Origin of the sequence: Burkholderia sp. HAN2018 (genome assembly GCF_024704855.1) — a bacterium.
Lineage (GTDB): Bacteria > Pseudomonadota > Gammaproteobacteria > Burkholderiales > Burkholderiaceae > Burkholderia > Burkholderia cepacia.
The window spans coordinates 1-56,445 of sequence record NZ_QOBB01000008.1 but is presented as its reverse complement, the minus strand read 5'-3'; the positions used below and the strand labels follow the sequence as shown (position 1 = coordinate 56,445).

At 67.2% G+C, this 56,445-nt stretch carries 51 protein-coding genes (1 of these 51 only partly in view); 24 read left to right on the top strand and 27 right to left on the bottom strand.

Annotated elements, in window-relative coordinates; all coding sequences use genetic code 11:
* A protein-coding gene (locus DPV74_RS03410; RefSeq protein ID WP_119336505.1) for a bifunctional 3-(3-hydroxy-phenyl)propionate/3-hydroxycinnamic acid hydroxylase crosses the window boundary here: on the bottom strand, positions 1-1,691 show its 5' portion. It extends 157 nt beyond the left edge of the window; the window shows 1,691 of its 1,848 coding nt (coding positions 1-1,691); the start codon lies at positions 1,689-1,691; its stop codon lies beyond the left edge, outside the window.
* 163 nt (positions 1,692-1,854) lie between these two features.
* On the opposite strand from DPV74_RS03410, the gene DPV74_RS03405 reads away from it, so the two are divergent.
* The gene (locus tag DPV74_RS03405) at positions 1,855-2,667 is read left to right on the top strand and encodes a DNA-binding transcriptional regulator (protein WP_060173244.1); all 813 of its coding nucleotides are present in this window, start codon (positions 1,855-1,857) and stop codon (positions 2,665-2,667) included.
* Between the two features lie 234 nt (positions 2,668-2,901).
* Here DPV74_RS03405 and DPV74_RS03400 read toward each other — a convergent pair whose 3' ends face one another.
* Positions 2,902-3,282, bottom strand: coding sequence for a hypothetical protein (locus DPV74_RS03400; protein ID WP_162922931.1), 381 nt, complete (start codon positions 3,280-3,282; stop codon positions 2,902-2,904).
* A 237-nt stretch (positions 3,283-3,519) separates the two neighbouring features.
* Positions 3,520-4,944, bottom strand: a complete 1,425-nt coding sequence (locus DPV74_RS03395) for a PLP-dependent aminotransferase family protein (protein WP_027792441.1) — start codon at positions 4,942-4,944, stop codon at positions 3,520-3,522.
* Between the two features lie 553 nt (positions 4,945-5,497).
* On the opposite strand from DPV74_RS03395, the gene DPV74_RS03390 reads away from it, so the two are divergent.
* The gene (locus tag DPV74_RS03390; RefSeq protein ID WP_119336504.1) at positions 5,498-7,675 is read left to right on the top strand and encodes a DUF4132 domain-containing protein; all 2,178 of its coding nucleotides are present in this window, start codon (positions 5,498-5,500) and stop codon (positions 7,673-7,675) included.
* A 10-nt stretch (positions 7,676-7,685) separates the two neighbouring features.
* Here DPV74_RS03390 and DPV74_RS03385 read toward each other — a convergent pair whose 3' ends face one another.
* Positions 7,686-9,098, bottom strand: a complete 1,413-nt coding sequence (locus DPV74_RS03385; protein WP_021157899.1) for a PLP-dependent aminotransferase family protein — start codon at positions 9,096-9,098, stop codon at positions 7,686-7,688.
* Between the two features lie 231 nt (positions 9,099-9,329).
* Between DPV74_RS03385 and DPV74_RS03380 the strand changes: the two genes are divergently transcribed.
* Both DPV74_RS03380 and DPV74_RS03375 read left to right on the top strand, forming a co-directional pair.
* Positions 9,330-10,559 carry an FAD-binding oxidoreductase gene (locus tag DPV74_RS03380; protein ID WP_119336503.1) on the top strand — a complete coding sequence of 410 codons (1,230 nt, stop codon included), beginning with the start codon at positions 9,330-9,332 and terminating at the stop codon, positions 10,557-10,559.
* A gap of 40 nt (positions 10,560-10,599) precedes the next feature.
* Entirely contained in the window at positions 10,600-11,751 is a 1,152-nt protein-coding gene (locus tag DPV74_RS03375) for a branched-chain amino acid ABC transporter substrate-binding protein (protein ID WP_027792437.1), read from the top strand.
* Positions 11,752-11,781: 30 nt separating this feature from the next.
* On the opposite strand, the gene DPV74_RS03370 is transcribed toward DPV74_RS03375, so the two are convergent.
* The 3 genes from DPV74_RS03370 to DPV74_RS03360 all read right to left on the bottom strand — a co-directional run bounded on the left by DPV74_RS03370 (position 11,782) and on the right by DPV74_RS03360 (position 14,274).
* Complete coding sequence (locus DPV74_RS03370) at positions 11,782-12,690, bottom strand: hypothetical protein (protein ID WP_060174745.1); 909 nt, start codon at positions 12,688-12,690, stop codon at positions 11,782-11,784.
* A gap of 89 nt (positions 12,691-12,779) precedes the next feature.
* A complete protein-coding gene (locus tag DPV74_RS03365; protein ID WP_021157895.1) occupies positions 12,780-13,103 on the bottom strand; it encodes a TfoX/Sxy family protein in 324 nt (107 codons plus the stop codon).
* 238 nt (positions 13,104-13,341) lie between these two features.
* Positions 13,342-14,274: a GlxA family transcriptional regulator gene (locus DPV74_RS03360; RefSeq protein ID WP_060317388.1), complete on the bottom strand. Its 933-nt coding sequence runs from the start codon at positions 14,272-14,274 to the stop codon at positions 13,342-13,344.
* 83 nt (positions 14,275-14,357) lie between these two features.
* Between DPV74_RS03360 and DPV74_RS03355 the strand changes: the two genes are divergently transcribed.
* On the top strand, positions 14,358-15,074 hold the full coding sequence (locus tag DPV74_RS03355; RefSeq protein ID WP_119336502.1) for a DJ-1/PfpI family protein: 717 nt from the start codon (positions 14,358-14,360) through the stop codon (positions 15,072-15,074).
* A gap of 36 nt (positions 15,075-15,110) precedes the next feature.
* Here DPV74_RS03355 and DPV74_RS03350 read toward each other — a convergent pair whose 3' ends face one another.
* The 3 genes from DPV74_RS03350 to DPV74_RS03340 all read right to left on the bottom strand — a co-directional run bounded on the left by DPV74_RS03350 (position 15,111) and on the right by DPV74_RS03340 (position 17,918).
* Positions 15,111-16,847, bottom strand: coding sequence for a site-specific integrase (locus DPV74_RS03350; protein WP_060317385.1), 1,737 nt, complete (start codon positions 16,845-16,847; stop codon positions 15,111-15,113).
* A 390-nt stretch (positions 16,848-17,237) separates the two neighbouring features.
* Positions 17,238-17,429: a DUF2964 family protein gene (locus DPV74_RS03345; RefSeq protein WP_021157890.1), complete on the bottom strand. Its 192-nt coding sequence runs from the start codon at positions 17,427-17,429 to the stop codon at positions 17,238-17,240.
* 15 nt (positions 17,430-17,444) lie between these two features.
* Positions 17,445-17,918, bottom strand: coding sequence for a universal stress protein (locus DPV74_RS03340; RefSeq protein WP_027792431.1), 474 nt, complete (start codon positions 17,916-17,918; stop codon positions 17,445-17,447).
* 366 nt (positions 17,919-18,284) lie between these two features.
* Here DPV74_RS03340 and DPV74_RS03335 point away from each other — a divergent pair, with 366 nt between their 5' ends.
* On the top strand, positions 18,285-19,046 hold the full coding sequence (locus tag DPV74_RS03335; protein ID WP_119336501.1) for a 2-keto-4-pentenoate hydratase: 762 nt from the start codon (positions 18,285-18,287) through the stop codon (positions 19,044-19,046).
* Positions 19,047-19,082: 36 nt separating this feature from the next.
* Here the strand turns inward: DPV74_RS03335 and DPV74_RS03330 are convergent, their stop codons facing one another.
* On the bottom strand, positions 19,083-19,529 hold the full coding sequence (locus tag DPV74_RS03330) for a hypothetical protein (protein WP_175810317.1): 447 nt from the start codon (positions 19,527-19,529) through the stop codon (positions 19,083-19,085).
* Between the two features lie 89 nt (positions 19,530-19,618).
* On the opposite strand from DPV74_RS03330, the gene DPV74_RS03325 reads away from it, so the two are divergent.
* Complete coding sequence (locus DPV74_RS03325; protein ID WP_119336509.1) at positions 19,619-21,031, top strand: 3-deoxy-D-arabino-heptulosonate 7-phosphate synthase; 1,413 nt, start codon at positions 19,619-19,621, stop codon at positions 21,029-21,031.
* Between the two features lie 45 nt (positions 21,032-21,076).
* Here DPV74_RS03325 and DPV74_RS03320 read toward each other — a convergent pair whose 3' ends face one another.
* From DPV74_RS03320 to DPV74_RS03310, 3 genes are all read right to left on the bottom strand, one after another.
* Positions 21,077-22,129, bottom strand: coding sequence for an AraC family transcriptional regulator (locus DPV74_RS03320; protein WP_119336500.1), 1,053 nt, complete (start codon positions 22,127-22,129; stop codon positions 21,077-21,079).
* Between the two features lie 148 nt (positions 22,130-22,277).
* Positions 22,278-22,610, bottom strand: coding sequence for a hypothetical protein (locus tag DPV74_RS03315; RefSeq protein ID WP_034196211.1), 333 nt, complete (start codon positions 22,608-22,610; stop codon positions 22,278-22,280).
* A 32-nt stretch (positions 22,611-22,642) separates the two neighbouring features.
* Positions 22,643-24,160 (bottom strand): hypothetical protein, encoded by a 1,518-nt coding sequence (locus tag DPV74_RS03310; protein WP_119336499.1) that lies wholly within the window; start codon positions 24,158-24,160, stop codon positions 22,643-22,645.
* Between the two features lie 430 nt (positions 24,161-24,590).
* Here DPV74_RS03310 and DPV74_RS03305 point away from each other — a divergent pair, with 430 nt between their 5' ends.
* Complete coding sequence (locus tag DPV74_RS03305) at positions 24,591-26,771, top strand: hypothetical protein (RefSeq protein WP_119336498.1); 2,181 nt, start codon at positions 24,591-24,593, stop codon at positions 26,769-26,771.
* 43 nt (positions 26,772-26,814) lie between these two features.
* A complete protein-coding gene (locus DPV74_RS03300) occupies positions 26,815-27,504 on the top strand; it encodes a DUF3142 domain-containing protein (protein WP_119336497.1) in 690 nt (229 codons plus the stop codon).
* A 42-nt stretch (positions 27,505-27,546) separates the two neighbouring features.
* Here the strand turns inward: DPV74_RS03300 and DPV74_RS03295 are convergent, their stop codons facing one another.
* Together DPV74_RS03295 and DPV74_RS03290 are read right to left on the bottom strand one after the other, a co-directional pair.
* Positions 27,547-27,921 carry a gamma-glutamylcyclotransferase family protein gene (locus tag DPV74_RS03295; RefSeq protein WP_059697202.1) on the bottom strand — a complete coding sequence of 125 codons (375 nt, stop codon included), beginning with the start codon at positions 27,919-27,921 and terminating at the stop codon, positions 27,547-27,549.
* 56 nt (positions 27,922-27,977) lie between these two features.
* Positions 27,978-28,628 (bottom strand): LysE family translocator, encoded by a 651-nt coding sequence (locus DPV74_RS03290; protein WP_060350119.1) that lies wholly within the window; start codon positions 28,626-28,628, stop codon positions 27,978-27,980.
* Positions 28,629-28,793: 165 nt separating this feature from the next.
* On the opposite strand from DPV74_RS03290, the gene DPV74_RS03285 reads away from it, so the two are divergent.
* Complete coding sequence (locus tag DPV74_RS03285) at positions 28,794-29,714, top strand: LysR substrate-binding domain-containing protein (protein WP_060084124.1); 921 nt, start codon at positions 28,794-28,796, stop codon at positions 29,712-29,714.
* A 155-nt stretch (positions 29,715-29,869) separates the two neighbouring features.
* Here the strand turns inward: DPV74_RS03285 and DPV74_RS03280 are convergent, their stop codons facing one another.
* Positions 29,870-30,706 carry an alpha/beta fold hydrolase gene (locus DPV74_RS03280; RefSeq protein WP_021157880.1) on the bottom strand — a complete coding sequence of 279 codons (837 nt, stop codon included), beginning with the start codon at positions 30,704-30,706 and terminating at the stop codon, positions 29,870-29,872.
* Between the two features lie 457 nt (positions 30,707-31,163).
* Between DPV74_RS03280 and DPV74_RS03275 the strand changes: the two genes are divergently transcribed.
* Entirely contained in the window at positions 31,164-33,260 is a 2,097-nt protein-coding gene (locus tag DPV74_RS03275) for a helix-turn-helix domain-containing protein (RefSeq protein WP_134319762.1), read from the top strand.
* Positions 33,261-33,626: 366 nt separating this feature from the next.
* Complete coding sequence (locus DPV74_RS03270; protein WP_091921599.1) at positions 33,627-34,727, top strand: DUF6236 family protein; 1,101 nt, start codon at positions 33,627-33,629, stop codon at positions 34,725-34,727.
* A 152-nt stretch (positions 34,728-34,879) separates the two neighbouring features.
* Here the strand turns inward: DPV74_RS03270 and DPV74_RS03265 are convergent, their stop codons facing one another.
* Positions 34,880-35,710, bottom strand: a complete 831-nt coding sequence (locus DPV74_RS03265) for an oxidoreductase (protein ID WP_091921597.1) — start codon at positions 35,708-35,710, stop codon at positions 34,880-34,882.
* A gap of 94 nt (positions 35,711-35,804) precedes the next feature.
* Here DPV74_RS03265 and DPV74_RS03260 point away from each other — a divergent pair, with 94 nt between their 5' ends.
* On the top strand, positions 35,805-36,776 hold the full coding sequence (locus DPV74_RS03260; RefSeq protein ID WP_091921595.1) for an AraC family transcriptional regulator: 972 nt from the start codon (positions 35,805-35,807) through the stop codon (positions 36,774-36,776).
* A gap of 46 nt (positions 36,777-36,822) precedes the next feature.
* On the opposite strand, the gene DPV74_RS03255 is transcribed toward DPV74_RS03260, so the two are convergent.
* From DPV74_RS03255 to DPV74_RS03240, 4 genes are all read right to left on the bottom strand, one after another.
* A complete protein-coding gene (locus tag DPV74_RS03255) occupies positions 36,823-38,214 on the bottom strand; it encodes an MFS transporter (RefSeq protein WP_091921593.1) in 1,392 nt (463 codons plus the stop codon).
* Between the two features lie 36 nt (positions 38,215-38,250).
* Complete coding sequence (locus DPV74_RS03250) at positions 38,251-38,940, bottom strand: CoA pyrophosphatase (RefSeq protein WP_091921591.1); 690 nt, start codon at positions 38,938-38,940, stop codon at positions 38,251-38,253.
* Positions 38,941-39,221: 281 nt separating this feature from the next.
* Positions 39,222-40,427, bottom strand: coding sequence for an MFS transporter (locus DPV74_RS03245; RefSeq protein WP_091921589.1), 1,206 nt, complete (start codon positions 40,425-40,427; stop codon positions 39,222-39,224).
* Positions 40,424-40,789 (bottom strand): RidA family protein, encoded by a 366-nt coding sequence (locus DPV74_RS03240; RefSeq protein WP_027792402.1) that lies wholly within the window; start codon positions 40,787-40,789, stop codon positions 40,424-40,426. The genes DPV74_RS03245 and DPV74_RS03240 overlap by 4 nt, the downstream gene beginning before the upstream one ends.
* A 139-nt stretch (positions 40,790-40,928) precedes the next feature.
* Between DPV74_RS03240 and DPV74_RS03235 the strand changes: the two genes are divergently transcribed.
* The 6 genes from DPV74_RS03235 (at position 40,929) to DPV74_RS03210 (ending at position 47,369) form a co-directional block, all read left to right on the top strand.
* The gene (locus tag DPV74_RS03235) at positions 40,929-41,747 is read left to right on the top strand and encodes a TrmB family transcriptional regulator (RefSeq protein WP_027792401.1); all 819 of its coding nucleotides are present in this window, start codon (positions 40,929-40,931) and stop codon (positions 41,745-41,747) included.
* A gap of 94 nt (positions 41,748-41,841) precedes the next feature.
* On the top strand, positions 41,842-42,699 hold the full coding sequence (locus DPV74_RS03230; RefSeq protein WP_091921586.1) for a PhzF family phenazine biosynthesis protein: 858 nt from the start codon (positions 41,842-41,844) through the stop codon (positions 42,697-42,699).
* A gap of 253 nt (positions 42,700-42,952) precedes the next feature.
* Entirely contained in the window at positions 42,953-43,630 is a 678-nt protein-coding gene (locus DPV74_RS03225; protein WP_091921584.1) for a hypothetical protein, read from the top strand.
* A gap of 342 nt (positions 43,631-43,972) precedes the next feature.
* Complete coding sequence (gene rbsK / locus DPV74_RS03220) at positions 43,973-44,899, top strand: ribokinase (RefSeq protein WP_060350133.1); 927 nt, start codon at positions 43,973-43,975, stop codon at positions 44,897-44,899.
* A 41-nt stretch (positions 44,900-44,940) separates the two neighbouring features.
* Complete coding sequence (gene fucP / locus DPV74_RS03215; RefSeq protein WP_119336496.1) at positions 44,941-46,314, top strand: L-fucose:H+ symporter permease; 1,374 nt, start codon at positions 44,941-44,943, stop codon at positions 46,312-46,314.
* A gap of 2 nt (positions 46,315-46,316) precedes the next feature.
* Positions 46,317-47,369, top strand: a complete 1,053-nt coding sequence (locus DPV74_RS03210) for an aldose 1-epimerase family protein (protein ID WP_091921580.1) — start codon at positions 46,317-46,319, stop codon at positions 47,367-47,369.
* A gap of 34 nt (positions 47,370-47,403) precedes the next feature.
* Here the strand turns inward: DPV74_RS03210 and deoR are convergent, their stop codons facing one another.
* Positions 47,404-48,174 carry a DNA-binding transcriptional repressor DeoR gene (gene deoR / locus DPV74_RS03205; RefSeq protein WP_027792395.1) on the bottom strand — a complete coding sequence of 257 codons (771 nt, stop codon included), beginning with the start codon at positions 48,172-48,174 and terminating at the stop codon, positions 47,404-47,406.
* Between the two features lie 146 nt (positions 48,175-48,320).
* On the opposite strand from deoR, the gene deoC reads away from it, so the two are divergent.
* The 4 genes from deoC to DPV74_RS03185 all read left to right on the top strand — a co-directional run bounded on the left by deoC (position 48,321) and on the right by DPV74_RS03185 (position 52,595).
* Positions 48,321-49,001, top strand: coding sequence for a deoxyribose-phosphate aldolase (deoC, locus tag DPV74_RS03200; protein ID WP_091921578.1), 681 nt, complete (start codon positions 48,321-48,323; stop codon positions 48,999-49,001).
* 380 nt (positions 49,002-49,381) lie between these two features.
* Entirely contained in the window at positions 49,382-50,884 is a 1,503-nt protein-coding gene (locus tag DPV74_RS03195) for a catalase (RefSeq protein WP_174415782.1), read from the top strand.
* Positions 50,885-50,977: 93 nt separating this feature from the next.
* Positions 50,978-51,619: an ankyrin repeat domain-containing protein gene (locus tag DPV74_RS03190; protein ID WP_034196263.1), complete on the top strand. Its 642-nt coding sequence runs from the start codon at positions 50,978-50,980 to the stop codon at positions 51,617-51,619.
* A gap of 109 nt (positions 51,620-51,728) precedes the next feature.
* The gene (locus DPV74_RS03185) at positions 51,729-52,595 is read left to right on the top strand and encodes a DUF2071 domain-containing protein (protein ID WP_059555880.1); all 867 of its coding nucleotides are present in this window, start codon (positions 51,729-51,731) and stop codon (positions 52,593-52,595) included.
* An 8-nt stretch (positions 52,596-52,603) separates the two neighbouring features.
* Here DPV74_RS03185 and DPV74_RS03180 read toward each other — a convergent pair whose 3' ends face one another.
* The gene (locus DPV74_RS03180) at positions 52,604-53,551 is read right to left on the bottom strand and encodes an ATP-binding protein (RefSeq protein ID WP_177203643.1); all 948 of its coding nucleotides are present in this window, start codon (positions 53,549-53,551) and stop codon (positions 52,604-52,606) included.
* 26 nt (positions 53,552-53,577) lie between these two features.
* On the bottom strand, positions 53,578-54,486 hold the full coding sequence (locus DPV74_RS03175; RefSeq protein ID WP_027792389.1) for a DMT family transporter: 909 nt from the start codon (positions 54,484-54,486) through the stop codon (positions 53,578-53,580).
* A gap of 90 nt (positions 54,487-54,576) precedes the next feature.
* Here DPV74_RS03175 and DPV74_RS03170 point away from each other — a divergent pair, with 90 nt between their 5' ends.
* Complete coding sequence (locus DPV74_RS03170; protein WP_091921574.1) at positions 54,577-55,377, top strand: helix-turn-helix transcriptional regulator; 801 nt, start codon at positions 54,577-54,579, stop codon at positions 55,375-55,377.
* Between the two features lie 33 nt (positions 55,378-55,410).
* On the opposite strand, the gene DPV74_RS03165 is transcribed toward DPV74_RS03170, so the two are convergent.
* Together DPV74_RS03165 and DPV74_RS03160 are read right to left on the bottom strand one after the other, a co-directional pair.
* On the bottom strand, positions 55,411-55,896 hold the full coding sequence (locus tag DPV74_RS03165; protein WP_091921822.1) for a DUF1772 domain-containing protein: 486 nt from the start codon (positions 55,894-55,896) through the stop codon (positions 55,411-55,413).
* The coding region (locus tag DPV74_RS03160) for an NmrA family transcriptional regulator (protein WP_119336495.1) at positions 55,893-56,445 on the bottom strand (553 nt) is incomplete at its 5' end. The genes DPV74_RS03160 and DPV74_RS03165, both read right to left, overlap by 4 nt.

Here is a 56,445-nt window from a genome sequence, read left to right as displayed (position 1 = left end):
AGCACGACCGATTCGGGCATGCGCGCGAACCAGTCGCGCAAGCGCGAGTCGACATCGCCAAAGGCGATCACGTCGTCAGGCACGTCATCGTGGAAGGCGAGCTGCGGGTCGGGCTTCGCGATCACGAAGCACCCCCCAAGCGCGTTCCAGATACGGCGCGCCTCGGGCGTCAGGCCGAAAGTCGGGTCCGTGCCCCACCCCACGATCGCGAAACGGTTGCCGATCGCATCGTCGAGCCGGACGATGCTGCCATCCACCAGACGCACGCGTGGCTGGATGAACATGCGGCCCACAGGAGTGCCCGCCTGCGCATCGCGGCCGTGCACCATCCGCCCGATCAGCGATTCACGTTTCTCGCTCATCAAACCGACCAGCCTGCCGAACGCGCCGTGTCCGCGCTTCGCGATCGTGCGCGCGAGCAGCCCTTCGGACCGCGCACGTCGCGCCAGAAGCACGACGCCCTCTTCATAGCGCGGCATCGGCTTGAAGCGCATTTCGACGAAGTAACGCTTCAGGGAAGGCAGCATGTCGAAACAGCGCACGAACGCGTCGCGCACTTTCGATCCGAAGAAGCTCGTCGGCGCGAAGATATCGCCCGCGACTTCCGAGAGGTGGATCATCGAACGCGCGTGGGCGCGCCGCTCCATCGTGTAGGTATCGAGCAGCGCGTCGTGCGCCGTGCCTTTCACGACCATCGCGAGCTTCCAGCCGAGATTGCTCGCGTCGCGAATGCCGCTGTTGTAACCCTGCCCCTGCCACACCGGCATGATGTGCGCGGCGTCGCCCGCGAGCAGGATGCGTTTGACGCGGAACGTGCTCGCGAGCCGCGCGTTGTGCGTATAGACCCGTCGGCGAATGTAGTCGACCTTGTCAGGATCGTCGACAACCCCGCGCACCAACGCCGCCATGTTCTCCGGCTTCGACAGTTCCTCCTCCGTCTCGCCCGGCATCACCATGAACTCGAAGCGCCGGATGCCGTGCGGCAGCGCCGCCGAAACGTAGGGACGCCGCGCGTCGCAATGCAGATAGACATGCGGAGAGCCGATCGGGTCGTTGCGCACGTCGATCACGATCCATTGATTCGGCTTCGTGCGGCCTTCGAACGGCACGTCGAGCGCGCGGCGCACAAAGCTGTTGCCGCCGTCCGCGCCGACCATGTATGCGGCGCGAATCGTCGTCTTCGCACCGTTCGCGTCTGTCGCCTCCATGGTCACACCGCACTCGTCCTGCGCGAAGCTGTCGACGCTGTGGCCAAGCAGCGTCGATACATTCTCGAAACGCCCGAGCCCCCTGTACAGAATCTGATCGGCGAGCGGCTGGATGAATGCATTGCGGCGTGGCCAGCCGAACTCGTCGGTGCGCGGCTCGATCGACGCGAAGCACTTCCCTTTCAGCGTGAAGCGCATCCAGTGATTCGGTGTGGTATGCGGCAGCAGAGTGTCGACTAGACCGACCGACTGGAATACGCGCAGTGCTTCGTCGTCGAGGCCGATGGCGCGCGGATAGTCGATGATCTGCGCGAGCTTCTCGATCACGACGACGCGCACGCCCTGCAGGCCGAGAATGTTCGCGATCATCAGGCCGACCGGGCCCGCGCCGATGATGGCGACATCTGCGTCGATCGAACGATGTGTCGTTTCGTGAGGATGAGTGCGGCCGTTGCCGGCCGCCGGTTCAAAGGCGGGGCGCATGCGTGTCTCCTGACTGGGCTTGTCCGATGTGCTGAACCGACGAAGCGCCTGGCTCTCGATCGTTCAGCTTATGAACGCAGTTTATGGATGGCGGAAAACCCCCTCAACAAAATCTCCGGAATGTGCATAGAATGCACATGATTGATTTCAATGGAATTTTTCCGTGACAACCTATACGAACGTGCGCGGACTGGCGCGCGGCCTCCAGGTACTGCGGGCTCTGAATGCGATGGAAGACGGACGCGCAACGAGTCAGCAGATCGCCGATCTGACCGGCCTGCATCGCACGACGGTGCGCCGCCTGCTCGAAACGTTGATGGAGGAAGGGTTCGTACGCCGCAGCACATCGGACGACAGCTTCCGCCTGACGCTCGCCGTGCGTTCGTTGAGCGAGGGCTTCACCGATACCGAGCGTATCGCGACCGTTGCGCCGCCGATCATGGGCCAGCTCCTGCAGCGCGTTGCATGGCCATCCGATCTGACCACGCCCGATGGCGATGCGATGATCATCCGCGAGACGACGCATCGCTTCAGCCGGCTGTCGTTTCATCGCGCGATGGTCGGGCGGCGTTTGCCGATCTTGCTGACGGCTGCGGGCCGCGCCTATTTCGCGATGTGCCCCGACGAAGAGCGCGAGGACATTCTGGAACTGCTGCGCTCCGGCGCGGGCGGCGAAGAGCAACAGGCGTTCGCGAGAAACGACGCGCTCGTGCGCAAGCTGATCCGGCGTGTGCGAGAGGATGGTTTCGGCTCGAATCACGGCGACTGGACCGCGCAGGCGAAAATCGGTGCGGTGGCGGTCGCGATCAGCGCGGACGAACGCGTGATCGCCAGTCTCAATGTCGTCTTCCTGTCGCGCGCGGTCAGTCTCGAAGATGCCACTCGCCGCTATGTGCCCGAGCTGCAAAAAGCAGCACTGGATATTGCCGAAGCACTGAGGCAGGAACCAGCAACTCGTCCCCGTGCATCAACGTAGGCACCTGGACCGGCCGAATGTCGTGAAGCGGAGCCGAACGGTCACGCGGATGACTATGTGCCGACCGCGCCGGACGGCCGAGAATGGCTGAACTGAGTCGGACGATCTGACGCTGACTGACAGATCAGGTCTCGATTTACGCAAAGAGTTGCGGTTCGAACACAGCGTGTTCACCCGTCACGAGATTGGTCCGCCGTCGGTACGACAAGTTCGGCGCCAGGTTCGCCCACCTGATCATGCCCAACCGGCACTGCCCCGGGCACAACCTGGCGCCTCGGGGAAATCTTCGTGACGTTGCGCGGCGCCCCCTATTGGATGCGGCGCGCCGTCGACGAACACTGTGTCCTGCTTCGGAAGCGGTGTGACAAGGCCGCGGCCCAATGCTTCTTCGAGCGAGTGCTCCGCACCGGACAAGATCGTCACCGATCCGGAGCTTGCAAGAGTGAGCATGTTTTCGTCAGAACGGCTGCGCGCATGAACAGCCGTGCCGAGAACAGTCATCAGCCCAAGCGCGAACTCAAGCGACGCATGCGCAGCTTTCGACTGCCGGGGCGGACGCAGGTATTCCTGCCGTGCTTCGCTCCGATTCGCCAACACTTCGCGTTCAGTCGTCATTTGCTGCGGGCTTCACGCCACCGCAAGCAACTTCGCGACGCGATTCGAAACCCCGCGCCTTTTCACCGGAATTACCCCCAATCCGTGCGGCGACGCCTGCATGGCAGCGTCAACAGTGTGGCGTTGTCCTGCCAACGCCAACGTGGCAAAGCTCATCGCACTCCCCCCGCCAAACCAAAAACAAAGCCGGCCCCAAGCCGGCTTCGTCATGCCCCCTCGAGCAACAACACGCCCCCGTCATTTCATGCAAGCCGAGGCGAGCTTCCCCACCGCAATCACCGCCTGCTCGATCTCCGGCGACCACGGGCTGCTGTAGTTCAGCCGGATGAAGTTCCGGTAGTTGTCCGTGATCGAGAACATGTAGCCGGGCCCGATCGTGATGCCCTGCTCCAGCGCGAGCTGGTACAGTCGCATCGCGTCGACCTGCGCGGGCAACTCGACCCACAGCACGTAACCACCCGCCGGACTCGAGATGCGCGTGCCCTCCGGGAAAAACCGCGACACCATCGCCCGCATCAGGTTCGCCTGCTGCGCATACGCCTTGCGCAAGCGCCGCAGGTGATGCTCGTAACCGTCGCGTTCGAGAAACTCCGCGATCGCGAGCTGCGGCAACGACGGCGTCGCGAGCGTGTTCAGGAATTTCAGCTTCTCGACCTGATCGCGATAACGGCCCGGCAGCGCCCAGCCGATCCGGTACGCGGCCGTCAGGCTCTTCGAGAACGACGAGCAATGCAGCACGATCCCGTTGCGGTCATAGGACTTCAGCGAACTCGGATGCGCATCGCCGAAATACAGTTCGTTATACACACCGTTCTCGATCAGCGGCATTCCGGCCTTCGTCGCGAACTCGACCAGTTCGCGCTTGCGCTCGTCGGGCATCTGGAAGCCGAGCGGGTTCTGGAAGTTCGGCATCACCATGCACGCGGCGATCGGCTGCGACTTCGCGATCGCGGCCAGCGCCGCGATGTCGATCCCGTATTCCGGATGCGTGGCCACCTCGATCGCCTTCATCCCCATCCGCTCGATCGCGTGCAGCATCGCGTAGAACGTCGGTGACTCCACCGCGATCGTGTCGCCCGGCTTCGCCACCGCCTGCAGGCACAGGTTGATCGCCTCCGTCGCGCCCACCGTCACGATGATCTCGTTCGGGTCCACCGACATCCCGTTTTCCAGGTAGCGCCGTGCGATCTGACGGATCAGCCGCGGATGCCCGGGCGGCAATCCGTCCGTCACGCCCCACAACGACTTGTCGCGGCCGGCCGCGTACGCATAGCGGTTCAGCTTCTCGAACGGGAACAGGCTCGGGTCCGGGTACGGCGAGCCGAGCGGCACTGCGTCGTCGGTGCCGATCGAGCGCAGCGTCGACAACACGAGCCGGCTCACGTCGACCGACGACGAGATCGCGATCGGCTTCGACGGCCGCAGCTCGCGCACCGGCGCATGGCCGTCGTCGCGCCGCAGGTTCACGAAATAGCCGGACTGCGGGCGGCTTTCGAGCAGCCCGCGGCTTTCCAGCAGCAGATATGCGTGCAGCACGGTCGTGATGCTGATCCGGTGCTGCTGGCTCGCCTGCCGCACCGACGGAATCCGGTCGCCGTGCCGGTACACGCCCTGGCGGATCAGGCGCTCGATGTCGTCCGCGAGCTTTTCATAGAGTTTCATCGCGTGCCTCCCGCCGGCCTGCGCAGCCGCCCCGCCCCGCTGCGCGCATCCGATACGCACGTGTTCCGCCCGTCGACCGGGCCATCGTGGTTCCTGATCTTTCCCTCCGGTTTTGCCTTTTCCATCGCACTGGCTCGCTCTTGAAGATGCGCCAACAGGGTTCCGGTACGACTGGATCTGCGGCACTGTGCCCTTGATGATGGAATCTTAAGAGCAGAACAGTTGGCGACGAGTACACACATCGTCCACGCGAACAAGAGTACAGTTCGGCGCGAATCGCGCATCGCGGGAGAACTGTACGTCTTATGAAATGGCCGGGCCGCCGGAAGCGGCACACAGCGTGGCCGGATCGGCCCGGAACGCCCGCCGCACGGCCTTCCGCCCGACCGCATCAATTGGGGTGCAATACTGTGCGTCCGCTCGGTTTTCATTCCCGGAGTCAGACCATGCAGTACACGATCGAACAGGCATCCGACCTCGGCGGCGTGATCCGCACCGCCCGGAACGTACAGAATTGGCGCAGGAACGACGCGGCCGGCACCGAGGCCCGCGGATGACTGATCGCGCCCTCGTCGACCAGCTCGTCGCGCGGCTGACCAGCCGCACCGACCATCCGCACTTCACCGGCGCGCCGATCGACCTGTCGACGCTCGACGCGCACGCGCTCGGCGCGGTCTGGCCGGCCCTGCGCCGTGTCGAGTACGAGATCATGGTGCGCGACCAGGCATTCGAGGATCCGCGCGCCGATTTCGCGCGCTGGCTGCACCGGCAGATCGATGCGCTCGGACTCGTGCCGCTCGTCGACGCCGATGCCGCGCTCGAACTGTTTCGCGACATCCCGGCCGGCGGCTGGAAACGCGCACTGGAGGAATTGCCCTGCCTCGACACGCCGCCGTCGCCCGCGCTGCAGGCCGAACTCGCGCGCATCGCGGGCGAGCCGGAGGAAGGCGACGTGCGCACCGAGTCCAGCACGTATGGCGTGTATACGCTCGACCGGTTCGCCGGCCGCCGCGACTTCTCGGCGCGACGCGACGCGTATGCGCAGGCGCTGGCGGATTCGCCGTTTCGCGTGCGCGAACTCGACGTGCTGCCCGAACTCGGGCTGGCCGGGCTGCTCGCGCTGGCCGCGACGAACAACGGTTATTTCGCGCCGAGGCGGTTGTGGCTCGACTTGAGCGATCCGGCCGTCACGCTTGCGGAAGACGCCGCGTATGTCGCGTTCGCGCGCGATGCGCTGACGGAAGCCGCGCAACACGTGGCGGCGCTCCATGCGGGCGCCGTCCCGTACGAGGCCGATCGTGCATTCACGACCGACGACGCGCAGGTCGTCGCCCGCGCCGCCCGCGTGGCCGCCTATCGCGACGAAGCGTGGCTGCGCCCGCTGATCGGGCCGCTGCTGACCGGCGTGTGCGTCGCGCCGACGGCCGCGAAGACCGCGCCGTCCCAGTCGCTCGCGATCGCGCTCGGCCACGCGATCGAGACGATCCCAACCCCCGAAGGCGTGCACGCGCTGCGCGACGCACTCGCCACCGTGCGTCACGCCGGCGTGCAGAAGAAGCTGGCACGCAACCTGAAGCCGGCCGAGCGCGCGCTCGGCGAGCGGCCGCACACCGCGCTGCGCATGACGCTCGACGCAAAGCCCGACAAGAAACAGCTCGCGATGCTCGCGACCTGCATGGAAGCCGGCTTCTGGCAGTCGATGACGCTCGGCCACGCCGAATGGCGCGAGCGCCTCGTCGATGCGCCGGCCGGCGCCGCGTTCGCGGCACGCACGATCTGGCACGCGCGCGGCCGCGATGGGTCGACGCAGTCGTTCATGCCCGAGATCGCAAAGGGCAAGGTCGTGCTGCGCGACGCGGCCGGGCACGCGATCGACATCGCCGGCGACAGCGACATCCGGCTATGGCATCCGCTGCTGGCCGATGCGGACGAGCGGCTCGCGTGGCAACGCGCGATCGTCGGCCGCACGCTGCGGCAGCCGGTCAGGCAGGCCTTCCGCGAATACTACGTACCGGCCGACGGCGACGCGTCCGCGAGCGATTCCGCGATGTTCGAAGGCCACGTGCTGTCGAGCCGGCAGCTGGTCGGCGTCGCGCGTCGCGAAGGCTGGTCGATCCGCGCGTACGACGACGGGCTCGTCCGCGAATTCGGCGACGTGCGCGCGACCTTCTTCGTCGATGCGCGGCTCTATCCGGGCTCGGAAAGCCACGGCACGTCGCGCCGGCTGCACTTCGAACGCCGGCACGACCGGCACTGGATACCGCTGCCGATCGGCGAAATCGATCGTGTGGTGTTCTCGGAAGTGGCGCGCGCGGTCGATCTGCTCGTCAGCGTCGCCGCGTTCGCGCTCGACGACGACACAACACGCGCGGCGACGGCCGCGCTCACGGTCGATCCGGTGCGCCAACGCGAGCGCGAAGCACAACGCTGGCAGCGCCTGAACCGGTTGTCGGACGTGCCGCTGGGCACGATGGCGCGGCATCGCCGGCACGTGCTGTCGCTCGTGTTCGCCGGGCCGGTGGCGCAAGGGAAGATGACGATCGATGAACGGCATGTGCGCGTCGGCGCGTGGTCGGTGCATTGCGCGACCGGGCGTGTGATGCGCGACGGCGAACCCGTCGATGCCGCGATCGAGCCGCCGCCGTCGCCGCTGCGCGCGGTGCCGTGGCTGCCTTACGACGAAGCGCTGCTGCAGCGGATCGTCGACGTCGTCGCGGGGTTGCTCGATTGAGCGGCCGCCGTCAGATCGAACCGAACAGCGCGCGCGGCCGGTCCTTCAACGTGCCGGCGAGAATCCGCAGCCCGTTGACGAGTTCGTCGCGCGAGGCCGGGCACGCGAGGTTGATGCGCACGCCGTGCTCGATCTCCGCGCGATCGACCGCGAACGTCGACGACGGCATCACGATCACGCCGCGCGCCTTCGCGTTCGCGGCGAAGTCGTCGGCGCGCCACGGCGGCGGCAGGCGCAGCCACACGAACATGCACGCCGGGTCGGATTTCAGCTGCCCGGCCGGCAGCAGCTCCCGCGCCAGATCGACGCGCGCGCGGATCTCCGCGAGTTGCGCGCCCATGATCCGCTCGGCGGTGCCGTCCTCGATCCACACGGTCGCGATCAGCATCGACGTGGGGGCCGGCATCCATGCGGTCGTGCGCACCGCCTCCGCGCACAGTGCGACGCTGTCGCGCGGGCAGCTCAGGTAACCGAGGCGCAGCCCCGGCGCGAGGATCTTCGACGTCGCGCCGATATGAAACGTCAGCTCGGGGCACAGCCCCGCGATCGCCGGCAGCCGGTCGCGCACGAGCGGGCCGTACACGTCGTCCTCGATGATCGTCACGTGATGGCGGCGCGCGATGTCGACGAGCGCCATCCGGCGCGCGAGGCTCATCGTCGTGACGGTCGGGTTCTGCAGGTTCGGCACGACGAAGATCGCCTTGACCGGCATGCGCTGGCAGATCCGCTCGATCTCGTCGGGCAGCAGGCCGTCGTCGTCGGCGGGCGCGCTGACGATCTCGAACTGGAACACCGGCGCAAGCGCCTTGAGCCCGTAATACGTGAGGCGGTCGGCCACGATCACGCCGTCGGTGCCGATCAGGCTGTTCAGCACCGCGTACAGCCCGTGCTGCGCGCCGCTCGTGACGACCACCTGGTCGCGCGACGGCGCGAAGCCCGGCGCGGCGAGCCACTGCGCGCCGGCGGCGCGCGCCCAGTCGGGGCCCTGCGGCGGCTGGTATTCCTGGAGGGCGGCGAAACGCGGGTCGTTCGGCAGCGTGCCGAACGTCTGCGCGAGGCTCGCGAGAAACTCGCCGGTGGCCGGGCGGTTCACCGTCAGGTCGATCACGCCGTTGCCCGCCGCGAGCGACGCGCGGGCCGGCTCGATGCTCGGCATCGCACCGCCGGTGACGAGCGAGCCGCGCCGTTTGCTGCCGATCACGAGGCCGCGCAGCTGCAATTCCTTGTACGCCCGGGACACGGTCGATACGTTGATGCCGAGCTCGGTCGCGAGCTGGCGCTGCGGCGGCAGGCGGCTGCCCGGCGGATACATGCCGCTGCGGATTTCCTCCTCGATCGAGCTCGATACCTCGACGTAGGTCGGCCGCTTCGCCTGCGCCGGCGCGCCGCCGTCGCGCTCGCCGGAAAGTTTGTCTGATGCCATTTATCGCCCGTGACCACACAAAAAGCGTTTGTCTGCCATTTTGACCTGCCCAGCGATTGTATCCGACATCCCCTTCCAGTCAAACGTCAGTTGAAAAGTCTGTCGAATCAGTCAGCTGGAATCGGGTAAACGCTAGCGCCACACAATCTCATTTTGATTGCACACAAAAAATTACTGTGTGATTCTTGATCGCAACTTTGTGTGAATCATGTGGACCGGAGGGAACGCGTCATGGCGAATGTCGCCATCGTGGGTGCAGGCTTCATCGGGCTCGGCGCGGCGGCATGGCTGCAGCGCGACGGGCATCGCGTGACGCTGTTCGACCCGGCCGGCATCGGCCAGGGCGCGTCGTTCGGCAATGCCGCGACGTTCGCGCCGTACGGCTGCGTGCCGGTGAACGGCCCGTCGGTGTTCCGCGACATGCCGCACTTCCTGTTCGCCGCCGACAGCCCGCTGCGCATCCGCTGGCCGTACCTGCTGCACGGCGCGCCGTGGCTCGCGCGGTTCCTGCTCGCATCGACGCCCGCGCGCCACGCACGCAGCGCGACCGCGCTGGCCGCGCTGCTGTCGCGCGCCGCCGACGGTTATGCGCCGCTGCTTGCACCGTCGCGGCTCGCCGCGTTCGTGCGGCCGCGCGAATGCCTGTACCTGTATGCGCAGCAGGCGTCGTTCGACGCCGCGCAGCCGTCGCTCGCGCTGCGGCGCCGGCTCGGCGTGCCGTTCGAGACGCTCGACGCGAGCGCGATCCGCCGGCTCGAGCCCGCACTCGCGCCGATCTTCACGCGCGGCGTGCTGTTCGTCGGAAGCTGGCACTTCTCCGATCCATGCGGATTCCTCGGCGCCCTGTTCGCGCACCTCGCCACCGGCGGCGCCGCGCTCGAACGCACGCGCGTCGAACGGATCGAGCCCGCCGGCGACAGCGTGAACGTGCATGCGGGCGGCGCCGTGCGCACGTTCGATCACGTCGTCATTGCCGCCGGCGCCCGCTCGCGCGCACTCGCGGCCGCGTGCGGCGATACGGTGCCGCTCGATACCGAGCGCGGCTATCACGTGCAGTTCGGCGCGCACGAGCCGATCGTCTCGCGGCCGGTCGGCTGGGCCGAGCGCGGCTTCTACATGACGCCGCTCGACGAAGGGCTGCGCGCGGCCGGCACCGTCGAACTCGGCGGCTTCGACGCGCCGATGAATCCGTCGCTCGTCGCGCTGCTCACGCGTTCCGCGCGCGAAGCCGTGCCGTCGCTCGGCGCACCGACGCGCAGCTGGCTCGGCTTCCGGCCGACGCTGCCGGACGGCGTGCCCGTGATCGGCCGCGCGCGGCGCAGCGCGCGCGTGATCCATGCATTCGGCCATCAGCATCTCGGCGTGACGCTCGCCGGCATCACCGGGCAAATCGTCGCCGACCTCGTCGCCCAGCGCGCACCGCCGCTGGACCTCGCACCGTACCGGGCCGCGCGATTCTGACGCGCGCCGCGACTTTCACCACTGCAAGGAGGCATCCATCATGAATCGTCGTAACTGGCTGGCTTGGCTGGCCGTCTGCTCGATCGGCACGGTCGGCGCATCCGCGCAGGCCGCGGACCCGGAGACCGTCAAGATCGGCTTCGCCGGCCCGCTGACGGGGCCCGTCGCGCGCGTCGGCAAGGATCTGCAATACGGTGCGCAACTCGCGCTCGACGAAGAAAACGCGAAACATCCGACCGTGGGCGGCAAGCCCGTGCGCTTCGTGCTCGACGTGCAGGACGACCAGGCCGATCCGCGCATCGCGATCCAGGTCGCGCAGAAGCTCGTCGACGACGGCGTGGTCGGCGTGATCGGCCACTACAACTCGGGCTGCAGCATTCCCGCGTCGGCCGTCTACAAGCAGGCGAACGTCGCGATGATCACGCCCGGCTCGACCAATCCGCAGCTGACGATGCAAGGCTTCAAGAACGTGTTCCGCACGATGGGGCACGACGGCGTCGGCGGCGTGGTGGCCGGCCGTTTCGCGGTCGAGCAGCTGAAGGCGAAACGGATCGGCATCATCGACGATCGCACCGCGTTCGGCCAGGGTCTCGCCGACGCGTTCGAGAAGGGTGTGAAGGATGCGCACGGCAGCATCGTGTCGCGCGAATACACGAACGACAAGGCCGTCGATTTCCGCGCGATCCTGACGACGATGAAGAGCAACAACGTCGACCTGCTGTTCTTCGGCGGCCTCGACGAACAGGGCGCGATGCTCGTCAAGCAGATGCGCTCGCTCGGCATCCGCGCGCAGCTGTTCGGCGCCGGCGCATTGAAAAGCAATGCATTCCTGAAGATCGCCGGCACCTCGGGCGAAGGCACGCAGGATCTCGAACCGGGGCCGGCGCTCGACAAGCTGCCGTCCGCCGTCGCGTTCGCGCAGCGGTACAAGGCACGCTTCAACCAGGATGTCGAGCTCTATGCGCCGTTCTCGTACGACGCGGCGCTCGCGATGATCGCGGCGGTACGCAAGGCCGATTCGCTCGATCGCGGCAAGATCGTCGCGAGCCTGCCCGGCGTATCGGTCACCGGCGTGACCGGAAAGATCTCGTTCGACGAGCGCGGCGACCTGATCAAGCCGCCGTACACGCTGTTCCGCGTCGAACAGGGGCAGTGGCACAGCATCCGCACGGTCGGCGGCGCGTCGAACTGACGCGCGGCGGCGCGACCGGGAGCCACACCGTCATCGCGCCGCCTGCTGCCGCTGCACCTCCTGCGCTTTCATCTGCAGATACGCGCCGCGCTCGACCTCGTGCAGTTGCTGCGGATACTGCTCGGTCGCGTCGAACCAGCGCGCGAGGCGCTGGTCGAGCGGCTTGTCGAGCGTCGCGAGATACGCATCGATCGCGAGGTAGTAGCGCATCGTGTTGCGCTCCAGCAGCCCGCGCACGCCGCCGACGTACTGCGGCTGCGCGGCCGATCCGCCGACGTTCGTGAAGCCGACCTTGTCGCTGCCGACGGTCGCGAGGTAGGTCTTCATCGCCATGCGGCCGACCGTGCCGAAACCATACGAATACGTGAGATGCAGGAACGTGCGCGACGCGCCGACCGGCACGGCCTCCAGCGCGATCCGGTAATCCTTCGTGCCCATCGGGCCGCTGTCGGCGGTCAGGTCGACCTGGAAATAGTCGGGTGATGCGGCCGCCACGCGATAGCGGAACTGCACGCGATAGGTGTCGGACAGCTTCTGCTGGATCTTGCGGCCGAGGTTCACGTCGAGCACCGGGCCGTTGCCGCCGCCCGATGCATGACAGTATTTCGTGTTCAGGTGCAGGATCAGCACCGCGCACCAGTTCGCGGGGCCCTGCGCGGGATCGTCGAGCTGGCCGCTCACGACCGCGAACGGATAGTCGACCACCGCGTAGATGTCGCCCTTCAGCGACGACGACGCTTCCGTCGATTCGAGCACCAGCGGCCGGTGAAACGCGTTGTCCTTCAGTTGCGCGCCGAGGCTGCGGTAACGGTCGAGCAGCGCCGCCGCATCGTCCGCGCCGAACGACAGCGCGCTCCAGCCCGTACACAGGGCCGCGACGAGCGCGTACCAGGCGCGGCGGGCGAGCCACGTGCCGCGCGGATGTCCGGATGTCTTCATTCTTGTGCTCCCGCCTGGCGCGCGATGGTCGCGCGCATGTGTCACAGAATACGCCTGGCCGCAGCGCAACATTGCACGCGAAAAGGCCGCTATCGACGCCGCTTCACCGGCACCGGCAACTGCGCGGCGGTGATCCGGATCAGCGCCGACAGCCATTCGCGATCGTCCCAGCGCTCGCCCGAGATGACGAGGTGCGGCTTCGCGCCCGGGTACGGCGAACCTTCCTCGCACGTGCCGAGAAACGCACGGCCTTCGGGCGTCGGCTTGACGAACAGCCGATCGTCGCAGACGAGCGCCGCCATCTTGCCGTCGCAATAGATACCGTACTCGCCGAACATCTTGCGCGCCGATACCGTGCCGGCCGCCGCCATCTGTTCGACGATGAAATCGACTGTCCCCTGGCTCGATGCCATCCCTGCTCCTTGCAAAAGGTGTATGACCGCTGCGTGCGCCCGACCGTTCCGCCTGATCGGCGGATGCGCTGCGGTGCGTCATCCATTCGTCGGCGGAACGCGCATTCGGGTGCATTCAGGCACGTGCAGGCATTTCCGGCCCGCAACACGCTGCGTGCCGTGTCGTGACAGTCACATGACGGCGCGCGGCCGAGCGAGACGAGCGCGATCGACGACGTAACAATGCAACAACGCCCGCCTACGAACGCAGTGCCGACGGCGCGACGCCCAGCCAGCGATGAAAGCTGCGCCGCATGTTTTCGGTATCGCCGAAACCGCACTCGTTCGCCACGCGCTGCAGCGACGCGGCCCCGCTTTCAAGCGCCGCACGAGCGGCTTCCACGCGCAGTTTCTCGACGGCCTTGGCCGGCGTGAGGCCGGTTTCCGTCTGGAACGCCCGCGCGAACTGACGCGGGCTCATGCACGCCTGCTCGGCCAGGTCGCTCACGCGCAAGCGTGCGCCGAGATTGCGGCGAATGTGGTCGAGCAACGGCTTGAAGCGCCCTTGCGCGCTGTCGAGTTCGATCAGCGCCGAGAACTGCGACTGTCCGCCGGGGCGCCGGTAGTACACGACCAGACGTTTCGCGACGGCGCGCGCCAGCCGCTCGCCGCGATCCTCGCCGATCAACGCGAGCGTCAGGTCGATGCCGGCCGTGATGCCGGCGCTCGTCCAGAACGGCCCGTCGTTCACATAGATGCGGTCGAGCGCGAGCCGCACCTGCGGAAACGCCCGGGCAAACCGCTCGCCGCAGCCCCAGTGCGTGGTCGCCAGCCGGCCGTCCAGCACACCGGCGGCGGCCAGCAGCAGGCTGCCCGAACAGACACTCGCCACCCGGATGCCGCGCGCCGCGCAGCGCCGCACGAACGCGCACGTCGCTGCGTCCGCCATCGCGGCATCGACGCCGTCGCCGCCCGCGACCAGCAACGTATCGAGGTCCGCCGCATCCGGCAACGGCTCGGCGTGCCAGCTCACGCCCGACGAACTGCGCACCAGCCCCGGCTGCGCCGCGACGATGCGAACCGCGTAATACGGCGCGCGCGCGTAGTCGGCCATCTCGAACGCGGAAACGGGCCCGGCGGCATCCAGCACCTGGAAACCGGGATACACGAGCATGGCGACGCGATGGGTCATGGCAGAAAGTGCGGGAGAAATGACATTGCGGCGGACAGCGCGCGGCGCGATGCTACACGCCGCTCATACCTCGGGAGATCGTGATGGCCACCACGCCGTTCATCGTCGTATTCGCATTGTTCGATCATGTCACGCAGCTCGATTTCACCGGGCCGGACGAAGTGTTCTGGCGTCTGCCGGGCGCGCGGATCCGGCGAGCCTCGGTGCGCGGCGGATCGATTCGCGCGGACAGCGGCCTGACCGTTGCCGAGGTCGAGCGGCTCGCCGACATCGCGCACGCCGATCTCGTCTGCGTGCCGGGCGGGCTCGGCGTGATCGACGCGATCGCCGACGCTGCATTCGTCCGCGAGGTGCGCCGGCTCGCGCTCGGCGCCCGCTATGTTACCTCCGTGTGCAGCGGGTCGCTGGTGCTCGGCGCGGCCGGGTTGCTGCAAGGCCGGCGGGCCGCCTGCCACTGGGCGTGGCGCGACCTGCTGCCGCCGTTCGGCGCGATCGTCGACGAAGGCCGCGTGGTGCGCGACGGCCCGGTCGTCACGGGCGGCGGCGTCACCGCCGGCATCGACATGGCGCTCTCGGTGATGGCCGACCTGACCGGCCCGGCCTACGCGCAAGCGGTGCAGCTCGGCATCGAATATGCGCCCGAGCCGCCGTTCGACTGCGGACGTCCCGAGCAGGCCGCGCCAGACATTCTCGCGTCTGTGTCCGCGCTGTTCGAGCGCGTGCGGCCCGATCGTCATGCGGTCGTGGCACGTGCGGCGCAGCACCTTGCGCTGCCCGACGCGAGCCGACAACCGGCATGACGCGCGCACGGCCCGGGCCGGATCGACGCGACGCCGTTACTTGTCTGCCGCAAACGCGCTCGACATCTGCCGCGCCCGCTTCACGTCGTCGCCGTGCAGGTAGATCGACGTCGTCGAGATCGACGCATGCCGCAGGTTGTCGCGCACGGTCGTCAGCTCCGCGCCGCGCGCCAACGCATGCGTCGCATGCGTATGACGCATCCAGTGCGGGCTCGCCTGCCGCAGCTTCTGCGCGAGCGCGGGGTTGTCGGCCTCGACCTGATCGGCCGTCTGCGTGAAGAAACGCTGCATCACCTTCCACAGCCGCACGCTCGTGATCGCGGCCGCACCGTCTTCCGCGAGGCTCGCGATCAGCGGCGTATCGGGCCGCCAGCGCACCGGCGTGACCGGCAGCCGGCGTGCGACCAGGTACCGGTCGAGCGCCGTGCGCGCGAGCGGCGGCAGCGCGACGCGCGCGGCCTTGCCGCCCTTGCCGACCACCTTCAGCCAAGTGTCGCCGTGCGCATCCGTCTCGATGCCGCCGAGCGTCGCGCCGACCAGCTCGCTCGCGCGCAGCCCGGTCGCATAGCCGAAATCGAGAATGAAGCGCAGCCGTTGCGCGGCGGCCGGCGTCCAGCCCGACTGCGGCGCACCGGCCGCCGTGCCGGTGCGGAACTCGAGCCCGTCGGCGATCGTGCGCACGAGCAGCCATTCGCCTTCGGTGAACGCGTGCGACGTGTCGAGTGCGTTCGCGCCGCGCGTGTCGCGCACCTTGACGCCCGCGAACGGATTCGCCAGCAGGTAGCGCTGCTCGATCAGCCAGCGAAACAACGCACCGAGCACCGACAGCGTGTACGCCGCCGAACGCGCGGACAGCGCGCCCGAGAACGGCCGCCAGTCGGGCGCACCGCGCGGCCGCACGGGCCCGACCCAGCGTTCGTGCGGGCTCGGGCGCCGCACGAATGCGCGATACGCGACCGCGTCCTCGGTCGTCAGCGACGACAGCGCGCGGCCGCGCTCGACGATCGCCCACAGGATCAGCCGCTCCGCCTCCTTCCGGTACGCACGCCGCGTCGCGGCCGATTCGTGCAGCGACAGCCACGCGTGCACGGCCGCGTAATCGTTGTCCGCATCGAGCGTGCTGGTCGCACGCGGCGCGCGAAACGTGCCGGCCGAGCCGTCGACCTCGTGCGGCAGCTTCAACTGCTCCCACGGCACGATGCTGCCGCGCGGCGTCGCCGCGATCAGCGCGCGCGCCCGTTCGGTCAGGTCCGGATGCGCGGCGAAAAACGCCTCGATGTGCCGCGCACCGGCCACGCCGAGGCCCGCGATCGCACGCCACCACTGGCGCCGGCGCGGAATCCGCACCGTGAGATCGGCGAGCGTCGCGATCCCGTGCGCCCGCAGCGCGGCGACCGCACGCGCAGGCAGCCACAGGCCGACGTCGTCGCTGATCTGCGGGACCGGCGCGCGCGCATGACGCAGCAGTCCGATCGCTTCGGCGGCCGCCTTCGCCTCCCGAATACGCTCACCGTCGGGATGACCGAGCCGCTCCGCGAGATCGGGCCGGCCGACCTGCCGTGCGACGCGCACGAGGCGGCGGCGAATCCCGCCGATCACGCCGCGCGCCGAGCGCCCTTCGCCGAGACGATCGGGCAGGTAGCGTTCGACGGCCTGGCGCACGGTCATGCCCGCGTACCATGCGCGCAGCGCGGCCAGTTCGTCGGCGTCGGGATAGCCTGCGGGCGCAGGCGCGGAATCGGAGGAAGGCGGTGAGGCGAGGCGCGGTTTCATGGGCGCCAGTTTGACAGAAGCGCGCGCGGCCGGATACGTCGCGCGCGGCGTTCCGGGGGCGGCCGGCACCTCGGCCGGGCACTCCGGGAGCAGATCGCGGCCAAGATGATCGCGCTGGCGATTGCCGAGCGGAACGAAGGCCGCATCGACACCGCGCTCGACGCAGGCAATTTCTCGGGCGACCTGTTGAACGGCATCGGCTACGACCTCGTCAACGCCGGCCTGAAGATCGATCGTGCGATGGCGCTGATCGATGCGCGCCTCGCGCAGTCACCCGATGCCCCGTATGCGCTCGACAGCAAGGGCTGGGCGCTCCATCGCCTCGGTCGCGACGACGAAGCGCTGACGTGGTTCGACCGGTCGATTCAGGGAGCGACGCCGCGTAACGCGTCACTCCTCGCCTTTCGCGCCCGGATTGAGCATCACGACGAAACCGGCCACGCCGACGACCAGCGCGACCGCGCCGCCGCGCAGCGCCATCGCGTTGTCGAACAATAGCCCCGTCACGACGGCCATCATCCCCACGAGCGAGACGAACACGGCGATCGCCGCGACGACGATCCGGGATTGGCGGCGTATCATTGCGCCCCCTCCGGGTTACGCGGCCGCAGCCGCTACGTCGGCATCGTCGCCGCGAATCAGCAGCACCGGGCACTTCGAGCCGCGCACGAAGCGCTCGGCGACGCTGCCGAGCAGCACGCGCCGGATGCCGCGCCGCCCGTGCGTGCCGACCACCGCGAGATCGATCCCGCCTTCCTTCACGTAGCGCTGCAGGCGTTCCGAGATGTCCTCGCCGATGCTCTCCGTCTCGACGAGTTCGGCCTCGCCTTTCGCACCGGCGAGCGCGATGACCTGTTCGGCTTCGCGCAGTACCTTGCGCCCGTCGTCGCGCATTTCCTCGACGAGCGCGTGCGGATCGAAACGGCCCGCGTAAGTGAACAGCACCGACTTGTCGACCACATACACGGCACTGACTTGCGCGTCGCCTGCCAGCGCGACCTTTACGGCCTCGGCAAGCGCCAGTTTCGACGAAGCGCTGCCGTCGACGGCCACCATGATCTTCTTGTACATGCAAACCTCGCTGGGGTGAATTGCCGCGCGGCTGGGTGCGCGCGGCCCTGTCACCATCATCGGCGGACGGCGGGTTCGAATGTTGACGGCGATCAAGCGAGCGACCATGCCGGCTGCGACCGGCCGACGCAGGGCGCGGCACGCGCGCCGGAGCCCGCACCCTTGTGCATCCTCGCGTATGCGGCACGCGATACGCGTGCTTGTCGAACCCGCCGGCGCGCGACGGCATCCGCCGGGCCCGCGGCGGCCGCACGCCGCCCGTGCGCACCGGAATCGAGCGGTCACCATGCCGAAGGCGCTATCATCGGATGTGCGACTTTCGTCCGGCCCTTATTTGCCGGCCCACTTTCAACTCGCTCAACCGACATGACAACGACTACCGAACGCGTGGACGGCGCCGCCCAGCATCTCGTCGCCGCCCGCCATGCCGGCTCGCCCGGCCCGCTGCTGCCCGATGCACTGCGCCCCGACGACATCGACACCGCGCTCGCGATCCAGCAGCGCGTGGCCGACCTGCTCGGCGAATCCGTCGGCGGATGGAAATGCGCGCTGCCGCCGCCCGACCGCGTGATCCTCGCACCGATCTTCGCGTCGACGATCCGCGAGGCCGATGCGCCGTACCGCGTCGTCGGCGGCCCGATCGTGCGGATCGAACCCGAAATCGCGTTCGTGCTCGATCGCGACCTGCCCGCGCGCGAACAGCCGTACGACGAACAGGACGTGCGCCACGCGATCCGCGAGGTGCGCATCGTGCTCGAGGTGCTCGGCTGCCGCTATGCGGAGCCCGCGCGCGCGTCGAAGTTCGAGCTGCTGGCCGACGGGCAATTCAACCAGGGGCTGTGCGTCGGCCCGGTCGTGCCCGACGGGCTGAACGTGCCGCTCGAGACGCTGGCGCTGTCGTTCGAAGGCGCGCTGAACCGCACGATCGACGGCCGCCACCCGGACGGCGATCCGCTGAAGCCGCTGGTGTGGCTCGTCAACTTCCTCGCCTCGCGCGGCGACCCGGTGCGCGCCGGGCAGATCGTGACGACCGGATCGTACGCGGGCGCGATCGACGTGCCGCTCGGCGATGCGCTGACGGTTCGCTTCGGCGAGCTCGGCAGTTTGTCGGTGACGTTGACGGCCTGATGCACGCGTGCGCGCGGGCACGGCTGACCGGGCCTGTCACTGATCACTGATCGCTGGCCGCTGCGCGACGGCCGCGCGCGTTGCGCGGCCGGGTTCGCGGCAGGTGTCAGGCGCGCGGCTGCGCGCACTGTCGTGACGGCAACGTCGTCGCGGCCACGCCGGCAACGGCGCACGCGAGCCCGAGCCACGCCGATGCCAACCGAGATTCCCCGAGCAGCGCCATGCCGATGCCGATGCTGATCGGCACGCGTAGACAGGCCTGCGCCCCGTCGTGCCGACCGAACCGAGCGTCTGCACGAGCCGGAAGTAGATGATGAACGCGATCGCCGCCCGTGCCGGCAGCGAGCGCGACAACGGGTGAAGCGTCCACGGACGGTCGGCGGCGAGGCTGGCAGGCACCAGCACGATCGCCCCGACGATCAGCGAGCCGGCGGGCGACATCCCCTTGAACGACCGCCCGTAGCACGCTGCGCCCCCCTGCATCTTCCGTACGACGTGATAACGTTGCACATCCCCGCGCGCACCGCGCCCTACCCCTTGGCATGCGCACCGCTTTCACGCCGATATCGAACATGTCGCTGACACCGCTTCCCGCCCTGCTCGACGAAACCCTGCGCACCGTCGTGCGCCGCTACCGGCTGCCGCCGCTCGACAGCGCGTCGTCGCCGGCCGACGCCGCGAACCCGGCCGCCACGCTTGCGATCGTGATCGAGGAAGCGCGCAGGATGCGAAGCGACGGGCACACACCCGACGCGGCGCTGCGGCAGCGCTTCATCGACGCCCTCGCGCAGATGATCCGCGATGCGATGGATACGCATTCCGGCGATCCCGCGTTTCAGGCCGCGGTGCTGCGGCACGATGCGCCGAGCGTGCGCGAATACGCGTCGTTGTCGGCACACGCGGAGCAGGACCGTCGCGCGCTGCACTCGGCCGTCAACGCGATCGCGCACCCGGCCAAGCTCGAGCGCAGCGCCCGGCCGTGGCAACGCGACGGGCTCGCGCGGCTGCATACGGCCGCCACCGGCGCGTCGTGGGCCGATCTGCACGACACGCTGCGGCACCTGCTCGCACTGCCCGACATGAAGACCGACCCGGCCTTCGAACAGGACATCGTCAAGCTGAAAGACAGCCCCGCGCTCGAACGCCTGCTGCGCGTCGACGCCCTGGCATCGGACGAGCACGTGCGCCGCTACCGTGCGCTGTGGGTCCGCCAGGGTCCGCTCGAAGGCAGCTCGGTCGCCGTTGCACAGGGCGTCGCATCGCAGCAGCGCGGCGCAGCCGTCGAAGCGCTGGCCGCGCAGGCGCTCGACGCGCTGGCCCGCAGGCTCGACGCCGTCGATGCACGCCGCACGTACCGGGTGGTGACGTCGATGCGCGTGCCGTCGTCGATACCGGGCCGGCACGATCGCGCGAAAACCGAATGGGACGCGATCCTGCTCGAACGCCCTCGCGGCGACGACCCGGCGCCCGCGTGGAACGTGCGCTTCCTCGTCGAAGCGAAAGCGTCCGCGGATGCCGCGACGACCGATCTGCCGCGGCTGCTGCGCGGCCTGACCCTGCTCGCGCAGGCCGACCCGGACACGATCTATTCGTTCGAGACGCACCAGGGCACGGTGCGCGTGCACGGCGCGTCGCTGCGGGCGCTGACGACCGACGACGCCGCGCTGCAACGGGAAGTGCTCTATTGCTGCGATGCGTCCGCCGACGCGACGCCGCGCCTGCTGGGCGCCGCGAGCCGGATGCAGTTGCTGTCGGCGCAAGCCAGCCTCGAGTACGCGAGCGCACTCGCGCAACAGCCGCACACCGTTCCCGACGGCCTCGGCGTCGTCTGGCACGCGCTGCTGACGATGCCGCAATGGCATGCGGTGCTGCACCAGTACCCGTCGTTGCGGCAGGTGCGCGAGCTGATGGTGGCGATCGACGACTTGCGGGCCGCGATCGACGAGGTCGATGAAGGCGGTGCGGCCAGCAGCGTGTACGCGTGACGCACGAAACGAGCCGCCGCGCGGCGGCCGGAACGCGCGGCCCGCTCAGTTGGTGAGCACGCCGAACGGCAGCGTCCATCCCGCCAGCCGGCCGCCATCCCCCCATCGATCGCCGGCCGCATCGCACGGCAGCAGGATCGGCGCGGCCGCGCATTCGAGCGTTTCCTTCGGCGTATGGCCGAACTCCGCCTTGAACAGCCGGTGGAAATACTTCTCGTCGGGAAAACCGTGCGCCCACGCGATCTCCGCGATGCGCTGATGCCGGCGCTGCGGGTCGCCGAGCACGTGGTACGCGTGACGCAGCCGCCGCCGCGTGATCTGCCGCATCACGCCGCCGTCTTCCTTGAACAGCTGGTAGAGCCGCGCTCTCGACACGCCGATGTCGCGGCAGATCCGGTCGGGATCGAGGTCGGGCTCCAGCAGATGCACGTCGATGTAGCGGCGGACCCGCTCGGCCAGCGCCCCGTCGATCGGGCCGCGTGCGTCGTGCAGCGCCTGCGCGGTCGGGGCAACCGCCGCGGCGAGCAGCAGCAGCATCGACTGGACGATGCTCGGGATCTCGTGCGTGCGCAGATTCGGCAGATTGCGGAACAGCGACAGCATGTGGTCGCCGAGCAGCCGCCCGACGCCGCTCGTCAGCGTCTGGCCGTGCGCCTGCGCCGCATGGCTCGGCAGCAGGTATCTGGGCACGACCAGGCTGATCACGTCGCCGGCCTCGACCCTGCAGTCGTTGATCTGCGCGACGTCGTACACGAACACGTCGCCGGCGCCCTTGACCAGTTCGGGCCCGCCGGTGTGGCTGGCCATCCGGCCACCGAGCAGCAGCGTGAAGCGGATCGAATCCTGTCCGTCGAGGCGGATCCGCCGCGTGGTCCGATGAACCCGGTAGGCCGGCGCGCGCGATCGCCAGTGGCGGCCCGACAGGATCAGCGGGCCGAGTGCCGCACCGCTCGCTTCCGCGTCGAACACGCCGTGGCCGCCGTCGTCTTCCAGGCGGCAGTCGCACAGCATGTCCTTGACCCAGACGTGGAACCTGTCCCGCTCGGGGTAGTCGATGGTGCGAAACTTGAAAACGGGGACGAATGCCGCTTGATCCATGACAGTGTTTTTATCGAGCCGACACGAGAGGAGAGATCGGTTCGCAGATTATCGGACCCAATTGCGCCGGCGCAAGGCCGGCGCGGCACATCGTCCACCCAGGCGGTCGACGGGCGCCTCGCGACGGGCGCCGTCGTTGCCGCGGCCATCAGCGTTGCGGATGGCATTCCCAGTTGTTGTACGTCGGCCGATCGATCGGCGTGAGCCCCGGAATCATGAACACCGTACAGCCGAAACGCCGCCCCTTGCCGGTCGTCGCGTCGTAACTCACCTTCTGGCCGCCGAGCCCGTCCTTCTTCCCGTACTGCACGTTGGCGATCGTGATCTCGTCCGACGACGCGAGCCCGAGCGTCTTCGCGGTCGACGTCTGCACGTCGACCATGTTCATCTGCGTCGAACCGCACGCGGACAGCACGAGGCCGGCGGCCGCCGCGCCCAGCGCCGTCCGCAAGGTGACGGCGCATTGCAGGATCTGCTTCATGGTTTCTCCTTCGAATTCCCGGTGGGGCACGATTACGAGCCCGGCGTAAAAAAGCTGGACTGGATCTGGCTGCCGACGTTCGCGACGAACGATTGCCAGACGAGCGCCATCGCCCCCGCGGCATTGACGGCCAGCGCCGGCCATGACCCGTCCTGCGGATCCAGCGTCGACGTGCTCCACGCCCCGTTCCGATAGCCGGCCACGAGGAGGAGCGACGCGTTCGGTGTGCCCGTGTCCTGCCAGGCGACGGTCACGTTGCCGGCCGCGTCGATCACCAGCGGCGGGTACTGGAGCGCCGCCCCGTTCAGGTGTTCCGTCAGCCGCTGCAGCGCCCCCCAGTTTCCGCCGGCATCGGACACGCTCGCCTGCAGGACCGCGCCCCCTTCCGCCCACATCGCGGCGGCCACGCCGTTTTCGTTGACGGCGAGCATCGGCGTCGCGATGAAGCCCGTCGGCTCGACGATCGCCGGCGCCACCGGCTGCGAGGGCTGCCATCCGGTTCCGGCGACGTAGCGCTGCGACATCGTGGCGGTGTAGATCTTCCCGCCCGTCACGTCGAGTTGCCCCCAGAGCAGCGTGATGTTGCCCTTCGCGTCCATGCCGGCGACCGGCGAGATGATCGTCGTGAACAGGCTCGTATTCGATACGGCCTGGTTGACGTTGGTCCAGCCGTTGGTCGCGTCGTACGTGGCCGTCCACAGCGCCGACTTCGTATGGTTGGTCTGCCGCCACGCGAGCACCGCGCGGCCGGACGACAGGACCGACAGCATCGGCCTCACGTTGTCCGTATCGCCGGTCACCGCGCCCGGCCCGGTCTGCACCGGCATCTGGACCAGCGCCGTCGGCGACCACTGTCCGGCCTGCGTATAGCGCGTCCACGCGATGCGCGTGTCGAGCAGGCTGATCGACTGTGTCCATGTGACGAGCGCGTTGCCCTGGCTGTCCATGCCGGCCGAATAGGACGAACCGGCCATGTCCGGCGCCAGTGCGACCGGGGTGCCCCAACCGCCATTCGGGGTGTACGGGCGCGCCCACAGGGCGTACGTGTTGGGGCCCGGCGTCCACTCGGTCCAGAAGGCGACCGCCTGCCCGCTCGCGTTGCCGACCAGTTGCGGTTGCACCCCGGTCAGCGAATTCATCGCATGCGAACCGTCGCTCGTGTCGAGCCGCGTCGCGCTTCCCCAACCCGAGCCCGGCACATAGCGCGCGCCCCACATCTCGTTGCCGGTCGTGCCGGCCGTGCCGTTGGTCATCCAGGTGGCGAGCGCGTTGCCGCTCGCGTCGATGGTCACGCTCGGCTCGCCTTCCGGCCCCTTGCCGTCCACCGCGGCGGCCTTCGACCAGCCGGCCTGCGGCTGCGTGGTCCCGCCACCCGTCGGCCCGCCATTCGAGCCGCCGTTCGAACCGCCGCCGGGCGAGGTCGAACCGGAAGGTGAACCGGGATTGTTCGGCGACGACAACGATGCGCCGCCGTTCGTGGCAACGTCGTCACCGCCGCATGCGGACAGCGCGAGCGCGGCTGCCATGACCATCCATGCAATGGGTTTCATCGGAATCCTCTTTTTCTCTTTCCGGCGTACTCTCGTCTGCCGTTCGCCGACACGCTGCACCGCACCGATCGGCTTCTTGATAAGCAATGCTATTGAACAGGCACGAAAACCGGCGTCCGTTCGCCCCCGTCATGCTCGGCTCCGTCGTGCGGATCGATGCGAACACCGCCTTCGGCAGACCGCCCCCTTCGGGCAGCGAGGACGACGGCCGACGTCTATCGTCGAAGGTCCGTCGCTGCCGGCTGCATCTTAATTCAGGCGGTCCGGATTCAAGGTGGCGATGCGTCCACACTGAGTGGACTTCCATTTCGCGAGCCCGCCTGCGCGCGCTCGCGGCCGGGGCCGCGGGTGCGGTACGATACGCGCCGGGGCGAAACGCCTCACCTGAGAGACCCGGCCGCTGCGGCCCCACACCCGGCACAAGAAAAAAATGCCCAGAAACCCATTGCTGCACCGACACCTGTTCGCCGCGCTGGCGGCCGGCCTGTTCTGGATTCCGGCTGCCCATGCCAGCGGCGACGATGGCTGCTACGCGCCCACCACCCTCCGGCAGACCGCCTACTCGTGCGCCAACCTGCCGATGCTGAGCCCCGCGAACGACACGCGCATCAACGCGATGCTGATGATGGTCGACAGCGCCAAGGTCGCGCAGGCGTTTCCGGACCCGAAGACGATCCCCGCGAAAGACCGGATCAACCAGATCATCGTGCCGTTTCCGATGGACTTCTCCGGGTGGATCTACATCGGGCAGAAGGAGCCTGACACGACCGCCAAGGCCGACAACGCGGCGGATGGCGACGCGTCGTCGAACCGCTACGCCGACGGCGAAGGCAGCATCTGCCGCAGCATGAACTCGGGCGCCGACGCGTTCAACGACGCACTGGGCGATGCCGGCGGCCTCCCCGCCGACGAAGCCGCACGCCTGCGCGCGGCCCGTGCCGACATCGCGCAGAAGACCTGCGCCGCCGGCGCCGCGAGCGCCGCGTGGACGAAACCGCCGGTCAAGTCGCCGCTCGGCCAGCAGTTCGCCGCGTATCTCGACGGCACGAACGCGTTCTACCGCGCCGACTTCCTCACGGCGACCCGGGCCTTCGCGAACGCGTCGCACAGCGCGAACCCGTGGCTGAAGGAAACCGGGCTCTACATGGCCGGGCGCGCGCAGCTGAACGCCGCGCAGGCCAACGTGTTCGACAACGACAACCCGACGCCGTCGCTCGGCCGCGTGACGAAGGTGTCGCTCGACGCCGCGAATACGGTGTTTCGCACCTACCTGAAGATCTATCCGCAGGGACGCTACGCGACCTCCGCGAACGGGCTGTTGCGGCGGGTCGCGTGGCTCGGCGGCAACGTCACGCAGCAGGCCGACCTGTACGGCCACGCGCTCGCGCGCTGGTCGCCGGCGACGTCGAACGTGCCGCTGATCCAGCTGGCGAACGAACTCGACAGCAAGCTGCTGTTCGGCACGGAATTCGATGCGCGCCAGATCCAGTCGCCGACCGTGCTCGCGACCGTCGACCTGCTGCGCATGCGCACGTCGGACAACAGCGATTCGAGCCGCAGCAAGCCGCTGACCCTGGACGAGCTGCAGGCGCAGAAACCGCGCTTCGCGAACGCGCCCGCGCTCTACGACTACCTGCTCGCGACCTGGTATGTCCAGATCGGCCACAAGCCGGACGCCGCGCTCGCCTTGCTGCCGCAAGCGCCCACCGAGCCGCTCGACTACTTCGCCCTGAGCCAGCAGGCGCTGCGCGGGTTCGCGCTGGAGGATAGCGGCCAGGCCGACAAGGCGCGCCAGCTGTGGCGCGACCTGATCCCGCTCGCGAAATTCCGCTTCCAGCGCGAGGCGCTGGAACTCGCGCTCGCGATCAACCTGGAACAGGCCGGGCTCGTCAACGACGCGTTCGCCGACGATTCGCCCGTGCAGAACGCCGCGATCCGCGCCGTGCTGCTGCGGCGCGCCGCCAACGCGGACCTGCTGCGCGCGCAGGCACAAAACCCGGCGGCCGGCGGCGCGCTGCGCGACACCGCGCTGTACACGCTGCTGTACAAGGAACTCACGCGTTCGCACTACGCCGAGTTCATCGCCGATGCCGCGCTGGTGTCCGGCACGCCTGCCGATCCGTTGAAGCCGTTCGTCGCGTCCGGTGCGAAAACCGAAGACGGCTACACGTGCCCGTCCGCGCGCGACATCGCGGCGACGCTCCAGCAGAATCCGGCCGACGCGAAAGGGTTGAACTGCCTCGCCGAGTTCGTGCGCGTCAACCCGCTCACGGCCAACCTCGAAGGCGATGTGGTGCCTCCGTGGATGCGCAACGCGTCGGCGGCGAACGCCGCGCGCGTGCCGCCGACGCTCGGCGCGGCGCCGTCGCAGTTCGCGGGCAAGCCGTACGAGCGGATGTCGAGCTACGTGACGGTGATGGCCGATGCGCAGGCGAACCCGAACGACCGCGCGTATGCGTACTACCGCGCGATCAGGTGCTATGCGCCGGCAGGCTCCAACGAATGCGGCGGCAAGGACGTGCCGAAGAACGTGCGCAAGCGCTGGTTCGATACGCTGAAGGCCAGCTACGCGGGCAGCGTGTGGGCGCAGAAACTCCGCTACTACTGGTAAGCGCCGCGTGAAGCGTGTCGCGTATGTCGCGTATGTCACGTGTATGGCGCTGTTGCTGGCCGGACGCGTCGCGCTGGCCGGCACCGTCGATGCCGCGCAGTACGACACGTTCTGGCTGTGGGCGGGCGTGAAACCGCAGGCGGTCGTGCGCGGCGCCCGCGCCGTCTACGTGCTGCAAGGGCAGATCGAGGCATCGCCGCGGGACGAGTCGCAAGTACGCGTCATCGCACAGGGCGTCGCGCTGCCACCCGCCCCGCATGCGCGCGTGTGGCTCGTCTATCGTGCGCATACGCTGCGCTGGACGCCGCGCGTCACGCAGATCATGCTCGCGCAACTCGAACGCTGGCGCGCGTCGGGTCGCACGATCACCGGCATCCAGATCGACTTCGATGCACGCACGCGCCACTTGCAGGACTACCTCGAATTCCTGCGGACGCTGCGCGAGACGCTGCCCGCCGATTGCCGGCTGAGCATCACGGGGCTGCTCGACTGGAGCAGCCGCATCGATACCGACCAGGTCAACCAGCTCAGGGGGATCGTCGACGAAGTCGTCGTGCAGACCTACCAGGGCCGCCGCACGATCCCCGACTACGCGGACTACCTGCCGCGCGTCGCGCGGCTGCAATTGCCGTTTCGCATCGGCATCATCCAGGGCGGCGAATGGGATGCGCCGCCCTACCTCGCGACAAACCCGTGGTTCCGCGGTTATGTCGTGTTCCTGCGCAACGGGTAGCGGGAAACACGCGACGACGTCGATCGTTCCCGTGCCCCGGATTCATTCCGGGCGCGGCGAACCCGCATCCACGTACACCCACGCGCTGACGCCCGATTCCAGCACCACGCGATCGCGGCGATACGCGTCGACTTCGTAGTCGTCCGCGTGCTGCAGTTCCTCGCGCGTGATCGCGAACACGGTGCCCGTGACACGGTCGCCCGGTCGGCCGGTATAGGCCACCACCGGATGATGCGTCTTCCCGCTCGTCGCGACCACCTCCGGATCGTCGATCTTCAGCATCGTCATCGCGTAACCGGGCATCGCATCCTCGCGACCGTCGAGCTTGCGGCCGAAGGTGGCGAGCTGCACCGGTTCGAGTTGCAGCGTGCCATAGGAAAAGAGGTGCTCGGAGAAAGTCGGGGCGGTGCCGGACATGATTGAACTCGACAAAAAACAGGACAAACGAAACGTAACGCAGATCGCCCGCAGGCTTACGCGCCACCCGAGATCGCGCCGCCGAGCCCGGCAAGCGCAATCACGAGCAGCGCACCCGCCGACGAGGCCGTGATCCATCGTTGCTTGCGGTGAATCAGCGGATGGTTGATCGCGGCCATGTAGCCGGTCATGATCGTGAAATCGACCGCGATCCACAGCGCGGCCAGGATGGCCAGGCTCACGCGGGAATCCGGCGTGATGCCGACGAACTGCGGAAAGAATGCGACGAAGAACAGCAGGTCCTTCGGGTTCGCGATGCCGACGAGAAAGCCGCGCACCACACCCGGCAAGCGCCACGCCTGCGACGCCGGTTCGCCTGGTGCGGCACCGTTGCCGTCGCGCGTACGGCCGGCGCGCCATTCGCCGAGCAGCGTCCGGACGGCCAGCACCGCGATGAAGACGCAACCCGCCACGTGCAATCCCGTGAGCAGGCGATCGCTGACGAGCACGACGCCGAACACCATCAGCATCGCCCCCGCGATCATCACGAGGCTCGCGGCATTCGCGCCCACCGCGGTCAGCATGCCCTGGCGGAACCCGCGCCGCGCGACGGTGCCGACCACGAGCATGACGACGGGGCCGGGCGTCGCGATAAGCAGCACGATCGCGGCGAGATAGGCGAACAGCAGCGGGTAATGGAGTGCCATGACAAAAAGTTGTTGGATGGATCGACGCGCGTGCGCGCTACGATGGCATCATCGGGGTTCAGTGCGGCGGATTGCACGGTTTTTTGCAGTATGGCGTGCCCGGCCCGCTGCTGAAAAACGGAAAATCCTGTCGAATAACATGAGTTTTATTCATATTCAAACCCCGTGAAGGCCAAACCGCTTCCCCCTGTCTACGCCTTGCGCGCATTCGAAAGCGCCGCGCGCACCGGCTCGTTTACGCTTGCCGCCGAGGAACTGAGCCTCACGCAGAGCGCGGTGAGCAAGCACGTCAGGACGCTCGAGGCCTACTTCGGCCGGAAACTGTTCGTCCGGCGCGGCCCCAGGATGACCGTGACGGCGGAAGCGCAGATCTTCGCGTCGGGCCTGCGGCGCGGCTTCCGGCAGATCGAGGAAGCCTGCATGCTGTTCCAGTCGCAACGCGACGTGCTGCGGCTCAAGGCGCCGTCCACGCTCACGATGCGCTGGCTGCTCGACGCGCTGGCCGCCTTTCGCGACACGCGGCCCGCATTCGAGGTGCAGATCGCGAGCGTGTGGATGGATGTCGACACCGTCGATTTCTTCAGCGAATCCTACGATTGCGCGATCCTGCTCGGCACGGGCAAGTTCGGCGAGGCCACGCAGTGCGTGAAGCTGTTCGACGAATGGCTGATTCCGGTGTGCTCGCGTGCGACCGCGACGGTCGCACGCACGAATCCGGCGGCGTGCGAGCTGATCCACCCGTCGCCCGACCGGCGCGACTGGCGCCGCTGGCTCAAGGGCAGCGGGCACGACCTGGACGTCGACATCACGCGCGGGCAGGTGTTCGACATGCTCGAACAGGGCATCGCGGCGGCCATCGCCGGCCACGGCATCTCGATCGGCGATCTCGCGCTGTGCGCGACGGCAATCGACGAGAAGCAGCTCGTGCTGCCGTTCAAGACGGCCGTCAATGCCGGCGACGCGTACTACCTCGTCTGGCCGGAAGACTCCGGCAAAGCCGCGCAGGTGCGCGAACTCCTCACGTTCCTGGAAGGCCGGATGCCGCGCCTGACGTTTCCGGGCATCCGCTTCAACGGGCCGGGCTGAGCCCTGCGGCCGGCGAACCGGCCGCCTGGGCGACGGGGCGACGGGGCGACGGGGCTGACGGGGCTGACGGGCGCTACCGGCCACGGTTACCGGGTGCCGCCAGCCGTCCAAAAACGGCGCAGCCCGCCGAAGCGGGCCTGCGCCGAGCGTCGCCGTTACGCCTGCACGAAAGCCAGCAGATCGGCGTTGAGGACGTCCGCGTTGACCGTCAGCATCCCGTGCGAATAGCCCGGATAGGTTTTCAGCGTGCCGTTCTTCAGCAGCTTGATCGACTTCAGCGCGGCATCCGCGATCGGCACGATCTGGTCGTCCTCGCCATGCAGCACGAGCGTCGGCACGGAGATCGACTTCAGGTCTTCGGTCTGGTCCGTTTCCGAAAACGCCTTGATGCCTTCGTAATGCGCTTTGGCGCTGCCTTCCATCCCCTGCCGCCACCAGTTCCGGATGACGCCCTGATGCACGGTTGCACCTTCGCGGTTGAACCCGTAGAACGGGCCGCTCGGTACATCGAGGAAGAACTGCGCGCGATTGTCGGCGAGCGCTTTCCGGAAACCGTCGAACACCTCGAGCGGCAAGCCTTCGGGGTTCGAATCGGTTTTCAGCATCAGCGGCGGCACCGCGCTGACCAGCACCGCCTTCGCGACGCGGCCGGCCGGCTCGCCGTGCTTCGCGACGTAGCGTGCCACTTCGCCGCCGCCGGTCGAGTGGCCGATATGCACCGCATTGCGCAGGTCGAGCGCTTCGACGACCGCGAACGCATCGGCCGCGTAGTGATCCATGTCGTGGCCGTCCGACACCTGCGCCGACCGGCCGTGGCCGCGCCGGTCGTGCGCGATCACGCGATAGCCCTTCTGGACGAAGAAGAGCATCTGCGCATCCCAGTCGTCGCTCGACAGCGGCCAGCCATGGTGGAACATGATGGGCTGCGCGTCCTTCGGGCCCCAGTCCTTGTAGAAAATCTCGACGTGATCCTTCGTTGTGACGTATGGCATCGCGATGCTCCTGTGACGTGGATGAACATGGCACACTGGCCGGGAGCCATTATCGGACACTATTGTTAAACGATGACGCCACGATGCAAGCGAGCGTCGGCAATCCGGTCAACGTGGGCGCTGCCCAGAAGGGCGAACGATGGCGTTGCGTCAACTGTATAAGGCTGGAATGGGCCGAACAGACGGCGTCAGGTCGTCTGACTCTGTTCGGCCAGAACGCGCCCTTCGTCGGATGCGTCAGGAGGGCATTCGGACGGCAGCTCCACTAAGAGCAAGCGGTCATTCGATAGCTGAAAGTCGGCACTGCGTCATCGGCCTTTATCTGCTGCTATTGGGCGGTCTGCCACATTAGTCTATTATTTTTGAGCTAGCGCGCTGAGGTATTCGAAACGCGAATCCGAATGCTTCTGCTCCACACAAGAAAGCGTCGCGCCACTCCACCGCCTGCACCTAATCAGTGAAGACCGAACCACGGACATATATCCCACGCTCACTTGCGCCCGATCTCGCGGCTCGCGCCTGCGTTCGCCGTAAGGCATTGCGAAAGTCCATCTCGGAGATGGCGGCGCTTGTTAACGTGACGCCCCCGACGATTGCTCGATGGGAATCGGGTGATCTGCCCGACAGCATGACCCCGACTAGAGTCGCAGCATGGGAAGCGGCCCTTCAGGTGCCCGCCGGGTGGCTACTGTCACCGGATGGCAAGCCCCTGTCCGACCCAGTTGTTATGGAGTCGCCGCCCATGTCGCTTACGGTTTCAGTTCAATCCGACCGAGTGCCAATTCCGGTGGTCGCTGGCCGCGCATTGGGTCTCCGTGCATGCACGCGCCGACGCAACCTCGGACTGTCACGGGCACAGATCTCCGAGCGGTCCGGCATATCCGTCCCAACTTTGCTCAAATGGGAAAAAGGAGAGCTTCCCCGCTCGATCCACAGCGACCGTCTGTGTGCATGGGAGATGGCTCTCGCGCTGCCAGCTGGCTGGCTCCTTGCACCGGACGGCGAAGAGCCGACGGTTCCTGCACTCAAGCGACAGCGGGTGACTATCGTCGCCGATACCATAAGCGACGCGATCCGCAGGGTTGCGACCTGTCTTGCAACGCGAGGGCGGAATCTGGCCTTTCCCGATCAGCCGATCGAGGCGGGCGCACAGCGCGACGCGGATCTTTTTGCTTGCCGCTATGGTGTAAAGGGCGCGGAAGGTACTACCTTAAACGAACTTGCCGCGCCCCTCGGAATCACCAGAGAACGCGTGCGTCAGATTATCGAGAAATTGATCGAGCGGTCTTCCCAATTTGAATTTGATATTCCGGTCCTCGATACCCTGCAACTCGTGTGTGCCTCACATTTGCCCTGTCCCGTGTCCCTGCTAAATAACCAGGTGCGTACTCAACTTGGTGAACATCTGACGTTCGAGGATGCATGTGTTTTTGCCAATGACTTACTTGGAAAGCGCATCGTCCGAATGAGTGAGCCGGTCACCCAACCGGGCGGCTCGCGCATCGATTCATGGGCGTATGGTCTGAGCGAGGATGACGTCGTGCAGATCGAAGACGTCAAAGCGGTCCGTAGCGTTGCATACGCGATGATCCGTTCCTGCGGAGTGGCGCATCTCCCTACAGTCGCCGGCACCGCGCCGCTTACCCATGGCCGGGGATGTACGAGCCCCGCCAATATGCTCCAGTCGGTGACGGGCTTCGAGTGGCTTGATGCTGACAGATCATGGTTCTGGTTCGGGCCCGAAAAGCCCGGCCACAACATTATCCTGAGCGTCGTCCGCAAGGTCTTCACAGTCGCGCGTGGGCGAGTTGACATCGCCGACCTGCTAGCAGCAATCATACGCTTCCGAAGCCGGGCGGCGACCGCGGAGTTCGACCGTGATCGCACGCTGATGCTGATTCCGCCGATCCATATCGCGCGCGCAGTTCTGGAGCGACTCACGTGGCTTCATGTTGTCCAGCACGACGATTATCGGGTGAGCGCGCCACTAAACCCGGCCGTGGAACTATCAGAGACGGAGTTACGCTTAGTGGCGGCCCTTGAGGCACGGGACGGCGTGGCCAGTCGTTTCGAGCTTAGGTCCGCACTTCCCGACATCAAGTTGATCACCTTTTCGGCGGCCCTTATGACGACGCCAGTTGTGCGCCTCGTCAGCCACGGCATTTACGCCATTATAGGAAGACCCATCGATCCCACCGCATTTGTGCGCGCTACGTCGCCGCGTGGGGGAATGCCGAACCGGATCGAGGTGCGCCGTAACTCCGACGGAAGCGTGAGCTTTCCCTACATCGTCACCGAGTTCGCCGTCGAGAGTAAGGTTTGTCTCATTCCAGCGGCCGCTGTACCGCATGTGCCAGAGGGAGAATATCTCGTGTGCGATTCTGCGTTAACCGCTGACTGCGTCAATCGCTCGTCAGGGGCGACGGTCCTTAATCGGCTGGTTCAAGCGATGCTTGAGCAGGGTTATGACGCTGGTGACGTCGTACGCATCACAATCCATCCGGAGAGCCGGATAATCGAACTTGCGCCAGACAACCCAATGATGGCGGCTTAGGTAATTACCTTTCTTGACGTCCGTCCGCTCGGCAATGCATAGCAGCCAAATTCAAGCGGAATAGCCAGTGACGGCTCCGGGTCGATCTGCGCCGGTCGCGCGTCACAGGGCGGTGGCCGGCTGCGTTCGGCCAGGAATGGTCATTCGACACCTGCATCTGAATTTTCGACATTCGACGCGATCCAATCCTCTTTCTCAAGATGATCAAAAGGCAGACGAGCCGGGCGAGAGAGCGCAACAGCAAACGCTTGCATTTATTCTGAGAAACGGGTAAGCATCCCCATCACTTGATGTATACGGGTTCAGTCGGCGCGTATAAAATCCGTCTCCGATAGTCCATCGCAAAATTCCGATCAAGGGGGGCCAGTGCCTGCAGCATTTTCCTCAGCGCTCTACTATCCGTACATCGACATTAAAGATGAACGGTGGTTACGCAGTGCTGCTTTGTTCTGGGACACGATCCGAACGATAGTTCCGATTTCACATCGCGATCCCTATTCGAATGATTTTGCTCGTGCGCTCTGCGATGAGGGAGTGCTCGAACCTGTTCGAGTTTCGTCGGACATGGACGAGGTAGAGGAACTCACCGACAAGGTTCTGGACTTTCTCACAGACCCCTCTGCTGCAGGTGTCATGTTCGACACTGACAAACATCCAACTCGCCGAATTCATCCAGAAAAGATGTCGCATGAGATGCGCGAGCTTGCACACATACATCCAGAAAATCTTCCATATATTATTCGCTCGGAACTTGAGCGGGGGCTAAATGATGATGGTTGGTTTCATGTGGCGCCCGGCTTTGCCAACTTTTACATGACGCTGCTCGCTTCGCAGTTAGCCCAACGGCTAGGATTAGGGCTGGTGACCGAGTCGTCTTCAGCAGACCAGTTGGCAATTGCTGTGCGAAAGGGAAAGCCTCTCGGCACATCTGGTAACCGGCGAATTGGGCGTCATTTCGACGCATATGGACCGAGGCGCAACTTGCCAGCGAATGTAGCACCGAGCTTGCTCATCGATCTCATGGTTCAGGGTGTCTCTCTGCCCAATGATCTTTCAGTAAAAGAAATACTCAAATTCAAGAAGGCACATAAGGAAGAGTTGGCTGTGTTCCGACGAGAAGTTGCACGTCTTACGACGGACCTACCGAAAGAAGTTCCGATCGAAGCGCTGCGACAAGCTGTCTCAGATCAGTACCAAGCCAATGTACTGCCTGCAATGCGTAGCCTCCGGGAGTCCCTAAAAGCTCAAAACTGGGACGCCGGACTCAATGGGCTGCTGAAGGTGTCTTTCTTCTCAGCTGCCCCGACTTCGGCGGCAATCCTTGCAGGCATACCCACTTCTGTAGCCTTGCTTGCTGGCTCAGGCATTTCGCTTACGGCGTCAGCAGTGTTGTTAGCGAACCAACGACGGCGAGTGAGAATTGACAGTCCGTATTCCTATTTGCTTTCGATGGAGCGTCAGTGGTGAGTGTCGGCGACCAAGGCGTGCGACGTCCGCTTCTAGCGTGCGCGATGGTCTCTTATGGGCCGATCCCGCCCCCCTGACGAAGCAACAACGAAGCAATCCCAGACCCGACCTGACGCTGACTGCCTGACAGCTCACATCTCGACTTACGCCCTTCAACCATCCGTCGATACCGTCACCGCCTCCCATGCCCGGATTTCCTCGTCCAGCGCCGCGAGTTTGCCGCGCACGAGCCGCAGCGCATCGCTGCCGAGCAGCAGATGGGCCGGCGGATGCTGCGCCGCAACGACGGCGAGTATCGCCCGCGCCGCTTTCACCGGATCACCCGGTTGCTTGCCGCTCTTCTCCTCGCGCGCCTGGCGAATCGGGTCGAAGATCGCGTCGTAATCGGCGATCGAGCGCGGCGTGCGCATCATCGACCGGCCGGCCCAGTCGGTGCGGAACGAACCCGGCGCCACGGCCGTCACCGCGATGCCGAACGGCTCGAGTTCCTTGCCGGCGGCTTCGGAAATGCCTTCCAGCGCGAACTTGCTGCCGCAGTAGTAAGCGATGCCCGGCATCGTGATGTGGCCGCCCATCGACGTGATGTTGAGGATGCGCCCGCGCCGCCGCTCGCGCATGAACGGGACGACCGCCTTCATCATCGCCACCGCGCCGAATACGTTCACGTCGAACTGCCGGCGCATCTCCGCGAGCGGCGCTTCTTCCATGATCCCTTCGTGCCCGTAGCCGGCGTTGTTCACGAGCACGTCGACGGGCCCGACGTTCGCCTCGATTTCGGCCACGACACTGTCGATGCGATCGAAGTCGGTCACGTCGAGCACGCGCGCGAATGCCCGCGCGGACAGCGCTTCGAAAGCCTGCGCCGCCTGCGCGCTTCTCACGGTGCCGACCACCGTGTGACCTGCGGCAAGCGCCTCCTGCGCGAGCGCGCGGCCGAAGCCGCTGCTGACGCCGGTAATGAGCATGAGGTTTGCGGATGCCATGTGAGCTTCTCCCGTATGTCGATTGGAGCGTGCATACTAGTCTGACGCCCCCCGTCGAATAAGCCCGATTCCGCTGATTTTCTTGCACAAAACTATGAGCCTCGAGCCCGCCTCCGCCCGATCCCCATCGCTGCCGCCGCGCGACCGGAAGCGTCTGGTGACGCTGCTGCGCGCGCTGGCGCCCGACGAAGGCTACAACCTGACGGCATTGCCGAGCGTGCGCATCCTGCGGTCGAACCGCGCGCTGTCGCGCACGCCGGTGCTGTACGACCCGGGCATCGTGATCGTGTGCCAGGGCTGCAAGCGCGGCTACTTCGGCGGCGAGCGCTATCTGTACGACGAGCATCACTACCTGGCGGTGTCCGTGCCCGTGCCGTTCAGCATGGAAACCGACGCCACGCCCGAGCGCCCGCTGCTCGCGCTGTATCTGCACCTCGATTTCACGATGGCCGCCGAACTCGCGGCACAGATCGACCGCGAAGGCATCGCGGAGCCCGTGCAGGTGCCCAGGAGCATGATGTCGACGCCGATGGATGCAACGATGCACGCGTCGGTACTGCGTTTCGTCGAGGCGATGGGCCGGCCGCTCGATGCCGCGGTGCTGGGCCCGGCGCTGCTGCGCGAGTTGTATTTCCGCGTGCTCACCGGCGCGCAGGGCAGCGCGATGCGCAGCGCGCTGGCGATGCGCGGGCAGTTCGGCCGGATCGGCCGGTCGCTGCGCGTGATTCACGCCGATTACGCGCAACCGCTCGACGTGCCGCAACTGGCCGACGCAGCCGGCATGAGCGTGCCGAGCTTTCACAGCCACTTCAAGGCAATCACGCAGGTGTCGCCGATGCAGTACCTGAAGTCGACACGGCTGCATCAGGCGCGGTTGCTGATGGTGCGCAAGGACCTGACGGCGGAGGCGGCCGGCTACGCGGTCGGTTACACGAGCCCGTCGCAGTTCAGCCGCGAATTCAAGCGCCTGTTCGGCCTGACGCCGGCGAAGGAAACGCAGCGCATGCGCGAGAGCTTCGCCATTCCGGCGGCATTCGACGATGCGGTGTTCGTGTCGTCGCATTGAATCGGGTACCGCGCCAGGCCCACGCGCCAATTTCCGTCGACCGCATCTAGCCCCGCTGCCGATAGATGCGCGCGACGCTCGCGAAGAACGACAGCGCGGCGATCGCACAGGCCAATGCGAACACGTAGACGGGAAATGGCCGCTCGCCCTCGCCTCCGCCCGCGCCGCTGACGAGCGCGATCACCACGGCAACCAGCGCGGCGCCGATGGACTGACCTGTCGTTCTCGCGGTCGACAGCACGCCGGAAGCGGTGGCCGTGCGGTTCTTCGCCGCGTTGGCGAACATCTCCTTGTTGTTCGGCGGCAGGAAGAAGCCGTACCCCACGCCGCACAGTGCGACGCGCCACAGGAAATCCCCGGCGGATGGTTGCGCGGGCAACAGGATCAGCGAACCGATCCCGAGACAAAACATCAGCACGCCGACACTCGACAGCTGCGTCGCATTGAAACGATTCGCCAGTCGCCCGGCAAACGGCGCGCACAGCGCGACCGCGATCGGCCAGGGCGTAAAGACCAGCGCCGATTTCAGCACGCCGTACGCATACGTGTGCTGCAGCACGAACGGCAACGCGACCAGCGCCATGCCCTGCGACACGAACATCGTCACGGACGTCAGCACCGCGAACGTGTATCGGCGCGACCGGAAAATGTCCAGCGGCAACAGCGGATGCCGCGCCCTGGCCTGCCCGACGCAGAATGCCAGCATCAGCACGGCCGCAGCGACGGCAAGCACGAGCACGGTACGGTTGCTCCACCGCCCGATCTGGTCGACGGCGAGCGCAAGGAGGCCGAATGCCGCGGCGGAAGTCACCGCGCCCGGCACGTCGAAGCCGCGCTCCCGATGCGTGTCTTTTCCCAGCGCGACGAACGAGAACGCGATCGCGGCGATCCCGAACGGGAGGTTGATGAAGAACAGCCAGGGCCACGATGCCCACGAGACGATCAAGCCGCCCAATGCAGGGCCGACGGCGGTCCCCACCGCAAATACCAGCGCATTGACACCGAAGATCGTCCCGAGCGAGGCGGGCGGGAAAATCACCCGGTAGAGACCGTAGCCGACGCTGATCAGGATCGCGTAGCTGATGCCCTGCAGGACCCGCATCGCCACCAGCGCGCCGAAGGTGGACGCCAGCCCGCAGCCGAGCGACGCGATCGTAAACAACACCAGCCCGATCGTGTAAAAGCGTCGCTCGCCGATTCTCGAGCCGAGCGACGCGCACGTCAGCATCGTCGCCGCACTCGCCACCTGATAGCCATTCGCGACCCAGATGACCGACGCCGCGCTCACGCGCAGGTCGGTCGAGATCGTCGGCAGCGCGATATTGACGATCGCGCTGTCGAGCGCGGACATGAATACGCCGACCAGAATCGCGACGGCCGCAAAATAGCGGCGAGGGATGTCGAATCCTTCGTCGCCGAACGTTTCCGCGATCTCCATGAATCACCCTTGCCGGACGCAGGCCCGGTGCATGAACTAGTCGCGGCGCGCCGGCTCGCCGTGCGCGGCATCGCGTGCCAGGCCCGCGAGCGAATTCAGGATGAAGGCCGTCACGCCCCAGATGTCCTGCGTCTGCTCCGCCCAATACCACGCGCCCATGCGTTCGCCGTCCGTGTATTGACGCGGCAGATCCGGATTCAGCAGCGCGGCGAACGGAAACTCGAAGATTTCCGCGACTTCCGCGGGCGCCGCCTCCCATGTCGCCGTTTCCGGCACGATGCCGATCACGGGAAAGATCGCGTGGTGACGCTTTCTGGTTTTATGGATCGGCAAGCTGCCGACCACGCGGACCGCGCCGGGCGCGAGACGGATCTCTTCGAACGCCTCGCGCAACGCGGTCGCGCCGATATCGCGGTCGGCCTCCGCCGGGCGTCCGCCCGGAAAGCTCACGTGCGACGAGTATTCGCTGAGATTCGACGCGCGCCGGGTCAACAGGATCGTCGGCTCGCGCCGTGCGACGATCGCGACCAGCACCGCCGAGAATTTCCACTGCCCGTCGTTGTCCGCGAGGAATTGCTTCGCCGTCGGCCAGTCGGTGCCGGCAGGAATGCCGTGACCTTCGACGCCACGGACGATCGCTTCCAGCGCGGCCTGCGGCGAGCCGGCTTCCGCGTGCGCGCCTGCCAACCCGGCGCCGGCATTCACGACGCCTCTGTCTGGTTCCATGTCTGCCTCCTGCGTGCGGCACCTGCACACGCTGCACGACACTGAACCCGACACGTGTTGCATGGGCGCGGCGTCGTTGTGGTCAATCCGATGAACCGGTGTTCGCATGCGATCGCAAATGACACGCGCGGGTGCGCGACTGTCTGCTCCGGCGTAAAAATATCCGCCAGCGTTGCGGATGATTGAATGCCGAAACCCGATCGCCGTCGATCAACGGAGAAACCGATCATGCACGAAAAAGCGGGATTCCGTTCGACCGCGCGCGCACGTCGCGTCCTCGCTCAAGCGACGGATGTCGGCTCGCTCCGCGCATCGATGCGCGCCGATGCGGTACCGATCCACCCGGCCGCCGCGATGGCCGCTGCCGTCACGATCATCATCGCGCCCCACCCGACCCGCGCGTTGAGCAGCCCGGCCGCGACGGCGCCGCCGGCACCGGCCGCGTAGTACAGCGTCAGGTACGCTGCGCTCAAGACCCCGGCGCGGGCCGGCTGAATCGCGACGACGCGCGTCTGGTTCGCGACCTGCGCGGCAAAGCAACCGGCATCGAACAACGCCAGCCCGACAGCCAGCCATCCAGGTCGACCGAGCGCAACGGCAAGGAGCAAGGTCGACACGGCCGCCACGACAAGGCCGCCCCGGATGACCGCGCGATCGCCGAATCGATCGGCGAGTTTTCCGGCAACGCGCGTCACGCCGAGGCCCAGCACGCCCGCGAGACTGTATGCACCGATCGCGGCGGCACCCAGGTTATACGGCGGCCCGGCCAGACGAAGCGCGAGCCCCACCCAGACCAGGTTGAACGCGAAGAACCAGAGCATGCCGGCGCAGGTACGACGCCTCAACGGCGCACTGTCGCGCAGCAACCGCGGAATCGCGGCGATCGCATTCGCACGGCCGGGCAGCCCTTCCGGCCGGCCGCCCGGCAACAGCACCGCACCGCCGACGGCGGCCAGCGCAACGCATCCGGCCAGCACGAGCAATGCGCCGCGCCATCCGCACCATTGCGACAACACGCCGCCCGCGAAACGGCTCAGCAGGATCCCGGCGGAAATGCCCGCCGACACGGCCCCCATCGCCACGCCGCGCCGTTGCGGATCCGCGTGTTTTCCGGCGACGGCGCTGCATTGCGCCGCGACCGTGGTTGCCGCGCCCACCAGGAAAAACGCGGCATCGAGCACGAGCGGCCCGGGCGACAACGACGCGCACGCGAGCAACAGCGCGAGCGCGCCCATCTGCATCGAGACGAGCACGCGCGGGCTGAAGCGGTCGACCAGCGGCACCAGCACGGCGAGGCCGACCAGATAACCGAGCATCGTCACGGAGGCGAGCGCCGCCATGCGCGACGCCGCCACCCCGAACTCGCTCGCGATCGCCGACAGCGACGGCTGCAACGCATAGCCGTTGGCGATCGCCACGCCGGCCGCCAGCGCAAGCACGGCCGTCGCGGTGCGGGACAGCGGCCCGCGGTTGCCGGCGACGGTCATGCCGCGGGCCTGACCGCGATCGCCTCGACTTCGACCAGGATCTCCGGATCGACGAACGGAAGCGCATGCACCAGCGAAAACGCCGGCCGGATATCGCCGTAGATCTCCCCGTGCGCGCGTGCGGCGGCTTCCCAGTTGTCAAAGTCCGCGACCACCAGGCGGCTCTGGACGACGTCGGACAACGAGAACCCGCTGTCCGCCAGCACCCGGTCGATCGTCGCCAGCGCATCGCGTGTCTGCGCATACACGTCCGCGCCTTTGCCGGCCGTCCCCGAAATGTAGATGGTGTTGTCGACGACCACCGCGCGCGAGTAGCCGACCTTGGGCTCCCACGGGGAGCCGGTGCTGATCCGTTTTCGCATGTTGAAGATCTCTCCAGTCAGGTTGAGAAGCATCGCCTACTACTTGGGTAGTAAGTTCGAGCGATTGTATACTACTCCAGTAGTTAATCAAGCAGGCCCATGCAAGTCGCCGTGGGCGCAAGAGCCGGAGCCGATACACATGAGCGAAAACACGGAGCTGATCACGTCGTTGATCCGGCTTGGATTCACCCAATACGAAGCGCAGGCCTACGCGGCCCTCGTCGGGCAGGCCGCGCTGACGGGGGCGGAAGTCGGCCGGCGCGCCGGCATGCCGCCTTCGAAGATCTATGAAACGCTGGGGCGTCTGGAGGCGCGCGGTGCGGTGCTCGTCAACCGTTCCGAGCCCGTCCGCTATGCGGCCGTGCCCCACCGGTCGTTGCTCGAGGATTTGCGCAAGCGCTTCAATGCGGATCTCGAAACGGCCGCGGGCGCGCTCGACCGGCTGCCGGTTCAACAGGAGCCGGGGCTCGTCTGGTCGCTGAGCGGGCGGGAAGCGATCGCCAGCGCCTTCGCGCGCGTCATCGTCAACGCGAAAACGCAGATCTTCGCGGGCGTCTGGGACGAAGAGATCGATGACCTCGGGCCGCTGCTCGAGGCCGCCGCTGCACGCGGCGTCGACACGCACGTGGCGATTTACGGCAATCGCACGCTCAACGGGCCGCGCCACTACGACATGGCCAAATGCGGCGCCAGCGCGCGGCTCAGGCTGTCCGGCCGCCGGCTCGCCGTCGCCGTGGCGGACAACACCGAGGCCGTGGTGGCGGAATTCGGCGATCATTCGCCCGATCACGCCACCTTGACGACCAACCCGGTCATTGCGCTGCTCGCGGTCGAGTACATCAAGGCAGACGTGAGCGGGCGCGTGTTGATCGATGCGATGAGCCCGGCGGAGTACCGGAAAGTCCTGAAGCATCCCGACATGCAGGCGATGCTTGCACCGCTCGACAAGGCGAGCTGACCCATGCGACCCTGCACGGCTGCCCGCGCGAAGCGCATCGCGCGGCGCGCACTCCACTCAGGTACGTGAATCACCACACTGACGCGAGCGTCCAATGACCGCCTATGCCTTCCGCCTGCTGAACGTATTCGCCGAATCGACGTTCGGCGGCAACCCGCTTTGCGTATTCGAGGATGCGCGCGGCATGGACGACGCGACCATGCAGGCGCTCGCCGTGCAGTTCAACCTGTCCGAAACGACCTTCGTGCTGCCGTCGGAGCGCGCGCATGCGCGGGTTCGCATCTTCACGCCGGGCTACGAGATGGCCTTTGCCGGCCATCCGACGCTCGGCACCGCGCATGTCGTGCGCGACCTTCTGGGCGCGGGCAACGAACTCGCGCTCGAATTCAAGGCCGGCGTGGTCGACGTCGGCGCGCACGACGACGTGTGGACGTTTACCGCGCCGCATGCCGGCATGCCGAAGACGGCGGCTTGCGAGTTGTCCGATGCCCGGACGGCGGCCCTGCTGGGGCTGACGGAAGACGACCTGCTCGCCCCGCCGATCTGGGTCGATACCGGCGCCGACCAGTTGCTCGTCGCGCTGAAGGACCCCGCCGCCGTGCGCCGCGCGCGGCCCGACAGCGCGGGCATCGGCATCTGGCCGACCAGCAGCCTCGGACGCAAGACCGCGTATGTATTCGCGTTCGATGCCGAGCGTCCGGGCACGGTGGTGTCGCGTTACTTCTTCGTGAAACAAGGCAGCGTGTCGGAAGACCCGGGGACGGGATCGGCCTGCGCGAACCTGGGCGGGTGGCTGCTTGCGATGAACCGCGACCTGCCCGCCGTGTTTCAGGTCGAGCAAGGCGAAGCCGTCGGTCGGCCTTGCCTGCTGCGATTGTCGGTCAGTGCAAACGGCAAGATCGGTGTCGGCGGGCGCGTGGTCGAACTCGGGCGCGGCGTCGTCAACGTGTAGACGCGCCGGGCGGAAATATCGTCGCGATCGTCAGCATCGCGCTGCGCGCGGGCAACCCGTTGCGATGACGAACCGGCCGCCACCGTCCGGCCACCGCCGGATCGGAAATGCGGTGCGGCCGCCCCGCCCGCCACGCCGCGATATGCCGTCGACAAGATCCGCGGCTATCGCCGGATCGATACGCAGCAAGCACTGCACACGCCGCCGCGTTTGTTATGCTGCGCGCATCGCCAGCCCGAGCCGATTGCCGCTCATGAACGCCCTCGCCCCCGACCTCGCCCGCACGCTGCACGCCTCCTGCGATGCCTGCTTCGGCACGGCCGCCGTCTGGCCGCTCGTCGAGCACGCGTATGGCGAGCCGCAACGCCACTACCACACGCTCGCGCACCTGGCCGAGCTGTTCGCGCATCTCGCACCGTATCGCGCGGAACCGCTGTGGCCGGTGATCGAGCTTGCGGTATGGGCGCACGACTTCGTGTATGCGACGACCCTGCCGGATCATGCGGACAACGAAGCACGCAGCGCGCAATGGCTCGTGCAGGTCACGAACGCACACTGCAGCGCATCCTGGTTGCGTGCGCACGCATCGCATGTGTCCGTTGCGCACGATCTCGTACTCGCGACGAAGTCGCACCGGCTGCCCGATGCGTTCGCGTCCGCCCCGGACGTGCAGCGTGCCGGGCGGATTTTTCTCGACGCGGATCTCGCGATCCTCGCGGCCGCGCCCGATCGACTGCGCGAATACGATCGCGCAATCGCATGCGAGTGGGCGCAGGATCCCGATGCGCCATCGGCTGCATTCCGCGAGGGCCGCAAGCAGGCGCTCGAACATCTGCGCGCGCAGGTTCCGCTGTTTCAATCGGCGGAGTTCGCGCCGCTCACACCGCTCGCGCAGCGCAATCTCGATACGCTGATCGCCGAGTACGCGTAAGCGCCGGGCAAGAACACGCGAAAGCGCCCGCATCGCCGCCGCCGGATCGGTCGAGCCGACCCGTCACGCCCGGCGACCCTCCCCACACCCGAACGGCATTCCTGCTGCGGTGCTCCGCGGCGCCGGGCCCCTGCCGCGTCGAATTCATCCGACATCCGACGGCAAAACCGGCCAATACGTCGATTTCTCCCGAGAAGCCACCCCATCCACATCGCGCGTCGGGCGTAACCCTTCGAACATCATGTGATTGCATTTTCACAATCAATGTGATTTTATTATCACATCGTGCATGCCGCCGCCCACCACCCGCGCGGCGCACCCCATACCAAGGAAGAGACGCAGATGGAGACAATCGCCGTCATCGGCAGCAACATGGTCGACCTCGTGACCTACGTCGCACGCATGCCCGCCCGGGGCGAAACGCTCGAGGCGCCGAATTTCGAACTGGGCTGCGGCGGCAAGGGCGCGAACCAGGCGGTCGCGGCCGCCCGCCTCGGCGCGCGCGTCGTGATGGTCACGAAGGTCGGCGACGACGTATTCGCCGACAACACGATCCGCAACTTCACGCGCGAAGGCATCGACACCACGCACGTGCGCAAGGTCGCCGGCGTGCCGAGCGGCGTCGCGCCGATCTTCGTCGAGCCCGATTCGAGCAACAGCATCCTGATCGTCAAGGGCGCCAACCGCCACCTGACGCCGGCCGACATCGACGCGGCCGCGCCGCAGCTCGCCGAATGCGCACTGATCGTGCTGCAGCTCGAGATCGAGCTCGACACCGTTTATCACGCGATCGAATTCGGCGCGCGCCACGGCATCCCGGTGCTGCTGAACCCCGCGCCCGCGGTCGCCGATCTCGATTTCGAGCGGATCCGCACCGTCGAATTCTTCGTGCCGAACGAAACCGAGCTCGCGATCGTGTCGGGCATGCCGGTCGATTCGCGCGACACCGCGGCACGCGCCGCCGAAGCGCTGGTCGCGCGCGGGCTGAAGCACGTGCTCGTCACGCTCGGCAGCGACGGTTCGCTGCTGGTCTCGCGCGACGGCGTGCGGCACGTGCCCGGCGTGCCGGTCGACGCGCGCGACACGACGGGCGCCGGCGACGCATACATCGGCTGCTTCGCGCGCTGCTACGCCGCATCGCGCAACGCGCTCGACGCGATGCGTTACGCGTCCGCGTACGCCGCGCATTCGGTCACGGGCCTCGGCACGCAGAAGTCGTACGCCGACACCGCGACGTTCGAACGCTTCCTCCGCGACGCCGGCATCTGAACGGCGCCTTCATCGACGAGACAACCAGGAAGGAGACACCCATGGGCCGAGCCAGAATCGAACACACACCCGACGGCTATTACCTGAACCGCACGCCGCTCTTCGCCTTCACGCTGCTGTGCTGCCTGTTCGCGCTGTGGGGCACCGCCGCGAACCTGAACGACGTGCTGATTGCGCAGTTCAAGAAGTCGTTCTTCCTGTCCGATTTCGAATCGGCGTTCGTGCAGTCCGCGTTTTATCTCGGCTACTTCTTCCTCGCGATTCCGGCCGCGACCGTCGTGAAGAAGTTCAGCTACAAGACGACGATCCTGGTCGGCCTGCTGCTCTACACGACCGGCTGCCTGCTGTTCTTCCCGGCCGCGTCGATGGCGAAGTACGGGATGTTCCTCGTCGCGCTGTTCGTGATCGCGGCGGGCCTGTCGTTCCTCGAAACCGCGTCGAACTCGTATTCGACGCTGATGGGCCCGCGCGAAACCAGCACGCGGCGGCTGAACATCTCGCAGACGTTCTATCCGTTCGGCGCGATGGCCGGCGTCTACATGGGCAGCTTCCTGATCTTCAAGGAAGGCGATGCGTCGCACGCGCAGCTTGCCGCGATGTCGGCGGCCGAAGCCCACGTGCACCAGCTCGCGATGATCCAGGCCACGCTCGAGCCGTACAAGTGGCTGATCGTCGTGCTCGTCGCCATGTTCATCGTGTTCGCGCTCACGCCGTACCCGGCCTGCAAGGGCAACGGCCCCGGCGCGGCCACGCACCGGATCGACGCGCGCGGCACGCTCGCGCGCCTGTTCGGCAACCGGCGCTTCGTCGCGGGCGTCGTCGCGCAGTTCCTGTACGTCGGCGCGCAGGTGGGCGTGTGGAGCTTCACGATCCGGCTCGCGATGCAGATCGGCGGCCTCACCGAGCGCGGTGCGTCGCACTACCTGCTCGCGACGTTCTTCGCGTTCTTCGTCGGCAAGCTGGTCGCCACGCTCGTGATGAAGCGCGTCGGCCCGGCCAAGGTGCTGATCGTCTACGGCATCCTGTGCATCGCGCTGCTCGCGTATACGATCAGCGTGCACAACATCACGGCCGTCTATGCGGCCGTGGGCGTGAGCGTGTTCCTCGGCCCGTGCTGGCCGACCATCTATGGCCTCACGATCGACGGGCTCGGCAAGGACACCGAATACGGCGGCTCGATCCTCGTGATGAGCATCGTCGGCGGCGCGGTCGTGCCGCTGATCCAGGGGCTGATCTCCGACCACACGGGCGGCAACATGCAGCTCGCGTTCGTCGTGCCGCTCGCCTGCTTCGTCGTGATCGTCTACTACGGCTTCTACTGCCTGCGCCACCTGCCGGCCGCGACGCCCGACGCAACCGCCGACGGCCACGCAGCCGCGCGCTACGCCGCGACGCGCAACACGTCGGGAGCATGAGCATGCGAGGCGAGATCGAACTGCGGCGCGACGACTTCCGCGACACGCCGCGCACGCTGTACCGCACCGACGGCCTGACCGTCACCGCGTTCGCGTATCCGTCCGGCGTCGAGGCGCTGAAGCTCGAGAACCGGCGCGGCCATCTCGTCGTGCTGCCGTATCTCGGCCAGATGATCTGGGCCGCCGCGTTCGACGGCCGCGACCTGACGATGAAGCACATGTTCCGGCAACCGAAACGCGCGGCTTCGATCATCGATACCTACGGCTGCTTCATGTTCCACAGCGGGCTGCTGCGCAACGGCTGCCCGGGGCCGGACGACACGCACGCGCTGCACGGCGAGATGCCGTGCGCGCCGATGGACCGCGCGAGCCTGGTCGTCGGCGCGGACGCGCGCGGTGCGTTCGTCGAAGTGACCGGCGAGTACGAATACGTGCAGGGTTTCGGCAGCCACTACATGGCGCGTCCGTCGGTGCGGCTCATGGAGCACGACGCACAGATGACGATCTCGATGGACGTGACGAATCTCGGCGGCGCGCCGATGGACCTGATGTACATGGCGCACCTGAACTACGCGTACGTGCCCGGCGGCCGTTTCGTGCAGTCGCTGCCGCACAACGGGCTGCGGCTGCGCGACAGCGTGCCCGCGCACGTGAAGCCGACCGCCGCATGGCGCGACTACACGGCCACGCTCGCGCGCGAACCGCAACGGCTTCACACGCTCGATGCGCCCGCGCTGTACGACCCGGAGATCGTGTTCTTCATGAACGAGGCGGAAACGGATGCCGGCGGCGTCGCGCATTTCCGGCTCGCGCATCCGGACGGCGGCGCATTCCACACTGCGTACCGCCCCGAGCAATTCCCGCACGCGACGCGGTGGATCCTGCACAACGCGGACCAGCAGGTCGCCGCATTCGCGCTGCCGTCGACCTGCGAGCCGGAGGGTTATCAGGCCGAACGCCGCAAGGGCCATGTCGCGACACTCGCGCCGGGCGCGACGCGCCGCTTCGAGGTCGTCACCGGCTACCTGAGCGCGGCGGAAGCCCGCCATGCATGAGGCCATGCAAAGCGCGATGCCCGCCCGCGCGGCGTCAGGTCACGAGCGCGATCCCGTGTTCGCGGATCGTCGTTTCGTAGCGGCCGCTCAGTTGCCCGTCCGAGATCACGTAGTTGAAGTCGGTCAGCTCGGCGAAATAGGCCGCGCGCACTTCGTCGAACTTCGTGTGGTCGACGAGCAGGAAGCGGTTCTGCGCGCGTTCCATCACCTTCTTTTTCGCGTCGACTTCGTGGAAGTTGAAGCAGGTCACGCCGCAGCGGTCGCTCACGCCGGCCGCCGAGATGAACGCCTTCGACACGCGCACGGTGTCGAGGATGCCCGTCTCGGCCACCGACTCGAACACCATGTTCTTGCGATGGTACGCACCGCCGCACAGGATCACGCTGCAATGCGGCTTCTGCTGCAGCTTCGCGAACACGTTCAGCGAATTGCAGACGGCGGTGAATTCGAGGTCGTCCGGAATGAAGTCGACGACGAACGGCGTGGTCGAGCCGCAGTCGACGAAAATGGTGTCGCCGGTCGTCACGAACTGCGCGGCCAGCTTGCCGATGCGGCGCTTCTCCTCGGTCTGCCGGTCGTTCTCGGCACTGACCACGTACTCGCCGATGTCGCTGCGCTGCGCGGCGAAGTGGCGGGTCACGTAGCCGCCGATCAGGCTGAGGCCGTGCGGGTTGTCCGCGAGATCGCGGCGGATCGTCATTTCCGATACGCCGAACAGCTCGGCGACTTCCTTCAGATGAATCGCGTTCTGCCCTTGCAGCACGTTCATCAGCGTCTTGATTCGTTCGCCCTTCTTCGTTTCCATGCCAGTATCCTGCGTGCGCGCCGCGTCCGTCGCTTGTCGTGCCGGGCGCGCGGGCCCGGCCGGAATGTCGTATTTGTAACAAACCGATGTGAAAACATCAACTTTCCGTGTGCCCTTCCGGCACACGATCCGTGGAGTCCTGAAACATGCCGCTTTCCAACGCCCAACTCGCTCAAACCATCGATCACACGCTGCTCGCGCCCGACGCGAGCGACGCGCAGATCCGCGACCTCTGCCGCCAGGCGGCCGAGCATCGCTTTTACTCGGTCTGCGTGAATTCGGCGAACGTGCCGCTCGCCGCGCGCGAGCTGGCCGATACCGGCGTGCTCGTCTGCGCCGTGGTGGGTTTTCCGCTCGGCGCGGGGCTGTCGGCCGCCAAGGCATTCGAAGCCACCGCCGCGATCGCGGCGGGCGCCGGCGAGATCGACATGGTGATCAACATCGGCGCGCTGAAGAGCGGCCGCGCCGCCGACGTGAAGGCCGACATCGAAGCCGTGCACCGCGCCTGCGGTGCGGTACCGCTCAAGGTGATCCTCGAAACGGGGCTGCTGACCGACGACGAGAAGGTGCGCGTGTGCGAGATGTGCCGCGATCTCGGCGTCGCGTTCGTGAAGACGTCGACCGGGTTCGGCCACGGCGGCGCGACGCTCGCGGATGTCGCGCTGATGCGCCGCACGGTCGGCCCCGTGCTCGGCGTGAAGGCATCGGGCGGCGTGCGCGACCGCGCGGCCGCGCTGGCGATGATCGAAGCCGGCGCGACCCGGCTCGGCACGAGTTCGGGGGTGGCGATCGTCACCGATCAGGACGGCGCCGAATCGGCGTATTGACGACGCGGGCCACCGACGGCTGCGGTGGTGCACCTCGTGCCGCCGCTGCTATCGCGCGCGTTGTCGATCCTCTTCAGCGGCCTTGCAGTCGGCACGGTCATCGCGTCATCGATCCGCTTCCATACACGTACCGCACGACTTTAGACCGATAGAGCATCCGTGGCCCGTATCGCGTTGGCCTGCTGCCCGTCGGCCGGTCATGAAATAACTTAGTTAGCCGAATCATCCTCAAGTAACAACGATCACCTATCACTCAATTAGAGAGATTCAATTGGCATCGCGCATGTCGACGAGACTACAGTTCGGCGGGGTCTTCCCCCGAATTTCATCCAAGGAACCTCATCGATATGTCAAACACCGCGAATCGCTTCTTGCAGAGCATGATTGCCGCGGCCTGCGTCGCATTGGCCTCTTCCTCACATGCAGCCGAACTGACGCGCGACAACGGCTCGCCCGTCGGCGACAACCAGAATTCGCAGACAGCCGGGCCGAACGGGCCGGTGCTTCTGCAAGACTCGCATCTCATCGAAAAACTCCAGCGCTTCGATCGCGAACGCATCCCCGAGCGTGTCGTGCATGCCCGCGGCACCGGTGCATTCGGTGAATTCGTGCCGAGCGCCGACATCAGCGACCTGACGACGGCCAAGGTCTTCACGCCCGGCACGAAAACACCCGTGTTCGTCCGCTTCTCGACCGTGATGGGTTATCGCGGCTCGCCCGAGCAGGCGCGCGATCCGCGCGGTTTCGCCGTGAAGTTCTATACGGAACAGGGCAACTGGGATCTGGTCGGGATCAACCTGCCGATCTTCTTCATCCGCGACGCGATCAAGTTCCCGGACTTCGTCCACGCGAACAAGCCGAGCGCGGTCACCGGCGTGCAGGATGCGAACCTCGCGTTCGATTTCTTCGCGCACGCGCCCGAAGCAACCAGCATGCTGACCCGGCTGTACTCGATCGAGGGCATGCCCGATTCGTACCGGAACATGGACGGCTACGGCGTGCACGCATTCAAGTTCGTCAACGCCGACGGCAAGTACACGTACGTGAAGTTCCACTGGAAGAGCGCGCAAGGGATGCACGGGCTGCGCCCGAAGGACATTCCGGGCTCGATCGGCGCGGACTGGAACCTGATGACGAACGATCTGTACGGCGCACTGAAGGCGGGCAACGCACCGAAGTGGGATCTCTACATCCAGGTGCTGAAGCCGTCCGAGCTCGACGCGTTCGACTTCAACCCGCTCGACGACACCAAGGTATGGACCGGCGTGCCGGAGCGCAAGATCGGCACGCTGACGCTGAACCGCGTGCCGGACAACTACTTCGAGTCGACCGAGGAATCCGCCTTTGCCCCGTCGCGGATGGTGCCGGGCATCGAGCCGTCGGAAGACCGGATGCTGCAGGGCCGGATGTTCTCGTACGCCGATACGCAGATGTACCGCCTCGGCGCGAACTTCAACCAGTTGCCGATCAACCGTCCGCGCGTGCCCGTCACGAACAACAACCAGGACGGCGCGATGAACTTCGGCGACCGCAAGGGCGAAGTGAACTACGAGCCGTCGGCGTTGAACGAACTCGCGCAGAATCCGCGTTACAAGTCGGTCCAGACGCCGCTTGCCGGCACGACGCAACAAGCCGCGATCCGCAAGACGCTGAACTTCCGGCAGGCGGGCGAGTACTACCGCACGCTGCCCGCGCAGGAGCGGCAGGATCTGGTGACCGCGTTGTCGGGTGACCTGAACCACGTGACGAACGACGCGAACAAGTACGCGATGCTGTCGTACTTCTACAAGGCCGATGCGGACTACGGGACACGCCTGGCGCGTGCCACGCACGCCGACCTGACCCGCGTGAAATCGCTCGCCGACAAACTCGTCGAGAACTGATCGGGTAATCCCGCGAAGGCTGCCGGTGCGGCCTTCGCGTCCCGACCCATCGATCCGATTGCGCCGCGCGGCCACGCGCGGCGCGCATTGCTGATGAAGAATCGACTCCGAACCGCCCTCTCCCGCGCGCTCGCGATCGCCGGAGCCGCCGTGCTCGCGGCCTGCGCACAAACCGCACCGCCCGCAGCCGTGCCGCACCCCGATGCGCACGCCGACCTGCGCCGCTACGACGACGCATGGTTTGCCGCCGCGCGCCTCGGTCGCATCGACATCCTGCAGGCACTCGTCGACGCGCGCTACCCGATCGACGCGACGACACGCGAAGGTTATACGGCGGTCATCCTGGCCGCCTATCGCGACCAGCCTGCAACGCTCGACTATCTGCTGCGCAACGGCGCGGACCCGTGTCTCGGCGATCGTCACGGCAACACGGCCCTGATGGGCGCGCTGTTCAAGGGCGAGACCGCGATCGCGAAGCGGCTGGCCGACACGCACTGCCCGATCGACCAGACCAATCACGCCGGCGAAACGGCGCTGTCGTTCGCCGCGCTGTTCGGCCGCCTCGACATGCTGCCGGTACTCGTCGCACACGGCGCGAACCCCGATCACGTCGATGCGCTCGGCCGCACCGCGCTGCAGAACGCGATCCTGCAAGGCAACGACGCCGCGGTTGCCGCACTGGAAAAGGTTGGCGCGACACCGAATGCCGATGTGACGTTGCGCTCGAGGCCGTGACCGCTCGACCTTGAACCGGCCGTCGAGGGCATGATCTCCGATCGGCGAAGGCTGGCACCGACCGTTTCGACGAAGGCGCCTCTTCCGCCCGCTCCGCGACATCGGCACAATGCCGGTGATGCGCCAAGACAACGCCTTCGTTTACCCGTCCGCCGGCCCCGTCGGCCGCCTCGCCAACCGGCTCGTCGCGAGCCGCCCGCTGCTGCGCGCACGCCGCGCGCTGCTGTCGCGGCTGCCGTTCCTGCAACTCGCGAGCGAAGTCGAGAACGTCGTGTACTGCACCTGGCTCGTCGATGTCGCCGCCGTCGCGCACCTGGTGCCGCGCGGCGTCACGCTCGCGAGCCGCGACGGCCGCACGCCGTTCACGATCCTCACCTATGCGCACCGTCATTTCGGCCCGCGTATCGCGGGCCCGCTGCGACGCGTGTTCCCGTCGCCGCTGCAAAGCAACTGGCGGCTTTACGTCGATGCGCTGCCGGGTGGCGTGCCGGCCGATCGCACGGTGCTGTTCGTGAAGAACGTGTTCGATCATCCGCTCTATGCGCTCGGCAGCCGGCTCTTCAGCGACGCGCTGCCGTCGCATCTCGCCGCGCGCTTCACCCATGCCGTGCAGGACGGGCGTTATCGAACGCTGCTGTCAGGCGGGACCGGGAGCGCGCCCGATTTCCACTGCTCGGCGGCCGTGTCGAACGACGACACGCTACCCGCCGCGTTCGCGCCGTTCTTCGGAAGCTGGCGCGACGCCGTCGCCTACCTGTCGCTGCAGCACGCGGCCGTCGCGCATGTCGCGGACTGCGACGGCCTCGCCCATGCTTCGATCGACCTGCCGATCGACATCGATGCGGTGCGGCCGCTGAAACCGGTCGAACCGGTCGGCGGCGGCGCCTTCCTCGCGCGGATCGGCGCGACCGGCGAACCGCTGTGCTTCGTCGTGCCGGATGTTGCGTTCCGCGTGTTGTCGGAGCGGGTGCTGTAACGCCCCGCTCAACCCGCGCGCCGCGCGTGCGCGGGTGCGTCCGCGTCGCGTTCGTCCGCCAGCCGCCCGAGGTAATCCCGCACGAACTGCCCGGCAATCCGCCCCGACCGCGCACCGCGCTCCAGCGCCCACTGCAGCGCCGGTTCGCGCGCCGCGCGGATCTGCTCCGCATCGAACCCGGCTTCGCCGAGCCGGCTTTCGACGACGGCCAGGTACGCATCCTGCGTGAACCCGTAGAACGTCACCCAGATCCCGAAGCGCTCGGACAACGAAATCCGCTCCTCGACCGCGTCGCCCGGATGCAGCTCGCCGTTCTCCGCGCGCGACACGTTCGCGTTGTCGCTCGCCTGCTCGGGCATCAGATGGCGGCGATTCGACGTCGCGTACACGAGCACGTTCGACAGGTCGCTCGCGACCGAGCCGTCGAGCACTGTCTTGAGCTCCTTGTAACCGGTCTCGCCGGCCTCGAACGACAGGTCGTCGCAGAACACGATGTACCGCTCGGGCCGCGCACGCACCAGCTCGACGATCGCCGGCAGATCGCTCAGCCGCTCCTTGCCGACCTCGATCAGCCGCAGCCCGTGCGGCGCGAACGCGTGCAGGCACGCTTTCACGATCGACGACTTCCCGGTGCCGCGCGCGCCGGTCAACAGCACGTGATTGGCCGCGAACCCGCGCACGAACTGCCGCGTGTTCCGTTCGACGATCGCCACCTGACGCTCGACGTTGCGCAGCGCATCGAACGTTATCAGCGCGGGCGCCGCAACCGGTTCGAGCGGCGCCGTGCGCGGCCCGCCGTCGAAACCGCGCCAGCGGAACGCGACGGCCGCGTCGAAATCGACGGCCGCCGGCCGGCCGGTGCCCGCGAGTGCCTCGAGCGCGGTCGCGATCCGTTCGAGCTGATGCGCGAGCGCCGGACCGTCGACGGATGCGTGCGCGTCCGGCAGCGCGGCCATCAGGTTCTGCATGTCGCGGTCGCCGCTCATTGCCGCACTCCCTGCGACGCACTCGCGTGGAACGGGAACCGCTGCGCGATCGCCACACCGACGAGCGCCACGCCGCCGCCGATCAGGTGATACAGCCGCAGCGATTCGCCGAGCAGCACGATCGCGCCGCCGGCCGTCATCACCGGCAGCAGGTTCATGAACATCGCGCAACGGCTCGGGCCGAGCAGCCGCACGCCCTGCATCCACAGGTACGGCAGCACGACCGACGCCAGCACGCCCGCATACAGGATCAGCGGCACGCTCGCGCGGGTCGGCCACGCCGCCTGCGCGGGCAAGCGCAGCAGCATCGGCACCATGAAGACGAGCGCGGCGAGCGCCTGCACGTAGGTCGACTGCCACGCCGGCAGCGCGCCGATGCGCCAGCGCTTGAGCAGCACGCCGTACAGCGCATACGCGGCCGACGCGGCCAGCATCAGCAGGTCGCCCGCATGCACGCCGCGCGCGGCGATCGTCGTCGGGTGCCCCTCGGCGATCAGGTAGACGACGCCCGCGAGCGACAGCACCCCGCCGCCGATCATGCCGGCCCCCGGCGGATCGCCGAGCAGCAGCGAGCTGAGCGCCATCGTCATCAGCGGCACGAGCGCCGTGATGATCGCCATGTTGGTCGCGCTCGTCGTTTTCGCGGCCTCGTAGGACAGGCTCTGGAACAGCGCCATCGCGAGAAAACCGAGCACCGCGAGCTTCGGCAGGTGCGCGACGAGCGCCGCGCGGTTGCGCCACGCGGGGCGCAGCGTGAACACGCTCATCAGCGCGACGGCGAGCAGCAGCCGGTAGAACGTGATCGCCGACGGGTCGATCGTCGATGCCGACAGCTTCGACACGACCACGTTGCCGGCCCACAGCGCGATCGCGCAGAAGGGAAACAGAAAAGGAGGCTTGTTCATCGCGTTTGACGGATTAATATCGTGGCAGGGTACGGGCGTGAATCGGAACGCCATCGTGCCCGCCCGCCCAACTGCCTGTCTCACGCCAAAATGTCAGGACTTGTCGCCAATCGGACACTCGAGCCCACCCCGCCGCTTGCGCACCTGCGCTACGAATCGACGCCGATGCCCGTGTCGGCGATGGCGGCGGCGTACCCGCACGGCACGTCGATACCGACGCACTGCCATCGCCGTGCGCAACTGCTCTATGCGATCGAGGGCGTGATGCACGTGCAGTCCGAGGGCGCGTCGTGGGTCGTGCCGCCCACGCGCGGCGTGTGGCTCGAAGCCGGCCTCGACCACACGGTGCAGATGAGCGGCGACGTGCAGATGCGCACCGTATTCGTCGAACCGGGCACGGTCGAGCACCTGCCCGCGCGCAGTTGCGTGGTGGAAGTGCATCCGCTGCTGCGCGAGCTGATCCTCGCCGCGGTCGACGTGCCGCTCGACTACGCGCCGGGCTCGCGCCACGATCACCTGATGCACCTGCTGCTCGCCGAGGTGACGGTCGCGCCGCTGCTGCCGCTGTACCTGCCGTGGCCGCACGACGCACGGCTGCGGACGATCTGCGACTCGCTCGTCGCCGCGCCCGACGATCCGCGCACGATCGCCGAATGGGCCGACCGGCTCGGCCTGTCGGTCCGTACGCTGCATCGCGCGTTCCGGCGCGAGACGGGGCTCAGCTTCCGCCGCTGGCGGGAGCAGGCGCGGCTGCTGCTCGCGCTCAAGCGCCTCGCGCACGGCGAGAAGGTGCTGACCGTCGCGATGGATCACGGCTACAGCAGCCAGAGCGCGTTCTCGGCGATGTTCAAGCGGCATTTCGGCGTGTCGCCGTCGGCGTTTTACTCGTAGCGCGTAGCGCGCGGCCGTGCGCGACGGGGGGCGCTACCGCGCCGCGATCCCCACGATGAAGAACACGCACGCGGCGGCCGACGCGACCGTGCGCACGTGATTCCACCTCGTCCAGTCGTGCACGTAACGCGTCCACAGCGCGGCGCCGTGCGCGGTCGACGGATCGGCCGCGGCGAGCGCATCGTTGAGCGGCACGTTGACGGCCATCGTCACCGCGAACATGCCGAACACGTACATCACGCCGCCCGCGAGCGCCGCCATCGCCCCCGGCTGGCCGCGATCGAGCAGCGCGATCACGACCAGGGCCAGCGCCATCAGCGTCGTGACGAGGAACAGCGGCATGAACGGCGAACGCACGATGTCGACGTTGATCGCATTCATCGCGGCCACGCCGGCATGCGGCGCGATCCGCCCGAGCGACGTCATCACGAACGTCGAAAACGCGAAGTACACGCCGGCCATCAGCCCGCAGCCGATGGCCGAGCCCCACAGCAAGACGGGCGTCACGAACGCGATCATGATCGTGCGCTCCACACGCCGGTCGCGGCCGTCGCGCGCGCATAGTCGGCGAAGTCGCGTGCCGGCCGCCCGAGCGTCGCTTCGATGCCGTGCGTCACCGCGCTGTTGCGCCCGTCGGGCACCACGCCGAACAGGTCGTCGAGCAGCGCGACGACCGGCTCAGGTACGCCGGCCTCGCGCAATCCGGCCACGAACGCATCGGCCGGAATCTCGCGATAGACGACCGGCCGGCCGGCGGCCCGCGCGATCTCGCCGACCGCTTCGGCGAACGTCAGCGCGCGCGGGCCCGTAACCTCGATCACGCGGTTCGCGAAGCGCGCCTCGGTGAGCGCGGCCACCGCGACGTCCGCGATGTCGTCCGCATCGACGAACGGCTCGCGCACCGCGCCGGCCGGCAGCGCGACTTCGCCCGCCAGCACGCCGTCGATCAGGTAGCCCTCGGAGAAGTTCTGGTTGAACCAGCTCGCGCGCACCACGCCCCAGCCCACGCCCGACGCCTGCAGCGCGGCCTCCGCGGCCTGCGCACGCGGCTCGCCGCGCCCGGACAGC

Excerpts from the sequence above, each read along its gene's own strand:
- DPV74_RS03400 (WP_162922931.1), bottom strand. The coding sequence starts at position 3,282 with ATGACGACTGAACGCGAAGTGTTGGCGAATCGGAGCGAAGCACGGCAG.
- DPV74_RS03395 (WP_027792441.1), bottom strand. The coding sequence starts at position 4,944 with ATGAAACTCTATGAAAAGCTCGCGGACGACATCGAGCGCCTGATCCGC.
- DPV74_RS03390 (WP_119336504.1), top strand. The coding sequence starts at position 5,498 with ATGACTGATCGCGCCCTCGTCGACCAGCTCGTCGCGCGGCTGACCAGC.
- DPV74_RS03385 (WP_021157899.1), bottom strand. The coding sequence starts at position 9,098 with ATGGCATCAGACAAACTTTCCGGCGAGCGCGACGGCGGCGCGCCGGCG.
- DPV74_RS03380 (WP_119336503.1), top strand. The coding sequence starts at position 9,330 with ATGGCGAATGTCGCCATCGTGGGTGCAGGCTTCATCGGGCTCGGCGCG.
- DPV74_RS03375 (WP_027792437.1), top strand. The coding sequence starts at position 10,600 with ATGAATCGTCGTAACTGGCTGGCTTGGCTGGCCGTCTGCTCGATCGGC.
- DPV74_RS03370 (WP_060174745.1), bottom strand. The coding sequence starts at position 12,690 with ATGAAGACATCCGGACATCCGCGCGGCACGTGGCTCGCCCGCCGCGCC.
- DPV74_RS03365 (WP_021157895.1), bottom strand. The coding sequence starts at position 13,103 with ATGGCATCGAGCCAGGGGACAGTCGATTTCATCGTCGAACAGATGGCG.
- DPV74_RS03360 (WP_060317388.1), bottom strand. The coding sequence starts at position 14,274 with ATGACCCATCGCGTCGCCATGCTCGTGTATCCCGGTTTCCAGGTGCTG.
- DPV74_RS03355 (WP_119336502.1), top strand. The coding sequence starts at position 14,358 with ATGGCCACCACGCCGTTCATCGTCGTATTCGCATTGTTCGATCATGTC.
- DPV74_RS03350 (WP_060317385.1), bottom strand. The coding sequence starts at position 16,847 with ATGAAACCGCGCCTCGCCTCACCGCCTTCCTCCGATTCCGCGCCTGCG.
- DPV74_RS03345 (WP_021157890.1), bottom strand. The coding sequence starts at position 17,429 with ATGATACGCCGCCAATCCCGGATCGTCGTCGCGGCGATCGCCGTGTTC.
- DPV74_RS03340 (WP_027792431.1), bottom strand. The coding sequence starts at position 17,918 with ATGTACAAGAAGATCATGGTGGCCGTCGACGGCAGCGCTTCGTCGAAA.
- DPV74_RS03335 (WP_119336501.1), top strand. The coding sequence starts at position 18,285 with ATGACAACGACTACCGAACGCGTGGACGGCGCCGCCCAGCATCTCGTC.
- DPV74_RS03330 (WP_175810317.1), bottom strand. The coding sequence starts at position 19,529 with ATGCAGGGGGGCGCAGCGTGCTACGGGCGGTCGTTCAAGGGGATGTCG.
- DPV74_RS03325 (WP_119336509.1), top strand. The coding sequence starts at position 19,619 with ATGTCGCTGACACCGCTTCCCGCCCTGCTCGACGAAACCCTGCGCACC.
- DPV74_RS03320 (WP_119336500.1), bottom strand. The coding sequence starts at position 22,129 with ATGGATCAAGCGGCATTCGTCCCCGTTTTCAAGTTTCGCACCATCGAC.
- DPV74_RS03315 (WP_034196211.1), bottom strand. The coding sequence starts at position 22,610 with ATGAAGCAGATCCTGCAATGCGCCGTCACCTTGCGGACGGCGCTGGGC.
- DPV74_RS03310 (WP_119336499.1), bottom strand. The coding sequence starts at position 24,160 with ATGAAACCCATTGCATGGATGGTCATGGCAGCCGCGCTCGCGCTGTCC.
- DPV74_RS03305 (WP_119336498.1), top strand. The coding sequence starts at position 24,591 with ATGCCCAGAAACCCATTGCTGCACCGACACCTGTTCGCCGCGCTGGCG.
- DPV74_RS03300 (WP_119336497.1), top strand. The coding sequence starts at position 26,815 with ATGGCGCTGTTGCTGGCCGGACGCGTCGCGCTGGCCGGCACCGTCGAT.
- DPV74_RS03295 (WP_059697202.1), bottom strand. The coding sequence starts at position 27,921 with ATGTCCGGCACCGCCCCGACTTTCTCCGAGCACCTCTTTTCCTATGGC.
- DPV74_RS03290 (WP_060350119.1), bottom strand. The coding sequence starts at position 28,628 with ATGGCACTCCATTACCCGCTGCTGTTCGCCTATCTCGCCGCGATCGTG.
- DPV74_RS03280 (WP_021157880.1), bottom strand. The coding sequence starts at position 30,706 with ATGCCATACGTCACAACGAAGGATCACGTCGAGATTTTCTACAAGGAC.
- DPV74_RS03265 (WP_091921597.1), bottom strand. The coding sequence starts at position 35,710 with ATGGCATCCGCAAACCTCATGCTCATTACCGGCGTCAGCAGCGGCTTC.
- DPV74_RS03260 (WP_091921595.1), top strand. The coding sequence starts at position 35,805 with ATGAGCCTCGAGCCCGCCTCCGCCCGATCCCCATCGCTGCCGCCGCGC.
- DPV74_RS03255 (WP_091921593.1), bottom strand. The coding sequence starts at position 38,214 with ATGGAGATCGCGGAAACGTTCGGCGACGAAGGATTCGACATCCCTCGC.
- DPV74_RS03250 (WP_091921591.1), bottom strand. The coding sequence starts at position 38,940 with ATGGAACCAGACAGAGGCGTCGTGAATGCCGGCGCCGGGTTGGCAGGC.
- DPV74_RS03245 (WP_091921589.1), bottom strand. The coding sequence starts at position 40,427 with ATGACCGTCGCCGGCAACCGCGGGCCGCTGTCCCGCACCGCGACGGCC.
- DPV74_RS03240 (WP_027792402.1), bottom strand. The coding sequence starts at position 40,789 with ATGCGAAAACGGATCAGCACCGGCTCCCCGTGGGAGCCCAAGGTCGGC.
- DPV74_RS03235 (WP_027792401.1), top strand. The coding sequence starts at position 40,929 with ATGAGCGAAAACACGGAGCTGATCACGTCGTTGATCCGGCTTGGATTC.
- DPV74_RS03230 (WP_091921586.1), top strand. The coding sequence starts at position 41,842 with ATGACCGCCTATGCCTTCCGCCTGCTGAACGTATTCGCCGAATCGACG.
- DPV74_RS03225 (WP_091921584.1), top strand. The coding sequence starts at position 42,953 with ATGAACGCCCTCGCCCCCGACCTCGCCCGCACGCTGCACGCCTCCTGC.
- rbsK (WP_060350133.1), top strand. The coding sequence starts at position 43,973 with ATGGAGACAATCGCCGTCATCGGCAGCAACATGGTCGACCTCGTGACC.
- fucP (WP_119336496.1), top strand. The coding sequence starts at position 44,941 with ATGGGCCGAGCCAGAATCGAACACACACCCGACGGCTATTACCTGAAC.
- DPV74_RS03210 (WP_091921580.1), top strand. The coding sequence starts at position 46,317 with ATGCGAGGCGAGATCGAACTGCGGCGCGACGACTTCCGCGACACGCCG.
- deoR (WP_027792395.1), bottom strand. The coding sequence starts at position 48,174 with ATGGAAACGAAGAAGGGCGAACGAATCAAGACGCTGATGAACGTGCTG.
- deoC (WP_091921578.1), top strand. The coding sequence starts at position 48,321 with ATGCCGCTTTCCAACGCCCAACTCGCTCAAACCATCGATCACACGCTG.
- DPV74_RS03195 (WP_174415782.1), top strand. The coding sequence starts at position 49,382 with ATGATTGCCGCGGCCTGCGTCGCATTGGCCTCTTCCTCACATGCAGCC.
- DPV74_RS03190 (WP_034196263.1), top strand. The coding sequence starts at position 50,978 with ATGAAGAATCGACTCCGAACCGCCCTCTCCCGCGCGCTCGCGATCGCC.
- DPV74_RS03185 (WP_059555880.1), top strand. The coding sequence starts at position 51,729 with ATGCCGGTGATGCGCCAAGACAACGCCTTCGTTTACCCGTCCGCCGGC.
- DPV74_RS03180 (WP_177203643.1), bottom strand. The coding sequence starts at position 53,551 with ATGGCCGCGCTGCCGGACGCGCACGCATCCGTCGACGGTCCGGCGCTC.
- DPV74_RS03175 (WP_027792389.1), bottom strand. The coding sequence starts at position 54,486 with ATGAACAAGCCTCCTTTTCTGTTTCCCTTCTGCGCGATCGCGCTGTGG.
- DPV74_RS03170 (WP_091921574.1), top strand. The coding sequence starts at position 54,577 with ATGTCAGGACTTGTCGCCAATCGGACACTCGAGCCCACCCCGCCGCTT.
- DPV74_RS03165 (WP_091921822.1), bottom strand. The coding sequence starts at position 55,896 with ATGATCGCGTTCGTGACGCCCGTCTTGCTGTGGGGCTCGGCCATCGGC.